Below are 56,948 nucleotides of genomic sequence, written 5' to 3'. Positions count from 1 at the left end.
CGCAGTGGAGCACGGAGCTCCGTGCCCGGCCGCAGGCCGGTGGGGGCTGAGCGCGCAGTTCCTCCCCCAGCCTTCGGCCGGGGGTACCCCCAGCGCCCCTGACGGGGCGCTGCCCCTGAGGTCGGTCTGGATCACACCGCCGGGACGCAGCGGCCGTCCTCCGTGCGGTACGTCCACTTGGCGCCGTCGGCGACCAGTTCCCGCACCGCGTTCACGAAGCGCTCCACGTGCTCGTCCGGCGTTCCCGCCCCGAAGCTCACCCGGATCGCGTTGAGGGACTTCTCGCCCGGTGCCGCCTCCGGCGCCCCGCACTCGCCCTGGGTCTGGGGGTCGGAGCCCAGCAGGGTCCTGACCAGCGGGTGGGCGCAGAAGAGGCCGTCGCGGACGCCGATGCCGTACTCGGCGGAGAGCGCGGCGGCGAAGTGGGAGCTGTTCCAGCCGTCCACCACGAAGCTGATCACGCCGACGCGGGGGGCGTCGTCGCCGAAGAGGGAGAGGACCCGGACCTCGGGGACCTCGGCCAGCCCCGCCCGCACCTTCTCGATCAGGTGCCGCTCGCGGGCGACCAGGGTGTCGAAGCCGGCCTCGCTGAGTGCCTTGCAGGCGGACGCGATGGAGTAGGCGCCGATGACGTTGGGCGACCCGGCCTCGTGCCGCGCCGCGCTCTCGTGCCACTCCACGGCCACCCCCCCGTCCTCGCGCCGGGTGACCTTGCGGCTGGCGCCGCCGCCCGCGAGGTACGGCTCGGCCGCCTGCAGCCAGTCGGCGCGGCCGGCCAGGACGCCGGAGCCGAAGGGGGCGTACAGCTTGTGACCGGAGAAGGCGACCCAGTCGACGTCCAGGTCCCGGACGGAGACAGGGTGGTGCGGGGCCAGCTGGGCGGCGTCCAGGACGATCCGGGCGCCGTGCGCGTGCGCGGCGGCCGCGAGCTGCCGGACGGGCCACAGCTCGCCGGTGACGTTGGACGCGCCGGTGACGCAGACCAGGGCCGGGCCGTGCGGGTCCCGGTCGGCGAGGGCGCGTTCCAGGGTCTCGACGGCCTGCCGCGGGGTGCGGGGGGCGTTGAGGTAGGTGACCCGGGCGTCCTGCCACGGCAGCAGGGAGGCGTGGTGCTCGGTCTCGAAGACGAAGACCTGGCAGTCGGCGGGGAGGGCGCGGGCCAGGAGGTTCAGGGAGTCCGTCGTCGAGCGGGTGAAGACGAGCTGGTCGTCGGGGCGGCAGTCGAGGAACTCGGCGACGGTGCGGCGGGCGTTCTCGAAGAGGTCCGTGGAGAGCTGGGAGAGGTAGCCGGCACCGCGGTGGACGCTTCCGTAGTAGGGCGCGTACGCCGCCACGTCGTCCCAGACCCGCTGGAGGGCTGGGGCGCTGGCCGCGTAGTCGAGGGCGGCGTAGGTGACCTCGCCGCCGGTGACGAGCGGGACGGTGACATCACGGCCCAGAACGGGCAGCGGGGAACAAACGGACTGGGCGGAGGCAGCGGTGGAGACGGACATGGCGGAACTCCCGTGAGAGGCGTGGCGGAATCACCGTGCGAGCGCGCGGACGACCGCGGCTCCAGCACGGGGAAAGAGAAAAAGGGGATGCAAAGGGATGCGGAGGCGGGGCTCTGCGGCCCTATCGCATTCGCTTGCTCACGGAAGACTCCTCGACGACCAGGACCCCTGGTGTACGAGGGGTCCGCGCTTGCCGCAGACCTCGCTGCCTGCGGCCTGGTCTTCACCCGGGGCACCCCGCCACGGACGGAGGGTTGCCGGACAGTCGGCCGGGGCCTCATGACTGTCACTCATGACCTGGGAAGAAACGTAGGTGAAGTGATCGCGGCCGCGCAACTCCTGTCCGGATGACGGGACGGGCGCGAGGACGGCTCGGCACCGCCGGGAAGGCCGTTCATGGTTGCGCGCCGTTGCGGCGGAAAACATGACCGGCCAGCGGAAGAGACCAGGCAGAAGACCCGACCGGAAGAGGAAGCGGCGACGACTCCCCGTGCGGGACGGCCGTGCCCGTGCGCAGTCAGACACCGCCGAGAAGGGTGTGTGCGCGCTCGCCGTTGCGGCGGAGAAGAAGGTGCACGCCGGTCCATTGTCAGCGGCACCGTGCCGGCGTCCTCTTTCCGCCGCAACGGCGATCGGCCGCGACGGCGGGGCCCGGCGGTGCCGGACCCCGTCCCAGCCGCCTGGGCCGGCCCCCTACTTGTTCGTCGCCGCCGCCCAGCGCTCCAGGACCAGCTTGGCCGCACCCGAGTCGATCGACTCGGCCGCCCTGTCCATGCCGGCGCGGAGCTGCTCGGCCAGGGTCCCGGCGGCCGGGTCGAGGGCCACCAGGGCCGCCGCGGAGTTCAGCAGCACCGCGTCCCGCACGGGACCCTGCTCGCCGTCCAGCAGCCTGCGGGCGACCTCCGCGTTGTACGACGGGTCGCCGCCCCGCAGCGCCTCCACGGGGACCAGGTCGATACCGACGTCACGGGGGTCGAAGGTCTCCTCCGTGACCTTGCCGTCGCGGACGATCCAGACGTGGGACGTGGCGGTCGTCGTCAGCTCGTCGAGGCCGTCGTCGCCGCGGAAGACCAGCGAGGAGTTGCCGCGCTCCGCGAAGACGCCCGCGACGACCGGGGCCATGCGCGGGTCCGCGACGCCGACCGCCTGGGCCCGCACCCGCGCGGGGTTGGTCAGCGGGCCGAGGATGTTGAAGACCGTGCGGATGCCCAGCTGGCCGCGCGCGGCGCCCGCGTGTCGCAGCGCCGGGTGGAACTTGATGGCGAAGCAGAAGGTGATGCCCGCCTCCTCGGCGACCTCGGCGACCCGCTGCGGGGTCAGGTCGAGGTTGACTCCGAGCTTCTCCAGGACGTCGGAGGCCCCGGACGCGGAGGAGGCCGCGCGGTTGCCGTGCTTGACGACCTTCGCGCCGGTGCCTGCGACCACCAGCGCCGACATCGTGGAGATGTTCACCGTCTTCGCGCCGTCGCCGCCGGTGCCGACGATGTCGACCGTGCGGCCCGGCACCTCGATGACGTTGGCGTGCTCGTACATCGTGCGGACGAGCCCGTTGATCTCCTCGACCGTCTCGCCCTTGGCCCGCAGGGCGACGACGAAGCCCGCGATCTGGGCGTCGGTGGCCTGGCCGCGCATGATCTGGTCCATCGCCCAGGCCGTCGCCTCGGCGCTCTGGTCCTGGCCGTACAGCAGCGCGTTCAGTACCCCGGGCCAGGAACGGCCCGCCGCGGTGTCGCCTCCAGCGGGGGTCACAGCGCTCATAAAGCCGCTCCTGATCGTCGTACGGGCAACAGAGGTTCTCAGGACTACCCTATCCAGCTCCGAGCACGGCGAAGGGCCCCCGTCCGTACCCCGGACGGGGGCCCTTCGACCGTGGCGTGGCGACGCGGTCGATCAGTGGTGGCCGTGGCCGCTCGTGATCTCCTTGTACTCCTCGACAGTCGGCTTCGGGATCTGGTTGTCCTCGCCGTAGTAGGCGTTGCTCAGCTTGGCGCGGAGCTTCTCGGAGCCCTTGATCTTGCGCTCGACCCCGTTCTCGTCGACCGCCGGGCCGACCTGGGCCGGCTCGTACTGGTGGTGCGCCGTGAGGGTGTGCAGCTGCTCCTGCGAGAGCGGCTCGTGGACCTCGATGAACTCACCGTGCGGCAGCCGCTTGATGATGCCGGTCTCGCGGCCGTGCAGCACCTTGTCCTTGTCCCGGCGCTGCAGGCCGAGGCAGATCCGCTTGGTGATGATGAACGCGATCACCGGTCCGGCGAAGAAGAAGATCCGGACGAACCAGGTCACGTCGTTGATCGACAGGTGGAAGTGGGTGGCGATGAGGTCGTTGCCACCACCGACCAGACCCACCATGTACACGGTCACCCAGGCGACACCGAAGGCGGTGCGGGTCGGGGCGTTGCGCGGACGGTCCAGGATGTGGTGCTCGCTCTTGTCGCCGGTGACCCAGGACTCGATGAACGGGTAGACCGCGATGGCCGCGAGGACCAGACCGAACAGGATCAGCGGGATGAAGACGCCCAGGACCAGGGTGTGGCCCCAGAAGTTGATCTCCCAGCCCGGCATGTAACGGATCAGACCCTCGGCGAAGCCCATGTACCAGTCGGGCTGGGCGCCGGTGGACACCTGGTCCGGACGGTAGGGGCCCATGGCCCAGATCGGGTTGATCTGGGTGGTCGCCGCGATGGCTGCGATGACACCGAAGACCAGGAAGAAGAAGCCTCCGGCCTTGGCCATGTAGACCGGCAGCAGCGGCATGCCGACGACGTTCTTCTCGGACTTTCCGGGACCCGCGAACTGCGTGTGCTTGTGGTAGAAGACCAGGATCAGGTGGCCCACCACCAGGCCGAGCATGATGCCCGGCAGCAGCAGGATGTGGATCGAGTAGAACCGGGCCACGAAGTCGTGGCCGGGGAACTGCCCGCCGAAGAGGAAGAACGAGATGTACGAGCCGACGATCGGCATCGACAGGATCGCGCCCTCGGTGAAGCGGACACCGGTGCCGGAGAGCAGGTCGTCCGGGAGCGAGTAACCGGTGAACCCGGTGAACATGCCCAGGACGAACAGCAGGAAGCCGAACAGCCAGTTGATCTCACGCGGCTTGCGGAACGCGCCCGTGAAGAACACGCGCATCATGTGCACGAACATGCCGGCGAGGAAGATCAGCGCGGCCCAGTGGTGGATCTGCCGGATGAGCAGACCACCGCGCACGTCGAAGGAGATGTGCAGGGTCGAGCTGAACGCCTCGGACATCGTCTGTCCCTGGAGCGGGACGTAGCTGCCGTGGTACACCACCTCGTTCATCGACGGGTGGAAGAACAGCGTCAGGTACACACCCGTCAGGATGATGATGATGAAGCTGTACAAGCACACTTCGCCCAACATGAACGACCAGTGGTCGGGGAAGATCTTGCGCATGTTGGACTTGGCCAGGGAGTAGATCCCGAGCCGTCCGTCGGCCCAGTCGGCGACGCGCTCGCCGGCCGGTGCCTTCCCGCGCTCGCGGGACTCGGGGTTCTCGTTAGTGCTCATCCGCGCTCCCAGAAGGCAGGACCGACGGGCTCGTCGAAGTCGCCGAGCGCCTGGAGGTAGCCCTCCTCGCTCACGCCGATGCGCAGCTGCGGCAGGGCGTGGCCGGCCGGGCCGAAGATCACTCGGGCTCCGTCGGAGAGGTCGAAGGTGGACTGGTGGCACGGGCAGAGCACGTGGTGGGTCTGCTGCTCGTACAGCGAGATCGGGCAGCCCACGTGGGTGCAGATCTTCGAGAAGGCGACGATGCCTTCGTGCGACCACTCGAGCTCGCGCTTGTCCTTGATGTTGTCCGGCTGCAGCCGGATGATCATCAGGGCCGCCTTCGCCATCACGTTCTGGAAGTCCTCCTGGGACTCCTCGACGCCCTCGGGCTTGGCGAAGGTCAGCGAGCCGACGGCGACGTCGGAGGGACGCAGCGGCTCGTTGGTGTTCATGTTGACGAGCAGCTTGCCCTTCGACCACGCCGTGTGGCGCAGCGAGGTGCCGGGCAGCGGGCCGAGGTCGCGCAGCAGCACGACGCCGGAGAGCGGGACCAGGGTCAGCGCGCCGAACATCGTGTTGCGGATCAGCTTGCGCCGGCCGAGCGCCGACTCCTTGGCGCCCTGCTTGAAGTCGGCCAGGACCTTGGCCTTGACCTCCGGCGGGGCCGAGATGGCGTGCCGCTCGTCGGCGACCTCCACGTCGGACATCAGGGTGCGGGCCCAGTGGACCGCGCCCGCGCCGATGCAGAACAGCGCCGTACCGAGGGTCAGGCCCAGCGCGAAGTTCAGCGCGCTGATGTGACCGATCGGGAAGACGAAGATCGCCTTGTCTTTGGGGATCGTCACATAGGAGGCGATGAAGCCGACGGTGGCCAGCATCGACACCGTGAACAGCAGGGCCACGACGCGCTCGGACCGCTTGGCGGCCCGCTCGTCGATGTCCTGGATCCGGTGCTCGTGCGGCGGCAGACCCGGGTCCGAGAACGGGTCCTTCTCGTCCGCCACACTCACGGCGGTGTGCGCGTGGTCCTGCTCAGCGGGCAGGTTCTCTTCTGGAATGTCTTGGCTACTCATGACTTCTTGGCCTTTGCGGTCCGAGCGGCGACCCAGACGGCGACCGCGATCAGTGCACCGAGACCGAAGATCCACGCGAACAGACCCTCGCTGACCGGCCCGAGGCCGCCCAGGTTGAGACCGCCGGGGTTCACCGTCTTGCTGCTGTTGACCGAGTCGAGGTACGCGATGATGTCCTTCTTGTTCTTCTGCGACATCGTGGTGTCGGGGAAGGACGGCATGTTCTGCGGGCCCGTCTGCATGGCCTCGTAGATGTGCCTCGGGGCGACGCCCTTCAGGTCCGGAGCGAACTTGCCCTTGGTCAGCGCGCCACCCGAGCCGACGAAGTTGTGGCACTGCGCGCAGTTGGTGCGGAAGAGCTCGCCACCCGCGGCGATGTCCCCGTCGTCCGGGCTGTACTGCTCCTTGGTCGGAACCTCGGGACCGGCGCCCAGCGAGGCGATGTACGCCGCGAGCTGGTCGATCTGGGCCTGGGTGTAGATGTTCTTCTTCTTGACGACCTGCGGGCCCTGCGAGGTGGCGGCCGGCATACGGCCGGTGCCGACCTGGAAGTCGACGGCCGCGGCGCCCACGCCCACCAGGCTGGGGCCGTCGGACGAACCCTGACCGCCGGTGCCGTGGCAGCTGGCGCAACCGACCGAGTAGAGCTTCTTGCCCTCCTCGATGGTCAGGGACTGGGATGTTTCATCGGCCTGCGCCTTGCCCGCGGGTGCGAACGCGGCGTACAGCCCCCCTGTGCATGCCAGCGCGAGGAGTAGGACGACGACCGCCGCCAGCGGATGGCGTCGTCGTGCGGAGAGCTTTTTCACGGATTACCCCGGTGTCAGGATCTTCTGCGTCGATGCTTCTGGAAGGTGCGCTTCTACGGCGCGTGGTGCCGGCCCGGCTACTTGATCAGGTAGATCGTGGCGAACAGGCCGATCCAGACGACGTCGACGAAGTGCCAGTAGTAGGACACGACGATGGCCGCGGTCGCCTGCTCGTGCGTGAACCTCTTCGCCGCGTAGGTGCGCCCCAGGACGAACAGGAAGGCGATGAGACCGCCCGTCACGTGCATGCCGTGGAAGCCGGTGGTCAGGTAGAACACCGAACCGTACGGGTCGGAGGAGAGGGAGATCCCGTCCTCCTTGACCAGGCTCGTGTACTCGTAGATCTGACCGCCGATGAAGATCGCACCCATGATGAAGGTGACGATGAACCAGCCCCGGAGCTTCTTCACGTCCCCGCGCTCGGCGGCGAACACACCGAGCTGGCAGGTGAGGGAGGAGAGCACCAGGATCGTGGTGTTGGTCGCGGAGAACGGAACGTTGAGATGGCTCGCCATCTCCTTCCAGTGGTCCGGACCGGTCACCGATCGCAGGGTGAAGTACATCGCGAAGAGGGCCGCGAAGAACATCAGCTCGGAACTCAGCCAGATGATGGTTCCGACGCTGGTGAGGTTCGGCCTGTTGACCGACGGGTGCGCGTGCCCGGTATCTACTGTCGTTGCTGTCGCCACGACCGACATTATGTCGGTCGCTTATCTCGCGCTCACTCCGGGGGGTGCCGTTCGGAGTGTCCGCCCCCCGTGTAGTGCCCGGATGGCCCATCGAAGCGATGTTCCAACAGGTGTTGACGAGGTGTTCAGGGGAGTAGCATCCGGCGCATCGGTCCTGTCCGTACGACGCTGACGTCTCGGAGGAACAATGCAGCCGACCGCCACGGTGCTGGTCTACAGCGACGACTCCAACACCCGCGAACAGGTCCGGCTGGCCGCCGGCCGGCGACCGGCTCCCGATGTGCCGTTCGTCGAGTTCCTGGAGTGCGCCACGCCTGCGGCGGTCCTCGCCGAGTTGGACAAGGGCGGCATCGACGTGTGCGTCCTGGACGGCGAGGCCGTGCCGATGGGGGGCATGGGGATGTGCCGGCAGATCAAGGACGAGGTGTTCAACTGCCCGCCGGTGCTGTTGCTGATCGGGCGGCCGCAGGATGCCTGGCTGGCCACGTGGAGCCGGGCGGACGCGGCTGTGACGCTGCCTGTGGAGCCGGTGGAGTTCGCCTCGGCTCTGGCGTCCTTGTTGCGGCAGAAGAGGCTGCTGAGCGCCTGAGGGGGTGGGGCGCGGGCTGCGTGCGCGCGTGCGGGCCGTGTGTGGCCGGTCGCGCCCGCGCGGCGGCAGCCGCATATCGGATACGGCCCCGCGCCCCTGGGTTGGCTGCCCTTGAGGGCGTTTCACAGTGCTGCCGGCTGCACTCTCGCCGCGTCCTCCGGCTTCGGGCCGTCCGGGGTGCCGTTGGTGAGGGCGCTGCCCTTGCGCCAGTCCTTCCAGGCGAGGTTCCAGTCGCCGAAGCCGTTGCCGAAGTTCTCCATCTCCTTGCCGTTGGAGTTGACGACCTTCACCAGGTCACCCGGGTGGAAGGTGTCGAAGAACCACTCCGCGTTCGAGGTGTTCATGCCCGTGCAGCCGTGGCTGACGTTCTCGTAGCCCTGGGAGCCCACCGACCAGGGCGCGGCGTGCACGTACTCGCCCGACCAGGTGACCCGGGTGGCGTAGTAGACCGGTAGGTCGTACGAGTCCGAGGTGCCCTCGGCGATGCCGACCGTGGTGCCGCGCATGCGTACGAAGTACTGCTTCTCCAGGACGACCTTGACGCCGTTGCGGGTCTCGAAGCCCGGTTTGCCGGTGGTGACGGGGATCTGGTTGATCTCCTTGTCGTCCTTGTAGACCGTCAGCTGGTGGGTGCTGGCGTCCGTGACGGCGAGGAGCTTGTCGCCCGTGGTGAGCTTGAGGGGCTTGGCCGCGCCGCCCCACAGACGGTCGCTGATCCTGACGCCGTCCAGGTTGCTGTGCACCTGGACGGTGGCGTGGGTGGGCCAGTACTCCTTGGGCCGGTAGTGCAGTTCCTTGTCGCTCACCCAGTACCAGGAGCCCTCCACGGCCGGGACCGAGTCGACCCTGAGGGCGCGCTCGACGACGGCGCGCTGGGCCTTGTCCTTGATCTCGTGGTCGAGTTGGGCGGTGACCGGCTGGCCCACGCCGTACTCGCCCGCCTTGGGGCCGAAGGTGACCTTCAGCCGCTGCCGGGTGGTGGGCGTACTGGTGTCGAAGGTGAGGACCTTGCGGCCGGGCGCCCCGTCCTCGTCCTCGGTGCTGACCTGGACCGTGTAGTGGGCGTTGGCGGCCAGCGGGGAGGTGCTGTGCCAGCGGCGGCCGTCGGCGTCCAGTTCGCCCGCCACGAAGCGACCGGTGGCGTCCTGGGCCGTGACGTCGGTGATGCGGTCCTCGTCGCTCTTGGCGACGACCTCCAGGGGCTTGTCGGGGTCGGCCCGCTTCCCCGTACCGGTGGGTGTGTTGAAGGAGATCTGGTCCGCCGCGTCGTACGGCTTGTCCGCGAGGGGGTTGCCGTCCGAACCACAGGCGGTGACGCCCGCGCCGAGGGCGATCACCAGCAGGGTGCAGCTGACGACGGTACGGGCGCACGGAGAGTGACTCATACTGTCACGCTATGAGATGTTTTCCGGACCGGCGCGGCGGATAGCCCGGACGGGGGACGGCCGCCACGCCGAAGGAGCGAACGACCGGAAACGGCCGGAGCCCGGACCCTCCTGACGGAGGGTCCGGGCTCCCGCTGCGCTCGGCGCGTGCTTACTGGGTGCGGTTCTCACCGCGGTAGTACTCGAACACCCAGCCGAAGAGGCCGAGCATGATGATGGGTGCCGAGAAGTACAGCAGCCACCATCCGACGGCGACACCGAGGAAGGCCAGCGCGCCGCCGACGCCGAGGGCGAGCGGCTGCCAGCTGTGCGGGCTGAAGAAGCCGACCTCGCCCGCCTCGTCCGCGACGTCGGCCTCCTTGTTGTCCTGGGCACCCGCGTCGACGCGCGAGGCGGTGAAGCCCAGGTAGAAGCCGATCATGATGCACAGGCCGAAGGCCAGGAAGAGCGCCGTGGTACCGGCCGGTTCCTTCGACCACACGCCATAGACGATCGCGATGACGAGGACGAAGACACTCAGCCACACGAACATGCGGCCCTGGATCTTCACTTGCCGGCCTCCTTGCTGCCCGCGACAGCGGCGACGGCCTGGCCGTGCTCCAGCTGCTCCAGGGCGGCGATCTCAGGGTGGTGCAGGTCGAACGCCGGCGATTCGCTGCGGATCCGCGGCAGGGTGACGAAGTTGTGCCGCGGCGGCGGGCAGGAGGTCGCCCACTCCAGCGAACGGCCGTAGCCCCACGGGTCGTCGACGCCGACCGGCTTGCCGTACTTGGCCGTCTTCCACACGTTGTAGAGGAACGGCAGGATCGACAGGCCGAGCAGGAAGGAGCTGATCGTCGAGATCGTGTTCAGGGTGGTGAAGCCGTCGGCCGCCAGGTAGTCGGCGTACCGGCGCGGCATGCCCTCGGCGCCCAGCCAGTGCTGGACCAGGAAGGTGCCGTGGAAGCCGATGAACAGCGTCCAGAAGGTGATCTTGCCGAGCCGCTCGTCGAGCATCTTGCCGGTCATCTTCGGCCACCAGAAGTGGAAGCCGGAGAACATCGCGAAGACGACCGTACCGAAGACCACGTAGTGGAAGTGGGCGACGACGAAGTACGAGTCGGAGACGTGGAAGTCCATCGGCGGCGAGGCCAGGATGACACCGGTCAGACCACCGAAGGTGAAGGTGATCAGGAAGCCGGTGGCCCAGAGCATCGGTGTCTCGAAGGACAACGAGCCCTTCCACATGGTGCCGATCCAGTTGAAGAACTTCACACCGGTCGGGACCGCGATCAGGAAGGTCATGAAGGAGAAGAACGGCAGCAGCACACCGCCGGTGACGTACATGTGGTGGGCCCACACGGTCACGGACAGACCGGCGATCGAGATGGTCGCGGCCACCAGACCCATGTAGCCGAACATCGGCTTGCGGGAGAAGACCGGGATGACCTCGGAGATGATGCCGAAGAACGGCAGCGCGATGATGTACACCTCTGGGTGGCCGAAGAACCAGAAGAGGTGTTGCCAGAGCAGTGCCCCGCCGTTCGCCGCGTCGAAGACATGTGCCCCGAATTTCCGGTCCGCCTCAAGGGCGAACAGCGCCGCGGCGAGCACGGGGAAGGCGAGCAGGACGAGCACGGCGGTCAGCAGCACGTTCCACACGAAGATCGGCATGCGGAACATGGTCATGCCCGGCGCACGCATGCAGATGATCGTGGTGATGAAGTTGACCGCGCCGAGGATGGTGCCGAAGCCGGAGAAGGCCAGACCCATGATCCACATGTCGGCGCCGATCCCCGGCGAGCGGACCGCGTCCGACAGCGGGGAGTAGGCGAACCAGCCGAAGTCCGCCGCGCCCTGCGGGGTGAGGAAGCCGCCGACCGCGATGGTCGAGCCGAACAGGTAGAGCCAGTAGGCGAACATGTTCAGCCGCGGGAACGCGACGTCGGGGGCGCCGATCTGGAGCGGCATGATCCAGTTCGTGAAGCCGGCGAACAGCGGCGTCGCGAACATCAGCAGCATGATCGTGCCGTGCATCGTGAACGCCTGGTTGAACTGCTCGTTCGACATGATCTGCAGACCGGGGCGAGCGAGCTCGGCGCGCATCAGCAGCGCCATCACACCGCCGATCAGGAAGAACGCGAACGACGTGACCAGATACAGCGTTCCGATGGTCTTGTGGTCGGTGGTGGTGAGCCACTTGATGACCACGTTGCCGGGCTGCTTGCGCCTGACCGGCAGCTCATCTGCGTAAGAGCCTTCAGCTGCCGCGGCACCCTGGGGTTCGTTGAGGATGCTCACAGGTTGTTCGTCTCCCGGTTCTTCTCGTGGCTCGTCTGCGCGATGCCGGCGGGAATGTAACCGGTCTGCCCCTTCTTGGCGAGGTCCTTGAGGTGCTGCTGGTAGCGCTCAGGCGAGACGACCTTCACGTTGAACAGCATCCGGGAGTGGTCGACGCCGCAGAGCTCGGCGCACTTGCCGAGGAAGGTGCCCTCCTGGTTCGGAGTCACCTGGAACGCGTTGGTGTGACCGGGGATGACGTCCATCTTCATCAGGAACGGCACCACCCAGAAGGAGTGGATGACGTCACGCGAGGTGAGGACGAAGCGGACGGTCTCACCCTTGGGGAGCCACAGCGTCGGACCGGGGTTGCCGGTCTGCGGGTTCTTCGTGCCCGGCGTACCGACGTCGTAGACACCGCCCGCGGCGGCCGGGAATTCCTTCTTGAACCGGTCCGGGATGGCGGCCAGGTTCGCGTCGGTCTTCGCGTCGCCGGTGACACCGTCGACGGGCGTGATGTAGTTGAAGCCCCAGCTCCACTGGAAGCCGACGACGTTGACCGTGACGTCCGGCTTCTTGTCGGTGAGGCTGAGCAGCTTCGTCTCGTCGCGGGCCGTGAAGTAGAACAGCACCGAGACGATGATGAGCGGCACCACCGTGTACAGGGCCTCGATCGGCATGTTGTACCGGGTCTGGGCCGGGACCTCGACCTTGGTGCGGCTGCGCCGGTGGAAGATGGCGCTCCAGATGATCAGACCCCACACCAGCACGCCGACGGCGAGCGCGGCGGCCCAGGAGCCCTGCCACAGGGAGAGGATCCGCGGAGCCTCTTCCGTGGTCGGGGTGGGCATACCAAGGCGGGGGAAGTCCTTGTATGTGCAACCGGTAGCGGTCGCCAGGACCAGGCCCGCGGTCATTGCCTGCAGCAGCTTCCGCCGCATCGGGCGCCGCGGCGAGCGGTCGGAGCCGTTGGGACTCACGTAGCGCCTTCCCGAGAGTCTCGCCCGCGCGGTCGGCTGCGGCCTTCTCGCTGGTCGGTCGCCGCCCTGCGTCGGGCAGGGGTTTGGATGTTTATGCGGACCAAACCCTAGCCGACGCCCTTCGGGGGTTCGCGGGGAGGGGGGCATACGCGTCGCCTGTCACTCGGTTGGGGTGGGATTGGGCGCCCAATAGCTCGGGTTGGTGGGGTTTCGTGCGCGTGTGCAGGTGCGTGGGGGCTGGTCGCGCCCACGCGGCGGAGCCGCACACAGGTACAGCCCCGCGCCCCTTGCGTCCACTGTCCTGGGGGACGTTCTACCGTTGCCCTGTGTCCTACTTTGACGCTGCGTCCGCTGCCCCTCTTCACCCCGTCGCCCGTCAGGCGTTGTTGGCCTCTCTGGACGACGGGTGGGCCGACCCTTCTCGTCTCTACCGGGAGGGGCGGAAGGCGCGGATGCTGCTGGATGCCGCTCGGGAGGCGGCCGCCGAGGCCGTCGGCTGCCGGCCGGACGAGCTGACGTTCCCCCCGTCCGGGACACGGGCCGTCCACACCGGCATCGCGGGGGCGTTGGCCGGGCGGCGCCGGACCGGGCGTCACCTGATCGTGTCAGCCGTCGAACACTCCTCGGTACTCCATTCGGCCGAGGTGTTCGAGGCGGAAGGTGGACAGGTGACGCAGGTGCCGGTGATGCGGACCGGCGAGGTGGAGGCCGGCGCCTACGAGGCTGCGCTCCGCCCCGACACCGCGCTCGCCTGCCTCCAGTCGGCCAACCACGAAGTGGGCACCGCGCAGCCGGTGGCCGCCGTCGCCGAGGTGTGCCGGGCGGCCGGGGTGCCGTTGCTGGTGGACGCGGCGCAGTCGCTGGGGTGGGAGCGGGTGGCGGGCGACTGGTCGCTGCTGACGGCGAGCGCGCACAAATGGGGCGGGCCGAGCGGGGTCGGGCTGCTGGTCGTACGCAAGGGGGTGCGGTTCGCCGTCCAAGGGGCCTCGGACGAACGGGAGTCGGGGCGGGCACCCGGCTTCGAGAACCTGCCGGCGATCGTCGCGGCGGCCGCCTCGCTGCGGGCCGTACGGGCGGAGGCCGAGCGGGAGGCCGTACGGCTGCGGGAGCTGACGGCACGGATCCGGGCGCGGGTACCGGAGTTGGTGCCGGACGTCGAGGTGGTGGGCGACGCGGAGCGGCGGCTGCCGGGGATCGTCACCTTCTCCTGTCTCTATGTCGATGGAGAGACATTGCTGCACGAGCTGGACCGGGAGGGTTTCTCGGTGTCTTCAGGGTCGTCCTGCACGAGCAGCACCCTGACGCCGAGCCATGTGCTCAAGGCGATGGGTGTGCTGAGCGAGGGGAACGTGCGGGTGTCGCTGCCGGCGGGAGCGGCCGAGGGGGATGTGGAGCGGTTCCTGGAGGTGCTGCCGGGGGCGGTGGCGGGGGTGCGGGAGAAGCTGGGCGCCCCGACGCCGACGGCCACGGTCGGCGCGGCGGAGGTCGTCGTCGACTCGCTCGGCAAGCGGTGCCCGATCCCCGTGATCGAGCTGGCGAAGGTCATCGGCACCGTGCCGGTGGGCGGCAGGGTGCGGGTCCTGTCCGACGACGAGGCGGCACGGCTGGACATCCCGGCCTGGTGCGAGATGCGGGGACAGGAGTACGAGGGCGAGGAGGCGGCGGAGAAGGGGACGGCCTACCTGGTACGCCGGGTGAGCTGAGCGCCCCTTTCGGGAGCGCGGGGAACTGCGCGACCAGCCCCCACGCACCCGCACCCGGCGACGTCAGACCAGGTACCCGCGAACCTCTTCCGCGGCCTCGTCCCCGTACGCCTTGGTGAACCGCTCCATGAAGTGCCCCCGCCGCAGCTGGTACTCCTGCGTCCCCACGGTCTCGATGACGAGAGTCGCGAGCATGCAGCCGACCTGAGCCGCCCGCTCCAGGGAGACCCCCCACGCGAGGCCCGAGAGGAATCCCGCGCGGAACGCGTCGCCGACGCCCGTCGGGTCGGCCTTGCGCTCCTCGTCGGGACAGCCGACCTCGATGGTCTCCTCGCCGAACCGCTCGATGCGCACCCCCCGTGCGCCGAGCGTCGTGACCCGGTGGCCGACCTTCGCGAGGATCTCCTCGTCGCTCCAGCCGGTCTTCGTCTCGATGAGCCCCTTCTCGTACTCGTTGGAGAAGAGGTACGTCGCGCCCTCCAGCAGTATCCGGATCTCGTCGCCGTTCATCCGGGCGATCTGCTGGGAGAAGTCGGCGGCGAAGGGGATCGCCCGGGTCCGGCACTCCTCCGTGTGGCGGAGCATGCCCTCGGGGTCGTCCGCGCCGATCAGGACCAGGTCGAGTCCGCCGACCCGGTCGGCCACCGTCTTGAGCTCGATGAGGCGGGCCTCGCTCATCGCGCCCGTGTAGAAGGAGCCGATCTGGTTGTGGTCGGCGTCGGTCGTGCACACGAAACGGGCGGTGTGCAGGGTCTCGGAGATGCGGACGGACTCCGTGTCGACGCCGTGCCGGTCGAGCCAGGCCCGGTACTCGTCGAAGTCGAAGCCCGCCGCGCCGACCAGGATCGGCCGGGTGCCGAGCTGTCCCATGCCGAACGCGATGTTCGCGCCGACCCCGCCCCGCCGTACGTCCAGGTTGTCGACCAGGAAGGACAGCGAGACCGTGTGCAGCTGGTCCGCGACCAGCTGGTCGGCGAAGCGGCCGGGGAAGGTCATGAGGTGGTCGGTGGCGATGGAGCCGGTGACTGCGATGCGCACGGCTGGGACTCTCCTGAGGAGTAAGAAGGGGCGCGCGACAGCGCTCGCTGGAAGGGCAGGGGCGGGCGACGGGCGGGCGTAATTGACAGTTAACGCTACCGGGTCGGCGTGGGCACGCTGAAGGTGCCAAAACTACCCGATAGTAGATCTTTCTTCGCGACCCTGGGCGTGCTTACGGTTCCGTCATGACGAACCTCAAGGTCCACGCCCCCGCTCCGGCCGACCTCGACGGCGACCTCGCGTCGCTGCGCGGGGACTGCGCCCGGATGGCTCCGCACTGGGCTGTTCCTGATCACAGTGATGCCCGCCCGGTGCCGCCGTCACTCATCCACGGGGTGACCGTGCCGAAGAAGTCCGCCAGGCTCCTGGACGCGATGTCCGACTACGGCGACTGAGTCCCGCCCGGCGCGTTTCCAGGGAACCGCGCGCTCCCCTCCCGCGTCCCATCGCCGTCCCCCGTGAAGGGGAGGCGGGATACGACACGGCAAGGAGCGATGCGGTGAAGAGCGAGCGACCCGAGAACGCAGACGACGCGGCCGCGGGCAGCACCGGGGAGCCCCCCGAGGCCCGGCAGGCCGCGGAGTCGCCGAAGGCTGCCGAGGCCGAGGTGGCCGCCGACGCCGATACCGACGCGCAGGCCACCGCGGAGTCTGCCGAGGGCGCCGTGCCAGAGGTTCCGGAGCCGGAGGAGGCCCCCGCCCAGGGAGCGGCCGCCGAGCCCGAAGAGGCTCCGGAACCGGAAGGCCCCGAGCCGGGCGTGGCCGCTGCCGCCGAGGCCGCGGCGGAGCCCGCGGAGTCCCCCGCCGAGCCGGACGCTGCCACCCCTTCCCGTGCCCGTACCGCCGACGCCTCCGACGCCCCCGAGACCTCGGCGGCCGAAGCCGGACCCGAGGCCGGCCACCCCGCCCCCCGCCGCCGCTCCCCCGCCCTCGTCGTCGCCTCCGTGGCCGCCGCCGTCCTCCTGGTCGGCGGTGGTGGTGCCTACCTCGCCGCGAGCACCGGCTCCGGCGGCGGTTCCGGCGGTACGACCACGGGCACGTCCGGCGGTTCCACTCCCCCGCCCCTCGCCCTCGACGGCTACTCCTCCGGCGGCAACGGCATAGCCCCGGGCGAGCCCAATCCCTACGGCGTGACGTACAAGGCGAGCGGAACGCTCCCCACCGGCCCCGGCTCGGCCCCCGTGTACCAGCCCTCCGGCGAGGTCTCCAAGGACCGGGTCGCCGCGCTGGCGAAGTCGCTCGGGGTCGAGGGGACCCCGGTGGCCGAGGGCCAGGTCTGGAAGGTGGGCACCGACAACGACGGCTCGGGCGGGAGTCTCCAGGTGAACCGGGCCGCCCCGGGCATCTGGACGTACAGCCGCTACGCCCCGGGCACCGACAACTGCAAGAGCGGCCTGGTGTGCGCGCAGGACCCGGCGGCGCCGGCCGGTGACCCGGTGAGCGTCGGCGACGCCGAGAAGGCCGCGGCGCCGGTGCTGAAGGCGCTCGGCCAGGACGACGCGAAGCTCGACACGAGCCAGGTGATGGGAGCCCAGCGGGTGGTGAACGCCGATCCGGTGGTCGGCGGGCTGCCGACGCACGGCTGGACGACCGGGCTGACCGTGAGCAAGCAGGGCGAGGTGGTCGGCGGCAACGGGATGCTCGCGGCGCCGGCCAAGGGCGACACGTATCCGGTGCTGAGCGCCGCGAAGACGCTGAAGCTGATGAACGCGGCGCCGCGCTCCGGCCACCGGATGGGCATCGGCGGCTGCGCCAGTTCCGTGCCGCTGAAGGACCGGCTGGAGCAGCCGTGCGCCGCGTCGACGCCGTCCGCGTCCTCGGCCGTGATCGAGAGGGCGGTGTTCGGGCTCGCCGCGCAGTCCGTCGCCGGACGGCAGGCGCTGGTGCCGTCCTGGCTGTTCCAGGTGCGGGGGGCGGCGGACTCGTACACCGTGACCTATCCGGCGGTGGACCCGGCGTACCTGGTCTCCTCCTCGACGCCGACGCCGACGCCCACGGCGAGTGCGAGCGCCTCGGCGGGGACCACGAAGGACGTGAAGGTGGACGGCTACACGGCCGACGGCCGCGAGCTGACCGTCGCCTTCACCGGCGGGGTGTGCGCCGACTACAAGGCGACGGCGGACGAGGGCTCGGAGCAGGTGGTGGTGAAGGTGACCGCGACGCCCTGGCCGGACAAGATCTGCGTCATGATCGCCAAGCAGTACCACCAGACGGTCCACCTCGACGCGCCGCTGGACGGCCGGAAGGTGGTCGGCACGGACGGCAGGGCCGTCCCGAAGGAGAAGGCGACGACGCTGAACCCGCAGGTGGGATGAGCACCCGGACAGCACGGAACGACGAAGGCGGCGGCCCCTCACCACGAGGGGCCACCGCCTTCCTGCTGTGTGCCCTTCGGCTCAGCTGAAGGAGTCGCCGCAGGCGCAGGAGCCGGTCGCGTTCGGGTTGTCGATCGTGAAGCCCTGCTTCTCGATGGTGTCGACGAAGTCGATCGACGCGCCGCCCAGGTACGGAGCGCTCATGCGGTCGGTGACGACCTTGACACCGCCGAAGTCCTTGACGACGTCGCCGTCGAGGGAACGCTCGTCGAAGAAGAGCTGGTAGCGCAGGCCGGAGCAGCCACCGGGCTGGACGGCGACGCGCAGGGCGAGGTCGTCACGGCCTTCCTGGTCGAGCAGGGCCTTGACCTTGGCCGCGGCGGCGTCGCTCAGGATGATGCCGTCGGTGGCGGTACTGGTCTCGTCCGATACGGACATCTACATCTCTCCCGGGTTGTACGGAGACTGCTTGCCGACGAGTGCAACCGGCGGGTCCGCTGATTCATTCCGGGCCGGCATGCGCGTTCTCGCGTTTTTCCTACGTCTTCATGCTCGCACATGCCCGAAGTGACGCACAGCAGTCGCGAGGGCCACCCACCGCGACCTGCGCACACGGCGACCACCCCGCGTCCACCTGGCGGCAACCCTCCCGTTCGGCGCCGGGATTGATGTCACATCGACGCTATGGCCATCGTCAAAGTGACGTGAAGCAGTTATGATAGATAACGTCAGAACGACGAAAAGTAGAAAGGGTGCGTGCCGTGACCACCGCCCAGACCACGGAGCTCGACGTACAGCCGACTCCGCTCGCCCTGCTGCTGCTCGGCCGTGAGGCCGACCCGAAGAGCGAGCGGGGCGTCGAGTGTCCCGGCGACCTGCCCTCCCCGTCCGACCCGGACCTGGTCGCGCGTGCCCGTGCGGCCAAGGAGAAGCTCGGCGACAAGGTCTTCGTGCTCGGCCACCACTACCAGCGCGACGAGGTCATCCAGTTCGCCGATGTCACGGGCGACTCCTTCAAGCTGGCCCGGGACGCGGCCGCCCGCCCGGAGGCCGAGTACATCGTGTTCTGCGGTGTGCACTTCATGGCCGAGTCCGCCGACATCCTGACCTCGGACGACCAGAAGGTGGTCCTCCCCGACCTCGCGGCCGGCTGCTCCATGGCCGACATGGCGACGGCCGAACAGGTCGCCGAGTGCTGGGACGTGCTGACCGAGGCCGGGATTGCCGAGCAGGTGGTCCCCGTCTCGTACATGAACTCGTCCGCGGACATCAAGGCGTTCACGGGCAAGCACGGCGGCACCATCTGCACCTCGTCGAACGCGCGGCGGGCGCTGGAGTGGGCCTTCGAGCAGGGGGAGCCCTCGGCAACAAAGGTGCTGTTCCTGCCCGACCAGCACCTGGGGCGCAACACCGCCGTCCGGGACATGGGCATGTCCCTGGACGACTGCGTGGTCTACAACCCGCACAAGCCCAACGGCGGCCTCACGGCCGACCAGTTGCGCGACGCGAAGATGATCCTGTGGCGCGGCCACTGCTCGGTGCACGGCCGTTTCTCACTGGACTCGGTCGACGACGTCCGCGAGCGCATCCCGGGCGTCAACGTCCTCGTCCACCCGGAGTGCAGGCACGAGGTCGTGGCCGCCGCCGACTACGTCGGCTCGACCGAGTACATCATCAAGGCCCTCGAGGCCGCCCCGGCCGGCTCCAAGTGGGCGATCGGCACCGAGCTGAACCTGGTCCGCCGCCTCGCGAACCGTTTCGCCCCGGAGGGCAAGGAGATCGTCTTCCTCGACAAGACGGTCTGCTTCTGCTCCACCATGAACCGCATCGACCTCCCCCACCTGGTCTGGACCCTGGAGTCGCTGGCCGAGGGCAACCTGGTCAACCGGATCGAGGTCGACAAGGAGACCGAGGCGTTCGCCAAGCTGGCCCTGGAGCGGATGCTGGCGCTGCCGTAGCCGTACGGCCCGTGTGTCACCCCGAGCCGGACTTCCGCTCGGGGTGCGCGGGGTCGAGGCTGAAGAGGGTGCCGTTCGGGGTCATGACGGTCACCACGCCTCCGTAGAGGAGCGCCTTGGGATCGGACGCGTCGCCCGTCGAGGCAGTGTCGACGCGCGGGGAGGTCTCCCACAGGAGGGTGCCCTTGCGGGTGTCCAGGGCCGCCACCCGGCCACTGGGACTGGCCAGGTAGAGGGTGTGGGTGCGGGAGTCGTAGGTCGGGGAGCCGGAGTTCTCCACGCTGGTGCGGGTGCTCCAGAGTTCCTTGCCCGTCAGCGGGGACACCGCCGCCACCTCGCCGTTCGCGCCCGTGATCCACAGGGTGTCCGAGGCCAGCGTCACCGAGCCCTCGTACGTCTTCGCGAGCTTCGTCGTCGACCGGCCGCCGGTCGTCGGATCCGTCAGGAGGATCCTGGTGAACCTGGAGTCCTGCAGGGACGTCGAGCCGCTCTCCGCGTCGGCCAGGACCAGGGCCGGATGGCCGTCGACGACGCCGAGGAAGCCGCTCTCGAAGGGGACCTCCCGGCGCGCGACGATCGTTCCGTCGGCGGGGTCCACCTGCAGCAGCGCGGAGTACTTGGCGTCCGCCTCGGTGGGGAAGCACTGCGCGAACAGGCTGGTGCCGGCCGACAGGAACGTGCAGTAGTCGCCGGCCGGCAGGGTCATGGCCCAGCGGGCCTCCCCGGTGCGCGCGGCGCGGGCCGTCACCGTCCGGCCGTCGCTCTCGGCGGTCAGCACGACGTCGCCGGCCATGATCAGGTCGACGTTCGTGTCGTTGACCTTGCGGATCCACCGCTGCGTGCTGTTCGCCGCGTCGAGGGCGACGATGAAGGTCGGGTTGGTCTCGGCCCCCTCCTCGGTGAGGGTCTCCCGGACCAGCACGGTGCCGTCGTACACCCCGAGGACCCAGGAGTCGTACCGGCTGGGTTCGGTTCCGGGCGATGCGAGGGCGGCGCGCCAGACCGTCCTGCCGGTCCTGGCGTCCAGCCGGACCGGCAGGACGCCGTGGCCGCCGCAGTAGACGCCGTCGCCCTGGCTCAGGCAGTCCGACTGGCCGTCCGCCGCCGTGCCCAGCGCGTTGGCCTCGCCCCGGTCCGCCGCCTTGTACACGGTCGTCCGCCAGGGCCGCCAGCCGGTGGGCGCCGCGGCCCAGCGGGAGGCCGAGGAGGAGCTCGCCGTCCGGGGGCCGTCCGCGAAACCCGGTCCGAACCGGACGTACCACAGCAGCCCCAGCGTCAGCGCGCCCACCGTGCCGACCGCCGCCCAGAGGGTACGGCGGCTCCGGATCCGGCGGCGGCCGGAGCCGGTGCGGGTCGCCCGGTCGGGGTCGGCCCCCTGACCGGGCGTCGCGTCGGCCGGCGCGGTGTCGGCGTCGAGGGGCCGGGCCGACGGCAGCCGCAGGGTCATCGTCTCCGGATCGCCGGGGTCCGGCTCCGGCAGGGCCGCCGCGAACTCCCGGGAGAGGTCGTCCAGTTCGGGCCGGTCGGCGGGGTCCTTGGCCAGGCAGCGCTCCAGGACCGCCCGCAGCGGGCCGGTCACGCCGTCCAGCACGGGTTCGTTGTGGACCAGCCGGTAGCCGGTCAGGTAAGGACTGTCGGCGTCGAAGGGGCCGCGTCCGGTGACGCAGTAGACCAGCAGCGCGCCGAGCGAGAAGACGTCGGAGGCGGGGCCGACCGTACGGGCGTCGGTGAACTGCTCCGGGGACATGAACGGCGGGGTGCCGACCATCTGCCCGGTCTCGGTGAGGGTGTTGTGGTTCTCGGCCGCGCGGGAGATGCCGAAGTCGATGACCCGCGGGCCGTCCCCGGCTATCAGGACGTTGGCCGGTTTCAGGTCGCGGTGCACCATACCGGCCCGGTGGATGTCCCGCAGCGCCTCCACCAGGCCGAGGGCCAGCGGGCGCAACTCGGCGGCACGGAGGGCGCCATGGGCGCGTATGCGGGCGGCGAGGGACTGGCCGGGTACGTACTGGGTGGCCATCCAGGGCGCCCGGGCGTCCGGATCGGCGTCCAGGACGGGGGCGGTGAAGGCACCGCTGACCCGGCGGGCGGCCTCGATCTCCTGCCGGAACCGGGCCCGGAAGACGGGGTCCTCGGCGTACTGGGCGTGCACCACCTTGACGGCGACCTCGCGCCCGGAACGCGACCGGCCCCGGTAGACGATGCCCATGCCGCCCGCCCCCAGCCGGTCGACCAGCTTGTAGCCGCCCAGGGACCGTGGATCGTCCTTGTGCAGCGGCATACGTCGACTCCCCTTCCACGACCGGCGGTTCGCGGCGCCAGCATACGGAACGCCGGTGGCGGACCACCGGTTGCCCGGTCGGCGGCGGCCGGGACCGGTGCCGACGGGCGGACCACCGGTGCGCGGAGTCGGCGGCCGAGGCCCCGGGCCGGCGGCCAGGCGTCCAGGGCCGGCCGCCGGTTCCCGGGGGTGGGTCGGGAACCGGCGGCCGGGGCCGTCACACGGCCGCGGGCTCCGGTTCCTCGGTCGCCGGGGTGGGATCCGCGGGCGGCAGGCCCTTCTTCGCCGCCCGCTTCCCGGCCCGGCGCTCCTTACGGAGTTCGACCATCGCGTACAGCGTCGGCACGAGCAGCAGCGTGAGCAGGGTGGAGGTGATCAGACCGCCGATCACCACCACCGCCAGCGGCTGGGCGATGAAGCCGCCCTCGCCGGTGACGCCGAGCGCCATCGGGAGGAGGGCGAAGATCGTCGCCAGGGCCGTCATGAGGATCGGGCGCAGCCGGTGCCGGCCGCCCTCGACCACGGCCTCGACGACGCCGTACCCCTGGCTACGGTACTGGTTGACGAGGTCGATCAGGACGATCGCGTTCGTCACCACGATGCCGATCAGCATCAGCATGCCGATCATCGCGGGGACGCCCATCGGGGTGCCGGTGACGACCAGCAGGCCGAGCGCGCCGGTCGCCGCGAACGGGATGGAGACCAGCAGGATCAGCGGCTGGACCAGCGAACGGAAGGTCGCGACCAGCAGCATGAAGACGATCGCGATCGCCGCCAGCATCGCCAGGCCCAGGTTCCTGAACGCGCTGTCCTGGTCCGAGGTGACCCCGCCGATCGAGGCCGTCGCACCCGCCGGGAGCTTCAGCGCCTTGATCCTGGACTGGAGCTGGGTGCTGACCGCGCCCGTGTTGTCACCGGTCGGCTTCGCGCTGATGGTCGCGGCGCGCTGACCGTCGATCCGGGTCATCGACACCGGCGCGTCCACCAGCTTCACCGTGGCGATGTCGCCGAGCTTCACCGGGCCCAGCCTGAGCGCGCGCAGCTGGGCGAGGGTCTCGGCCGGCTTCGCGGACTTCACGACGACGTCCCGCTCGGTGTCGTCGAGGGTGGCCTTCGCGGCCGTGGTGCCCTTGACCGCCTGGGTGACGGCGGCGCCCAGCGTCTGGTCGTCGAAACCGGCGGCCGCGGCCCTGGAGTTGGCCTTCACCGAGATGCGCGGCACGCTCTGCGCCAGGTCGCTGGTGACGTCGGTGACGTCGTCCAGCCCCGCGACCGCGGCCCGGACCTGCTCGGAGGCCTTGCGCAGCACGTCACCGTCGGCCGCCTTCACGACGACGCTCAGGTCCTGGCTGCCGAAGCCGTCACCGGCCGACACCGTGGTCGTACCGATGCCGGACAGCTTGTGCAGGCCGTCCTCGATGGCGCTCTGCACCCGGTCGTACGACTTCGCGTCGTCCAGCATCACGGAGTACGACGCCTGGTTGGTGTCGGTGCCGCCGCCGAAGGCCGCCATAAAACCGGACGAGCCGACCGTGACCTGGTAGTCCTTGACGCCGTCGACGGAGGCGAGCAGCTTCTCGACCTTCTTCGCCTGTGCGTCGGTCGCGGCCAGACTGGTGCCGGGCTTCAGCTCCTGCTTGACGGTGAGGACCTCCTGGTCGCCCTGGTCGAAGAAGTTGGTCTTCAGCAGCCCGGACATGCCGAACGTGACGACCAGGACCACGATCGCGATCAGCACGCTGGTGAGGCGGCGCCGGGTCGCGAAGCGCAGGACGGGGACGTAGAGGCGCTGGAGGCGGCTGTTCGCCTCCTTCTCCTCGGCCTTGCGGCGGGCCTCCTCGGCGTCCTCGGGGGTGCTCTTCGGGGCGCGCAGGAACCAGTAGGACAGGACGGGGACGACCGTCAGGGAGACCAGGAGGGAGGCCAGCAGGGCCGCGGTGACCGTGAGGCTGAAGGGGCCGAACAGCTGGCCCACCATGCCGCCGACCAGGCCGATCGGGAGGAAGACGGCGACCGTGGTGAGGGTGGAGGAGGTGACGGCGCCGGCCACCTCGCGGACCGCGCCGAGGATGGCCGCCTCGCGCTCCTCGCCGTAGCCGAGGTGGCGCTTGATGTTCTCCAGGACCACGATCGAGTCGTCGACGACCCGGCCGATGGCGATGGTGAGCGCGCCGAGGGTGAGCATGTTGAGGGAGAGGCCGCGGGTCCACAGCACGATCAGCGTGAGGACCACGGACAGCGGGATGGACACCGCCGTCACCAGGGTCGAGCGGACCGAGGCCAGGAAGACCAGGATGACGAGGACCGCGAAGAGCAGGCCGAGGGCGCCCTCGGTGGTCAGGCCCTTGATGGACTTGGAGACCGCCGGGCCCTGGTCGCTGACGACGGTGAGGGTGGCGCCGGAGCCGAGGTCCTGACGCAGCTTCGGCAGCTTGTCCTTGACCGCGTTCGAGATGGAGACCGCGCTGCCGTCGTGGTCCATGGTGACGTTGACGGCGAGGCTGGGACGGCCGTCGGTGCGGGTGAGGGAGTCGGCCGGGGCCTCCTGCTCCTTCACCGTGGCCACGTCGCCGAGGCGCACGGGCTTCTTCACGCCCTGCCCGGTGACCATCAGGTCCCTGATCTGCTCCAGCGAGGTGAGACCGCCGCCGACCTGGACGGTGCGGTTGGCGCCGTCCTCGTCGAAGGAGCCCGCCGGGACGGTCGCCCCGGCCGCCTGGAGCGACTGGGCGAGGGCGGCGGAGGTGAGACCGGCCCTCGTCAGCTCGGTGTCGTCGGGGGTGACGTCGACCTGGAGGTCCCGGACACCGGTGACCTGGACGCGGCCGACGCCGTCGACGTCCTTCAGGGCCGGGACGACCGTCCTGTCGAGCTGGTCCGCGAGGGCCTGCTGGTCCTTGTCGGAGGTGACGGCGAGGACCACGGTCGGCATGTCGTCCGTGGAGCCGGAGACGACCTGCGGGTCGACGTCGTCCGGGAGCTGGGCACGGTTGACGGCCAGCTGGACGTCGGCCACCAGTTGCTTGGTGTCGTTGCCGTAGTCGAAGGACGCCATGATCACGGCGTTGCCCTCACTCGCGGTGGAGGTGACGCCGGTGACGCCGTCGACGCCTTCGAGGTTGTTCTCGATCGGCTCGACGACCTGCTTCTCGACGACGTCGGGCGCCGCTCCCTGGTACGGGGCGATGACGGACACCATGGGCAGGGAGATGGTCGGCAGCAGCTGCTGCTTGATCTGGGGGATGGCGATCGCCCCGAAGACGAGCGCGATCAGGGAGATGAGGCCTATCAGGGCCCGCTGCGCGAGGCTGAATCTGGACAGCCAGGACATGGGTCAGGTCTCTTTTCGGGTGGGCTTCGGTGACTTCGGCGAGCTGCTGTGCGCGGTGAACGAGCGACGTTTGCGCTGCCCAGGGGGCACCTGTGGGCGCCCACCGCACCACTCTCACCCATGCGCGGACCTGCTCGTGTAGCCCCTGGGTGCCGTTCCCCTGTCCGGCTCCTACTCCGCCCGCAGTACGCCCGGGTGGAGATCAGTCCATCCTCGGGCGGACCAGCCCCGACTCGTACGCGATCACCACGAGCTGTGCCCGGTCCCGCGCGCCCAGCTTGGCCATGGCCCGGTTGACGTGCGTCTTCACGGTCAGCGGGCTGACCTCGAGGCGTTCGGCGATCTCGTCGTTGGAGTGCCCGCCGGCGACCTGGACCAGTACCTCGCGCTCCCGTGAGGTGAGCGCGTCGAGCCGCTCGGTGCGGGCCGGGTCGCGGCCGTCGTCGCCGAGTTCGCCCTGGGCGAGGAAGCGGGCGATCAGGCCCTTGGTGGCCGTCGGGGAGAGCAGCGCCTCGCCGCCGGCGGCGACCCGGATGGCGCTGAGGAGTTCCTCGGGTTCGCTGCCCTTGCCGAGGAAGCCGGAGGCGCCCGCGCGCAGTGCCTGGACCACGTAGTCGTCGACCTCGAAGGTCGTGAGGATCACCACCCGGACATGGGCGAGGGAGGGGTCGGAGCTGATCAGCCGGGTGGCGGCCAGTCCGTCCGTGCCCGGCATCCGGATGTCCATGAGGACGACGTCGGCCTCCCGCTCCCTGGTCAGCGCCACCGCCTCGGCGCCGTCGGAGGCCTCGCCGACCACCTCCATGTCCGACTCGGAGTCGACGAGCACCCGGAACGCGCTGCGCAGCAGTGCCTGGTCGTCGGCGAGCAGGACACGGATCGTCATACGGAATCCCCCAGGGCGGCCGTACGGTGGCCGGTGCGGCCGCTCGCACGGCCGCTCGCACGGTCGTTGGTGTCGGTCTTGACCGGCAGGATCGCATGGACGCGGAAGCCGCCGCCGTAGCGGGGGCCGGTGGTGAGGGTGCCGCGCAGGGCGGTGACGCGCTCGCGCATGCCGAGCAGTCCGTGGCCGCCGCCCTCCTCGGGAGCGGTGTCCTCGCCGGTGCCGTCGTCGAGGACGGTGACCTCGATGTGCGGTCCGACGCGTACGACGCTGACCTCGGCCTTGGCCTCGGGTCCGGCGTGCTTCTGCACGTTGGTCAGGGCCTCCTGGATGATCCGGTAGGCGGCCAGGTCGACCGCGGCCGGCAGGGTGGTGCCCTGGTCGGCGCGGGCGACCTCGACCTGGAGGCCGGCGTTGCGGAAGGTGTCGGCGAGCTCGTCCAGGATGTGCAGGCCGGGGGCGGGCTCGGTCGGCGCCTCGGGGTCGCCGGACTGGCGGAGCAGGCCGACGGTGGCGCGCAGTTCGTTCAGCGCGGAGCGGCTGGCCTCGCGGACGTGGCCGAGCGCCTCCTTGGCCTGGTCCGGCCGCTTGTCCATGACGTGCGCGGCGACTCCCGCCTGCACGTTGACCAGGGCGATGTGGTGGGCGACGACGTCGTGCAGGTCCCGGGCGATGCGCAGCCGCTCCTCGGCGACCCGGCGGCGGGCCTCCTCCTCCCGGGTCCGCTCGGCGCGCTCGGCACGCTCGCGGATGGCCTGGACGACGGCGCGCCGGCTGCGGACGGCGTCCCCGGCGGTGGCGCCGATGCCGGTCCAGGCGAAGATCGCGAGGTTCTCCTGGGCGTACCACGGCAGCGGGCCGGCGACCATCGCGGCGGTGGTCAGCACGGTCATGGTGAGCAGGCCGGCCCGCAGGGTGGTGCGGCGGTCGGTGGTGGCGGCGACGGTGAACAGGGCGATCACGGCCGCCATGGCGACGGGGGCGCGGGGGTCGCCGGTGACGCACTCCACGACGGAGGCGGCGCCGGTGACGGCCAGGACGGTCTTCGGGGCGTGGCGGCGGAAGACCAGGGCCGCGGCGGCGAGCGTCATCAGGGCCAGGCTGAGGGGGGCCGGGACGCGTATGCCCCAGGCGGCGCCGTGCGTGCCGTGCGGGGCGGCGAAAGAGCTCACGACCATGCAGACGAGGGCGCCCGCGGCGATGACCGCGTCCACGGCGAGTGGATGGGCGCCGGCTCTGCAGCGGGCTCTTTCGAATGGGCTCACAGTGCGAACAGTACGTCTCTGGGGGCTACCGCCCCCAGACCCCCGCTTCGGCCTGAACGGCCTCGTCCCCAAACTCCCCCAGAGGGGGTGCCCCCAGACGGGCAGACTGTTTCCCAACCGTCAGCCCGGAATCAGGCCGTCGTCCCGCAGCAGGGCCCGGACCTCCTCCAGGGTCGCGTCCGGGGACGGCAGGATCAGGTCCGAGGGTTCCAGGGCGTCGTCCGGGAGCGGAGTGCCCAGTTCCCGGACCTTGTCCAGGAGGGCGGTCAGGGTGCGGCGGAAGGCTGCCTCGTCACCGGACTCCGTCTCCGCGAGGAGCTCGTCGTCCAGCTTGTTCAGTTCGGTGAGGTGGCTGTCGGCCAGCCTCACCTGGCCCTCCCCCATGATCCTCACGACCATGTCGGCCATGTCGCCCTCCAGGCGTCGGCTACTGCTTGTCGAAGCGCGGCGTGTCCTGCGGCTGCTGCGACTGCTGGCCCTGGCCGGTGCCGCCCTCGATCGCCTGCTGGGGCGAACCTCCGGCGAGCTCGGCCTTCATGCGCTGCAGCTCCAGCTCCACATCCGTACCACCGGAGAGGCGGTCCAGCTCGGCGGCGATGTCGTCCTTGGCGGTGCCGGTGGGGTCGTCGAGGGCGCCGGAGGCGAGGAGCTCGTCGATGGCGCCGGCGCGGGCCTGGAGCTGCTGCGTCTTGTCCTCGGCGCGCTGGATGGCGAGGCCGACGTCGCCCATCTCCTCGGAGATGCCGGTGAAGGCCTCGCCGATACGGGTCTGGGCCTGGGCGGCGGTGTAGGTGGCCTTGATGGTCTCCTTCTTCGTACGGAAGGCGTCCACCTTGGCCTGCAGGCGCTGGGCCGCGAGGGTGAGCTTCTCCTCCTCGCCCTGGAGGGTGGCGTGCTGCGTCTCCAGGTCGGTCACCTGCTGCTGGAGGGCGGCGCGGCGGGAGAGCGCCTCGCGGGCGAGGTCCTCGCGGCCGAGCGCGAGCGCCTTGCGGCCCTGGTCCTCCAGCTTGGTGGACTGCTGCTGGAGCTGGTTCAGCTGGAGTTCGAGCCGCTTGCGGCTGGTCGCCACGTCGGCGACGCCGCGGCGGACCTTCTGCAGCAGTTCGAGCTGCTTCTGGTACGAGTAGTCGAGGGTCTCGCGCGGGTCCTCGGCCCTGTCCAGGGCCTTGTTCGCCTTCGCGCGGAAGATCATCCCCATACGCTTCATGACACCGCTCATGGGCTTCGCGCGCCCCCTTCTGACGGACTCCAGCTCACAGATCCTGCGACAGAACCCACAGTACGGGCCCTGCCTCCATTACCGCACTGTTCGGGGACCGATGCGCTCATCCCCAAGGACGACTACCGACAGCTCCGCTCCGGCACAGGTAGGAGAGGGTCCCCCTGAGCGAAGCGCCTGCAACGTCCCCTCTGTCCCCCCATGGAGACGACTGGCGTTGCGGGATCGTTCCCCGCCGGACTAGGGCCCACACCCCGTGACCCCGTACCCTTGGGTTTTGTGTTCCGTAGCCGTGCCAAGGATGAGAAGGCCCCCGCCGACAAGGCGGTCGTGACCGACTCCAAGCAGACCCGTGACCCGCAGGCCCCCAAGGGCAGGCCCACGCCCAAGCGCAGTGAGGCCCAGTCCCAGCGGCGCAGCGTGGCCAACACGCCGACGACGCGCAAGGACGCCGCCAAGCGTCAGCGCGAGGACCGGCGCGCCGCCATGGAGCGGCAGCGCCAGGCGCTGGCCACCGGCGACGAGCGGTACCTGCCGGCCCGTGACAAGGGCCCGGTCCGCAAGTTCGCCCGTGACTGGGTCGACTCTCGATTCAACGTGGCGGAGTTCTTCCTGCCGCTGGCCGTGGTCATCCTGGTCATGAGCGTGGTCAACAACACGGCGATCAAGAACATCGCGCTGCTGCTCTGGCTGGTCGTGATCGTGCTGATCGTGCTCGACGCGGTGATCAGCGGCCTGCGGCTGCGCAAGCGTCTCGCCGAGCGCTTCCCCGACCAGAACAAGAAGGGCGCCGTCGCCTACGCCCTGATGCGCTCCCTCCAGATGCGCCGTCTCCGGCTGCCCAAGCCGCAGGTCAAGCGCGGAGAGCGGCCCTGAGCACAGAGCCTTTCTCCGGGGGTGCGGCGAAGGCCTGGCTGAACAGGCTGGGCGGACTGCGTGACGTCGTACGTCAGCAGCTGGTGGCCCGCCAGCTCGACGAGCAGATAGCCGGGCGGTTCCCGGTCGGGCAGCGGCTGCGGGTGCTCGACGTGGGGATGGGCCAGGGCACGCAGGCGCTGCGGCTGGCCCGGGCCGGGCACCAGGTGACCGGTGTCGAGCGGGAGCCGACGATGATCGCGGCCGCGCGGGAGGCCCTGGCCGCCGAGCCGGAGGGCATCCGCGAGCGGGTGCGGATCGTCCAGGGAGAAGGGCGGGACACGGGCGTCCACTTCCTGCCGGGCAGCTTCGACGTGGTGCTCTGCCACGGGGTGCTGATGTACGTCCAGGAGCCGGACGCGCTGCTCGCCGGGCTGGCCCGGATGCTGGCCCCGGGCGGGCTGCTGTCGCTGCTGGTGCGCAACGCCGACGCGCTGGCCATGCGGCCGGGGCTGAGCGGCGACTGGGCGGGCGCCCTGGAGGCCTTCGACACCGTCTCCTACCGCAATCGCCTGGGCCTGGACGTCCGGGCCGACCGGCTGGCCACCCTCACCGGCGCCCTCGCCGGCATCGGTGCGCCGCTGCAGTCCTGGTACGGCGTACGGGTGTTCACGGACACCGCCGCGGACGACGCCGATGCGCCGGCCGACCTGGAGACGCTGCTCGCGGTGGAGGAGCGGGCCGGGCGGACGGATCCGTACCGGGCGGTCGCGGCGCTGCTGCACCTGTGCGGGGTCCGCGGCTGATCCCACCCGGTCCGCCGCTCGTTCGGGCCAGCAGCGCGAGCCGGAGCGTCACCGCCGCGGCGAGACTCGGGGCATGGACGCTTTCCCCGCCCGCCGGACCCTGCGCACGGCCGCCGTGCTCGGTTCCTGCTGCCTCGCCCTGGCCTCCGGATGCTCCGCCTTCCACGGCGACGCGGCCGTGGACGCCTCCGCCGCCCGGGCCGCCCAGGCGGCGGCCCGCCCGCTGGCGGCGACGGACCTGCAGAACCAGTACCAGAAGGTGATCAAGGACGTCCTGCCGTCGGTCGTGCAGATCCAGGCCAGCAGCGACCTGGGCTCGGGCGTGGTCTACGACGGCAACGGACACATCGTCACCAACGCGCACGTCGTGGGGAACGAGAAGAAGTTCAAGGTGACGACCGCCCACACCGAGGAACCGCTCACCGCGACGCTGGTGTACTCCTACCCCCAGCAGGACCTGGCGGTGATCAGGCTCGACAAGATCCCGGACGGGCTGAAGGCGGCCACCTTCGGGGACACCGAGAAGGTCTCGGTCGGGCAGATCACGCTGGCCATGGGATCGCCGCTCGGGCTGTCGTCCAGCGTGACCGAGGGCATCGTGTCGGCGACCGGACGGACCGTCAGCGAGAACACCGCGGGCGGCGGTACGGGCGCCACCATCCCCAACATGGTGCAGACCTCGGCGGCCATCAACCCCGGCAACAGCGGCGGCGCGCTGGTCAACCTGGACGGCCAGGTCATCGGCATCCCCACGCTCGCCGCGAGCGACCCCGACCTCGGCGGCAGCGCGGCGCCCGGGATCGGGTTCGCCATCCCGGGTTCGATGGTGACGACGGTCGCCGACCAGATCATCAAGCAGGGCAAGGTCACCGACTCGGGGCGGGCCGCGCTGGGCATCAGCGGGCGCACGGTCGTCGACGTGAACTACCAGCCGGCCGGGGTGGCGGTGGTGACCGTGAAGCCGGGCGACGCGGCCGACAGGGCGGGCATCCGGCCCGGGGACATCATCACCAAGGTGGGTGCCGACGACATCACCACCATCACCTCACTGGCCGAGTCGCTCGCCTCGGACCGGCCGGGGCAGAAGACGACGGTGACCTACAGCCGGGACGGCGTCGGCAGGACGGTGGACGTGACGCTGGGCGCGCAGTGACCCGGTGACGGCGGGGCGGCCGGCGAGGGCCGCCCCGGACCGGCACGTCTCAGGACTCGTCCGCGTGCAGACTCATCGGGCCGTAGATCTCGGTGGCGTCCTCGAAGAGCCGCACCTGGTCGGCGCCGCCGGCCAGCAGGGCCTTCCACTGCTCGCCGATCCACGACTCGGCGTCGCCCTGGGTGGTGAACTCCTCGGGCTCCACCGCGGGCTGGACCTCCGTCCCGTCGGCCTTCTCGAACCGCCATGTCCATGCCGCCATGTAGGCCTCCTTTGATCCAACCTGTGCATCGTATAAGGGCGCCGACGAAAACTCCGCTGGTTGTGGGGCATGTACGGGCCCGGTGGGGGCTGGGCGCGCCCACGCGGCGGCAGCCGCAAGTCGCATACGGCCCCCCGCCCCTGACGGGGCGCGTCGCAGGGGGCGTCGGCTGGAGCGAGAACCGTCAGGACGGGTGAGAATCGGTCCGTGGAAGTGACTTTGCTCGGTACCGGTGCTCCTGCGGGGCTGCCTCGCCCTGGCTGTCCCTGTGCGGCCTGTGCGTGCGCCGTCGGGGAGGACGCCCGGGCCGCCACCGCGGTGCTCGTCGACGGGACGCTGCTGCTCGACCTGACACCGGGCGCGGCGTTCGCGGCGGCCCGGGCCGGGCTGTCGCTCGGCGGGGTACGGCAGGTGCTGCTGTCGCATCCGCACGACGGACCCGCCGTCGAGGTGCCGGCCGGACTGCCGCAGCCGGGACGGGTGCCGGACGGGCGGGAGCTGGCGCTGCTGACGGGGCATCGGGTGCGGGCGGTGGCGATGGACGCGGGCGGCACCGGGTACGCGGTGACCGGCCCCGACGGGCAGCGGCTGCTGTACCTCCCGCCGGGCGGGGCGCAGGCCGGCCTGGAGAACGGGAGTGCGGACTCGTACGACCTGGTGCTCCTCGACGTCGTCGGCCGGCCGGACGCGCTGGCGCGGCTGCGGGCGGTCGGCTCGGTCGGGCCGACCACGGACGTCGTCGCCGTCCACCTCGGCCACGACGTGCCGCCCGGCCCGGAGTTGCGCCGGCGGCTGGCGGCGGCCGGGGCGCGCGCGGTGCCGGACGGGACGACGCTGACGGTGGGGGTGTACGAGGACGTGCCCGACGTACCGCGCCGGACGCTGGTGCTGGGCGGGGCCCGGTCGGGGAAGTCCGTGGAGGCCGAGCGGCGGCTGGAGTCCTTCCCCGACGTGCTGTACGTCGCCACCGGCGGTAGCCGCGGCGGGGACACCGAGTGGGCGGATCGGGTGGCCGCGCACCGGGAGCGGCGGCCGGGGTCGTGGCGTACGACGGAGACGTGCGACCTGGTGCCGTTGCTTGCGCAGGACGGGCCGCCGTTGCTGGTCGACTGCCTGTCGCTGTGGCTGACGGACACGATGGACTCCGTCGGGGCGTGGGACGACACGGAGTGGGCGTCGGGCGGGGAGAAGGCCCTGCGGGAGCGGGTGCGGGAGCTGACGGAGGCGGTGCGGGGGACGCGGCGGACGGTGGTGGCCGTGTCGAACGAGGTGGGGTCGGGGATCGTGCCGGCGACGGCGTCCGGGCGGCGGTACCGGGATGAACTGGGGCGGCTGAACGCGGCGTTCGCGGGCGAGTGCGAGCAGGTGGTGCTGGTGGTGGCAGGGCAGGCGGTGGTGCTGAGGTAGTGGGGGGGCGGGGGTAGTGGGGGGCGAAGCGCCCCCGTCAGGGGCGCTGGGGGTCCCCCCGGCCGGAGGCTGGGGGGAGGAACCGCGCGATCAGCCCCCACCGGCCCGCAGTTGCACGACCGGTGTCACCTCCCCTTTCTCGCCACGATCCGGTACGCGTTCGAGAACGGCGTCCGGCGCAGCAGCGGAGCCAGGGCGTGGTCGGCGACCCTCGCCACGGCGACCAGCGGCGCCGCCCCGCGGAGCCACCGCTTCGGCAGGAGCCGGCCCAGCGCCAGGCCGACCGCCGCCGAGATGTCGTACGGCGTGTGGGGCGACCTCCGGTCGGTTCTGAGGATCTCGCAGCCCTGGGACTCCAGCTCCGCCCGGAGGTTGTCCAGTGGCATCAGGTGCAGGTGGCGGGGCTGGCCGTGCGGGACCCACCACTTGCCGAGAAGCCTGGCGAACGCGCTGCGCGGGTTCGGGGCGTCGATGACGACGTGGCCGCCGGGCCGCAGCACCGCGAGGGCGGCGCGGAGTTCGGCTCTGGGGTCGGGGGTGTGCTGCAGGTGGTGGAACATGCTGACGACGTCGTAGCGGGCGCGCAGGCGGGCCAGGACCTCCGGTGCGGCCAGGTATCCGCAGTGGGCCTCCTCGATGTGGCCCTCGGCCTGGGCCCACCACACCCGGAACGTCGGGTCCAGGCCGTCGAAGGACGTGTAGGCGAAGAGTTCCTTGGCCGTGCGCGGGAAGTGGGCGTGGCCCGTGCCGACGTCCAGCCAGCTCTCCGGCTCCGGCAGCGCCAGCATCACGCGGGCGGCGGCGCGGTGCCGGCGGCGGCCGGCGCGGGTGGCGTGGAGGCGGTCGGTGTAGTCCTCCAGGCGGCCGTCGTAGAAGTCCCGGTGGTAGAGGGCGAGGCCCGCCGGGGAGAGCCGGGGGTTCTGGAAGGCGTGGGCGCAGTCCCGGCACTCGTCGACGGTGAACGTGCCGGGCCGGTGGTGGAGCAGGTCGGGCGTGCGCAGGCGGGTGCGCAGGCGTCTGGAGCCGCACCAGGGGCAGTCCTCGCGGCGCGGCTCGTGGAACCGGTCGGGGCCCGGGGCGAGTTCGGGCGTGCGCGGCGACATGGGCGGCTCCCTGTGCTCCCTGTACTCCCTGAACGCAATCCACTGCAAACCGGAACGTATGGGATTCCGATCTTGCCTGCCAAGGCGCCGTGCGGGTGTGGTGGCGATCTGCCACCTGACCGTTGGTTCGATGCCGGTACTGTTCGGCGAATGAGCTCGCTTAATCTCGACGACTTCACCGATCTGATCGAGCGCCCCGACGGCGGTGTGCGCCGTGACGCCGAGGCGCGCAGGGAGCGGCTGGTCGTGCCGCCCGGGTCGCTGGGCCGCCTCGACGACCTGGGTGAGTGGCTGGCCGCCGCGCAGGGTTCGGTACCGGTACGGCCGGTCGAACGACCGCGGGTCCTGCTCTTCGCCGGTGACCACGGCGTGGCCGAACTCGGCGTCTCCGCACGGCCCGCGGGCAGCGCGGAGCTGCTGGTGCGGGCGGTCCTGGAGGGGGCCAGCCCGGTGGCGGTACTGGCCCGGCGGCTCGGGGTGCCGGTACGGATCGTGGACATGGCGCTGGACTGCGACCCGGAGACGCTGCCCGAGGAGGTCGTACGGCACCGGGTGCGGCGGGGCAGCGGCCGCATCGACATCGAGGACGCGCTGACCCTGGAGGAGGCCGAGGCGGCCTTCCGGGCGGGCGTCGCGCTGGCCGACGAGGAGGCCGACTCGGGGACCGATCTGGTGGTCCTCGGTGACGTCAGCGTCGGCGGCACCACGGCGGCCTCCGTCCTGGTCGCGGCGCTGTGCGGGACGGACGCGTCCGTGGTGACCGGGCGGGGCGGGCTCGCCATCGACGACCTCGTGTGGATGCGGAAGTGCGCGGCGATCCGGGATGCGCTGCGGCGGGCGCGGCCGGTGCTCGGGGACCAGTTGCAGTTGCTGGCGACGGTCGGCGGGGCCGACCTCGCGGCGATGACCGGGTTCCTGTTGCAGTCGGCGGTACGGAAGCTGCCGGTGGTGCTGGACGGGGTGGTGGTGGCCGCCTGTGCGCTGGTCGCGCAGCGGATCGCGTTCCGGGCGCCGGACTGGTGGCTGGCCGGGCACGACAGCGGGGAGCCGGGACAGGCGAAGGCGCTGGACCGGATGGCCCTGGAGCCGCTGCTGGAGCAGGGCGTGAAGGTCGGCGAAGGCGCGGGCGCGCTGCTGGCGCTGCCGCTGGTCCAGGCCGCGGCGGCACTGGCGGCGGAACTGCCGGAGAAGGCCGGGGCCGAGGAGAAGCCCGAGGAGTAGCCGGGCCGTGGGTCAGGGCCGGGACGGCACCGCCGGGATGCGCCGTCCCGGCCGATCGCCGTTGCGGCGGACAGAAGAGACCGGCAGACGCCGGGCGGCCGGCCCATGCGTCCGGCGGAAAAAGGGGGCGTGCGGCGGGGTTTGAGGTGGGGACGCCCATATGATCGCTCTCCATGGGAGATGTCCGAATTGCCGTGGAGCGTGGGTCGGGGCGGCGGGGTGCCGGGGTTTCCCAGCGGGCCGCCGCCTTTGCCGTGTGGTATTTGCGGGCCGTCGCCTTCGTCAATTTCCTCAGCGGGGTGTGGCTGTCGCTGGGCCAGGACGTGCGGCGGCACAACCAGGAGAACTTCTTCACGCCCTACCTGCTGACGGCCGGCTTCGCCTCCGGTGTGTTCACCGCGTTCCTCGCGATCACCATGCGGCGCCGGAAGCGGGCCGCGTGGATCCTCAACCTGGTGCTGAGCGGGCTGTTCCTCGCGCTGTTCGCGTTCGCCATGGCGTTCCCGGAGATCCGGCGGTACGCGCAGAACTGGATCTCGATCGTGCTGACCGCCGCCTTCGTCACGGCCCTGCTCGTGGGGCGGCGGGAGTTCTACGCCAAGGGCGACCGGTCCAATCCGCGCCTCGCCGCCACCGTCGCCGTCGGCGGTGGCCTCACCGCCTCGCTGCTCGCCGCCCTCCTCGTGACCGCCACCGACCAGGCCCCGCACGCCACGCGTTCGACGTTCCTGGAGCGCTGGCACTACGGCACCCTGCGCCTGGTGTCGGTCGCCGCCGACCCCTCCCGGTTCCCGTACATCGCGCCGCCCAACTGGGTCAACGTCGTCATCAACGTGCTCAGCACGCTCCTCGTGCTCGCCGTCTTCTACGCCGCCTTCCGCTCCCGCCGCGCCGTCGACCCGATCACCGAGGACGACGAGAAGCGGCTGCGGGCCCTGCTGGAGCGGCACGGCGAGCGGGACTCGCTCGGGTACTTCGCGCTGCGGCGGGAGAAGAGTGTGGTGTGGTCGCCGACCGGGAAGGCCGCGGTGGCGTACCGGGTGGTGGGCGGGGTGAGCCTTGCCTCCGGGGATCCGATCGGGGATCCGGAGGCGTGGCCGGGGGCCATCGTGCCGTGGCTCGGCGAGGCGCGGGCGCACGGGTGGATCCCGGCGGTGATGGGGGCGGGCGAAGAAGCCGGGACGGTGTACGCGCGGCACGGTCTCGACGCGCTGGAGCTCGGCGACGAGGCGATCGTCGAGGTCGCCGAGTTCACGCTGGAGGGGCGGGCGATGCGGACCGTCCGGCAGGCGTACAACCGGGTGAAGCGGGCGGGGTACGCGGTGCGGATCCGCCGCCACGAGGACATCCCGGCGGACGAGATGTCGTACCTGGTCCGGCGCGCGGACGACTGGCGGGACGGGGCCACCGAGCGCGGGTTCAGCATGGCGCTCGGACGGCTCGGGGACGGCCGGGACGGGCGGTGCGTGATGCTGGAGTGCACGGACGGGGAGGGTGAGCTGCGGGCCCTGCTCTCCTTCGTGCCGTGGGGGCCGGGCGGGCTGTCCCTCGATCTCATGCGGCGGGACCGGGACTCCGACAACGGGCTGATGGAGTTCATGGTCATCGAACTGCTCCGGCGGGCCGGGGAGATCGGGATCACGCAGGTCTCGCTCAACTTCGCGATGTTCCGCTCGGTGTTCGAACGTGGTGCGCGTCTCGGCGCGGGACCGGTGCTGCGGCTGTGGAGGTCCTTGCTGAGCTTCTTCTCCCGGTGGTGGCAGATCGAGTCCCTGTACCGGGCCAACGCCAAGTACCGGCCCATCTGGGAACCCCGGTTCCTGCTCTTCGAGAAGAGCGCGGACCTGCCGCGCATCGGCCTGGCGTCGGCGCGCGCGGAGGGGTTCCTGGGGGCCGTGTCGGCGGATTCCCGTCGTCCGCCCGGAGGGCGGGCCCCGCGGCGCCTGGCGCGTGCGATCGCAAGGCGCCGGAGCGCCCTCGATGGGGGTGCCCCCGCGCGAGCGTATTCGAGCGTGGGGGAGGAGCCACGCGGGTGATTCGGCAACGCGGCGAGCGTGCGTGCCAGGCGCCGCGGGGCAGACGGGAATCCGCCGACACGGCCCGCGGCGCCGGGGCTGCCGAGGTGGTTGTACCGGCGGCACCTGGACACGCAGACAGAAGTACAGGGATGAGGACCACCGCATGACGCCGCTCGCCCGCTGGGCCCGCGCCGAATGGGGGCTGTTGTACGCCACCGTGCGCGGCCCGCTGGCGAAGCGCCGGCTGCGGGCGGTGCCGATGACGGTGGGGGCGGTGTGCGTGACCGCGCTGCTGCAGTTCACGCAGAACCAGTCGTGGGGCTACCGCTTCGTGCAGGGCGTCGGGTCGGTGCGCGCCGAGGACCCGCTCTGGGCGGCCATGCTGCGCACTCCCCTGTCGCTGTTCGTGCCGGCGCTGGACCTGCCGGTGTGGGGCGCGCTGGTCCAGATCCTGGTCGTCCTCGGCATCGCCGAGGTGTGCCTGGGCTGGTTTCCGACCCTGACCATCGCGTACGTGGCGACCCTCGCCGGCACCCTGTACGCGCGGATGGGCATCGCGCTGGGGCCGCACGGCCCGCTGGGGCTGCCGGTCTCGGACGCCCGGGTCGTGGACACCGGGCCGTCGGCCGCCGTCGTCGGGCTCGCGGTCTACCTGGGCTGGCGGTACGGCGCCTATGTCACCGCCGGCGCGGTGGCGGCCGCGATGGCGGTCGAGGTGGCGTTGAAGGACAACCTGGCCGGGAAGGAGCACCTGGCGGCCATCGCGGGCGTGTCGGCGCTGTGCGCGGCGGTGACGGCGGGGCGTCGGCTGTGGCACCGGCGGCGTCACCGGCGGCCGGGGTCGGGCCCGGGCCCGCGTCCGGGGCCGGGCAGCCGTGCCGGTTCGGGACGGTCGGGTTTGCCGCCGATCCAGTCCTGAAGGGTCAGGGTGAGCCGGGACCAGCGGCGGTCGTGATGATAGGTGCGCAGCCGGGCCCTGGCCCGGGCGCGCGGCCGGTCGGCGTAGAAGCGGCGGGCCCAGGCCGAGCCGGGGCGGGCCAGGCGGACCGCGCCGACGATCGCGACCAGCGGGACGATCACCCCGAAGATCGCGGTGCGCGCCTTGCCCTTGCTCAGGGCGACGAGGGAGAAGACGAAGTTGGCCACGACGTTCGCGATGACGGTCCCCCGGTCCTGGAGTTCGTCCGCCGAGAGGTCGTTGACGCCGAACGGCGAGAACCCGGCGAGCAGCAGCCCCACCAGCGCGGCCGTGATGACGACGACCTCCACGCTCTTGCGGCCCTCCTCGGTCCAGTAGACGTCGCCGAGGTGCAGGATCAGCGCGAACTCGTCGAGGACCAGCCCCGCGCCGATCCCGAAGACGATCGCGGCGAGGGCCGCGCCGAGGCCGTTGCGGGAACTGGCGACCGCGCCGAAGCCGCCGATGACGACGAGGACGACCCCGGGGACCACGTGGTGGATGTGCAGCCCACCGGCCTTCACGTTGCCGAACGGGCCCCTTCCGGCGCGGATCAGCCGGGTGACGACCCGTGTGATCACGAAGGTCAGGACGAAGGCGGTCAGGGCGAGCAGCAGCGGGAGTTTGCCGGGCTCGACGATGTTCCGCTCCAGCCAATGTCCCATGTGCGCACTTTATCCCTGGCGGGGAGCCTGGCCCGGAGTCCGACGGGAGTCCGGCCCGGGAGTCCGGCCCGGGAGTCCGGCCCAGGGGTCCGGCCCAGGGGTCCGGCCCGGGAGTCCGGCCCAGGGGTCCGGCCCGGGAGTCCGGCCCAGGGGTCCGGCCGGGCCGCGGTCCTTCCTGACCACCAGGTAACCTGCGCCGGTGTCCAAGACCCCCTGGCCGGAAGGCGTCCGCTTCGCCTTCGGCACGCTCACCGTGTTCCCCGTGAAGGTCACCCGCTGGGACCGCGAGGCGGCCCGCGGCGGCATGCTGTCCGCCCCGCTGGCCGGCCTCGCGGTCGGCGCCTGCGCGGGGGCGGTCGGCGCGCTGCTGCTGGCGGTCGGGGCGAGCGCGCTGCTGGCCGCGGTCGCCGCCGTCGCCGTACCGGCCGTGCTCACCCGGGGGCTGCACCTGGACGGCCTCGCCGACACCGCCGACGGCCTGGGCAGCGGCAAGCCCGCCGAGGACGCCCTGCGGATCATGAAGCAGTCGGACATCGGGCCGTTCGGCGTCATCACGCTCGTCCTCGTCCTGCTCGGGCAGGTGGCCGCGCTGGCGCAGGCGTACGGCGACGGGTGGCAGCGGGGCGCCCTGGCGGCGGTCGTCGCGGCGACGGTGGCCCGGCTGGCGCTGACGCTGGCCGCGGTGGAGGGGGTGCCGGCCGCCCGTCCCGAGGGGCTGGGGGCGGCGGTGGCCGGGGTGGTGCCCAAGGTGGGGGCGACCGTGGTCACGTTCACCGTGATGCTGCTGGCGGCCGGGGCCGGGGCGTTGGTGGGGGCGGGCGACAGCCTGCGGGCGCTGCTCGCGGTGGTGGTGGCCGAGGCCGCGACGGACGGGCTGCTGCGGCACTGCAGGCGGCGGTTGGGTGGGGTGACGGGAGATGTGTTCGGGGCGCTCGCGGAGACGGCGGCGACCGCGGCGCTCGTGGTGTTTTCGCTGGGGGGCGGCTGAAGGGGGTGCCTCAGCAGGCCTTTCGCCACACTCCCAGCTCGTACTTCTTCTCCAGCGAGCTCAGTCTCAACTTCCGTGACTGGGCGCAGAATCTGCTCGTCGGCAGTTCGTACTCCACGTGGAAGACCGCCTTGTCCGCCTTGACGAACGGCTTCAGGTCGTCGCACTCGCCGTACTGGGCGCACTGCTCGTTCACCGCGAAGTCGAAGTCGCCCACCAGCTGCGGTATCTGGTCCAGGTCGTTCTTCAGGCCCACCGACATGCCCCGGTCGTGGGCGAGCCGGGCGATGAGCCTGTTGTAGCGGAGCTGGTCGGCCGCGGTGAGGGGGAAGCCCGTGCGGTTCTTGTAGCCGTCCATGTTGTCGGGCTCCACCGCGTCGAAGCCCTTGTCCTTGCACATGTCGAAGCGGGCCGCCATCAACGGCTTCAGCACCTCCGTACGGCGGATGTCCAGCCAGCGCTCGCCCTCCCAGCCGTTGCCCCGGCCGAGCACCGACGCCGGGAACTTCTTCGCGTCGGGGCGCCAGTCCTCGTAGGCACCGGTGGAGAGGTAGCAGATGACCTTGCGGCCCTTGCCGTGCAGCGTGGCCACCGTCGCCCTGGACTGGTCGAAGCCGTCGATGTCGTAGACGGATGCCTCGACGGACCTGTCGACACGGCCGCTCAGCTGCCACTGCCAGCTGATGCCCGGCCTGGGTTGCCAGCGTCCGGCGTCGTCCGAGGCCTGGGTGCAGCCGGCGAGCAGGACCGGGAGGGCGAGCAGCGAGGTGGTACGGAGTTTCACCGGGCGGGCTCCAGGGTGGGCGGCAGGGTACCCCATGGATGATCTCCCATCCCGGGTACGGCGCGGCACCCAGGTCACCGGCCGTGAGGGGCGGGAAGTGACCACGAAGCCACCCCCAGGTGAAGGACCGCAGGAATGAGCGAACGCATACACACGCGTAGGCTCGTCCCGGGTGTTCGCCGACGGGGTGAAGGCCCCGGTCGCAACGCGGCCCGAGGGCACTCCTGGGGTCGCTTCCCGGGCCCGGTCGACCCACCCGCTCGGCCACTGCAACTCAACATCGGAAGCGAGATTCCACCACCGTGACTGCTCTCACTCTCAGCACCTCAGCGGCGCCCGGCCTCCGGGCCGACGCGATCGTGATCGGTGTCGCCAAGGGCGCCAAGGGCCCGGTCGTCGCCCCGGGCGCCGAAGCCGTGGACACGGCCTACGACGGCAAGCTGGCCGCCGTTCTGGAGACCCTCGGGGCCTCGGGTGCCGAGGGCGAACTGACGAAGCTGCCCGCCCCGGCCGGCTTCAAGGCCCCGCTGGTCATCGCGGTGGGCCTGGGCACCGAGCCCGGCCCGGACGCGGACTACGAGGCCGAGGCGCTGCGCCGGGCCGCCGGTGTCGCCGCCCGCGCGCTGGCCGGGGCCAAGAAGGCGGCCTTCGCGCTGCCCGTCGAGGACGCGGCCGCCGTGGGCGCGATCGCCGAGGGCGTGCTGCTCGGCGCCTACTCCTTCGACACGTACAAGGACAACGGGGCCGGCACCGGCAAGAGCCTGAAGGCGAAGAACGGCCGGGCGCCGCTCGCCGACGGCGTGCTGCTCGGCGGCAAGCCGCGGGACGCCGCCCACAAGGCGGCCCTGGCCCGCGCCACGGCCGTCTCCGAGGAACTCAACCGGGCCCGTGACCTGGTCAACACCCCGCCGAACGACCTCACTCCGGCCGCGTTCGCCGCGATCGCGCAGGGCGCGGCCAAGGAGCACGGCCTCAAGATCCAGGTGCTCGACGACAAGGCGCTCGCCAAGGACGGGTACGGCGGCATCCTCGGCGTCGGCGGCGGCTCGGCCGCGACCCCGCGGCTGGTGAAGCTGTCGTACACGCACGCCGACGCGGACAAGCACCTCGCCTTCGTCGGCAAGGGCATCACCTACGACTCGGGCGGCATCTCGCTCAAGCCGGCCGGCCACAACGAGACGATGAAGTGCGACATGAGCGGCGCTGCGGCGGTGTTCGCGGCCGTCGTGGTGGCGGCGCGGCTGGGCCTTCCGGTCAACGTGACCGGCTGGCTGGCGCTGGCCGAGAACATGCCGTCCGGCACCGCCGTGCGCCCGGGTGACGTGCTGCGCATGTACAGCGGCAAGACCGTCGAGGTGCTCAACACGGACGCGGAGGGCCGGCTGGTGCTCGCCGACGCGCTGTGGGCGGCGTCGGCGGAGCAGCCGGACGCGATCGTGGACGTCGCGACGCTGACCGGCGCGATGATGCTGGCGCTGGGCAGCCGGACGTTCGGGATCATGTCCAACGACGACGCGTTCCGCTCCGCGGTGCACGAGGCCGCGGAGGAGGTGGGCGAGCCGGCGTGGCCGATGCCGCTGCCGGAGCACCTGCGCAAGGGGATGGACTCCCCCACCGCGGACATCGCGAACATGGGCGAGCGGATGGGCGGCGGACTGGTCGCTGGGCTCTTCCTGCGCGAGTTCGTGGGCGAGGGGATCACCTGGGCGCACCTGGACATCGCCGGGCCGGCCTTCAACGAGGGTGGTGCCTTCGGCTACACGCCGAAGGGGGGCACGGGGTCCGCGGTGCGGACGCTGGTGCGGCTGGCCGAGCTGACGGCTGAGGGCGAGCTGGGCTGACGTCGGGTTTTTGTGGGCGGGACCTCGCGTGCGGGTAGTGCGGGGTCCCGTCGCCTGTTGACTCGGTCCAGCCCGTGGTCCGGCGACCGCGGGTCGTGGGGACTTCTCGCGCAGTTCCTCCCCCGGCGCCCCTGGGCGGGACCAGGCGGCCTCCTCACAAGTGAGCGTGTGGTGTCTCACACCCCAGCCCCGCGTCTCGTTCACCTCCGACAAGTGCGAAGATGGGGCTCGGCAGGACAGGGCCCCACCCACAGGGCCGAAGAAGAGCGGCCGGACACCAGCCGCCTGCCGGTCACCGTTGACCGGCGTACGGCGCACATGCATGGAGGACGTGACGTGGCGAACGACGCCAGCACCGTTTTCGACCTAGTGATCCTCGGCGGTGGTAGTGGCGGTTACGCCGCGGCCCTGCGCGGGGCGCAGCTGGGCCTGGACGTCGCCCTGATCGAGAAGGACAAGGTCGGCGGTACCTGCCTGCACCGGGGTTGCATCCCCACCAAGGCCCTGCTGCACGCGGGCGAGATCGCCGACCAGGCCCGCGAGAGCGAGCAGTTCGGTGTCAAGGCCACCTTCGAGGGCATCGACGTCCCCGCCGTCCACAAGTACAAGGACGGCGTCATCGCCGGTCTGTACAAGGGTCTGCAGGGTCTGATCGCCTCGCGCAAGGTGACGTACATCGAGGGCACCGGGCGGCTGTCCTCCCCCACCTCCGTGGACGTCAACGGCCAGCGGATCCAGGGGCGCCACGTGCTCCTCGCCACCGGCTCCGTGCCGAAGTCGCTGCCGGGCCTGGAGATCGACGGCAACCGCATCATCTCCTCCGACCACGCCCTCGTCCTGGACCGTGTGCCGAAGTCCGCGATCATCCTGGGCGGCGGTGTCATCGGCGTCGAGTTCGCCTCCGCCTGGAAGTCCTTCGGTGCCGACGTCACCGTCGTCGAGGGCCTCAAGCACCTCGTCCCCGTCGAGGACGAGAACTCCTCCAAGCTTCTTGAGCGCGCCTTCCGCAAGCGCGGCATCAAGTTCAACCTGGGCACCTTCTTCTCGAAGGCCGAGTACACCGCCGACGGTGTCAAGGTCACCCTCGCCGACGGCAAGGAGTTCGAGGCCGAGGTCCTGCTCGTCGCCGTCGGCCGCGGCCCCGTCTCCGCCGGCCTCGGCTACGAGGAGCAGGGTGTCGCCATGGACCGCGGTTACGTCCTGGTCGACGAGTACATGCGGACGAACGTCCCGACCATCTCCGCCGTCGGCGACCTGGTCCCGACGCTCCAGCTCGCTCACGTCGGCTTCGCCGAGGGCATCCTGGTGGCGGAGCGCCTGGCCGGTCTGAAGACGGTCCCGATCGACTACGACGGTGTCCCGCGCGTGACGTACTGCCACCCGGAGGTCGCCTCCGTGGGCATCACCGAGGCCAAGGCCAAGGAGATCTACGGTGCGGACAAGGTCGTCGCTCTGAAGTACAACCTGGCGGGCAACGGCAAGAGCAAGATCCTCAACACCTCCGGCGAGATCAAGCTCGTCCAGGTGAAGGACGGTGCCGTGGTCGGCGTCCACATGGTCGGCGACCGCATGGGCGAGCAGGTCGGCGAGGCCCAGCTGATCTACAACTGGGAGGCGCTGCCCGCCGAGGTCGCCCAGCTCATCCACGCCCACCCGACGCAGAACGAGGCGCTCGGCGAGGCCCACCTGGCCCTGGCCGGCAAGCCCCTGCACTCGCACGACTGACCCTCGGTCGACGCAAGCGACGACTCAGACTTCCGCAATTCGTAAGGAGCAACCGAAACCATGGCGGTTTCCGTAACCCTTCCGGCGCTCGGTGAGAGCGTCACCGAGGGCACTGTCACCCGCTGGCTGAAGGCCGAGGGCGAGCGCGTCGAGGCCGACGAGCCGCTGCTCGAGGTGTCGACCGACAAGGTCGACACCGAGATCCCGGCCCCCGCCTCGGGTGTCCTGGCCTCGATCAAGGTCGCCGAGGACGAGACGGTCGAGGTCGGCGCCGAGCTGGCCATCATCGACGACGGCACCGGCGCCCCGGCTGCCGCTCCGGCCCCGGCCGCCGAGCCCGTCGCCGCTCCGGCTCCGGCCGCCCCGGCCCCCGCGCCGGTCGCCGAGGCCCCCGCCGCCCCCGCCCCGGCCCCCGCTGCCGCCGCCCCCGCCGCCCCCGCCGGTGGCGCGTCCGGCACGGACGTGGTGCTGCCCGCGCTCGGTGAGTCCGTCACCGAGGGCACCGTCACCCGCTGGCTGAAGTCGGTCGGTGACTCCGTCGAGGCCGACGAGCCGCTGCTCGAGGTCTCGACCGACAAGGTCGACACCGAGATCCCGGCGCCCACCTCCGGTGTGCTGCTCGAGATCACGGTCGGCGAGGACGAGACCGCCGAGGTCGGCGCCAAGCTCGCCGTCATCGGCGCCCCGGGTGCCGCTCCGGCGGCCGCCCCCGCCCCGGCCGCCCCGGCTCCGGCGCCCGCCGCCGCTGCCCCGGCCCCCGCGGCTCCGGCCCCGGCCCCCGCCGCGCCGACCCCCGCGCCCGCCCCGGCCCCGGCCCCGGTCGCCGCCGCGCCGGCTCCGGCCGCCCCGGCCCCGGCCCCCGCGCCGGTGGCCGCCGCCCCCGTCACTCCGGCTCCGGCCCCGGCCGCTCCGGTCGACGAGGGTGCCTACGTCACCCCGCTGGTCCGCAAGCTCGCCGCCGAGAACGGCATCGACCTGGGCGCCGTCAAGGGCACCGGCGTCGGCGGCCGGATCCGCAAGCAGGACGTGCTCGCCGCCGCCGAGGCCGCGAAGGCCGCCGCCGCTGCTCCGGCTCCCGCCGCTGCCGCTCCGGCCGCCGCCGCTGCCAAGAAGGCCCCGGCCCTGGAGGTCTCCCCCCTCCGCGGCCAGACCGTCAAGATGCCCCGCATCCGCAAGGTCATCGGCGACAACATGGTCAAGGCGCTGCACGAGCAGGCCCAGCTGTCCTCGGTGGTCGAGGTCGACGTGACCCGCCTGATGCGCCTGCGCGCCCAGGCCAAGGACTCCTTCGCCGCGCGCGAGGGCGTCAAGCTCTCCCCGATGCCGTTCTTCGTCAAGGCGGCGGCCCAGGCGCTGAAGGCCCACCCGGCCATCAACGCCCGGATCAACGTGGAAGAGGGCACGATCACCTACTTCGACACCGAGAACGTCGGTATCGCGGTGGACTCCGAGAAGGGCCTGATGACCCCGGTCATCAAGCACGCGGGCGACCTCAACATCGCCGGTATCGCCAAGGCCACGGCCGACCTGGCCGGCAAGGTCCGCGCCAACAAGATCACCCCGGACGAGCTGTCCGGCGCGACCTTCACCATCTCCAACACCGGCTCGCGCGGCGCGCTGTTCGACACGATCATCGTGCCGCCGAACCAGGTAGCGATCCTCGGCATCGGTGCCACGGTCAAGCGTCCGGCCGTCATCGAGACGGAGGAGGGCACGGTCATCGGCGTCCGCGACATGACGTACCTGACCCTGTCCTACGACCACCGTCTGGTGGACGGCGCCGACGCGGCCCGCTACCTGACGGCCGTCAAGGCGATCCTGGAGGCGGGCGAGTTCGAGGTCGAGCTCGGTCTCTGATCCCCAGCGGTTTCCACGGTGCCCCGTCCGGAGTTCCTCCGGGCGGGGCACCGTCGTCTCACCTGGCCCGGCATCCCCGGGCAGCGTGTAAGTCTCGTCTCACCTGCACGAAAGCGCCCCCGTGCGCCTCTCCCGAAAGGCGGTCCGGCCTTATTGTCTAAACGTCAAACGCCCTTAAGGAGCTCCCATGACCGCGCCCGTCGTCCACTCGCTGCGCGAACAGATCCGCGAGCACATCGTGGAGGGAATCGTCAGCGGGCGCTGGAAGCCGGGCGAGCGGATCGTGGAGCGACGGATCGCGACGGAGCTGGAGGTCAGCCAGACGCCGGTGCGGGAGGCGCTGCGCGAGCTGGAGTCCCTCCGTCTCATCGAGTCGGCGCCGAACAAGGGCGTGCGGGTGCGGAACCTGACGGCGGCCGACCTGGAGGAGAGCTACCCGGTGCGGGCCGGTCTGGAGGCGATCGCGGCGGAGCTGGCGGCGGAGAAGCTGGCCGAGGACTGCTCGGCCCTCGAGCCGCACGTGGCGGCCCTCTACGACGCCGACCGGAACGCCGACGGCACGGCCCAGGTCCGGCACACGGTCGGCTTCCACCGCGAGCTGGTCCGGGCGGCCGGCAACTCGGTGCTGCTGCACACCTGGGAGGGCCTGGGCATCGAGGTCTTCACCGCCCTGTCGATCCGCTGGCTGGGCACGGTCCAGCAGTCGTACGCCGAGGAGCACGAGGAACTGGTGGCCGCCTTCCGGCGCCGCGATCCGCGCATCGCGGATGTCGTGAAGGCCCATGTACTGGGGTGCGCCCCGAGACCGTGACCCTCCGGGTCCGCGGCGGGCGTCGGCAGCGCCCCCGCAGGGGCGCTGGGGTCCCCCCGGCCGAAGGCTGGGGGAGGAACTGCGCGACCAGCCACGACGGCGCGGCACCAAGCCGGCAACCGCCACCGGCAACGGTGAGCGGCTACGCCCGGCTCGGCACCGCCGAAATGCGCCGTCCCGGCTGATCGCCGGCGCGGCGGAAAAGAGTTCGTCGCACTCCGTCCCCACACAAGAGCACACCCCCGCTCAAACACCGCCTCACCTGCGCAAACGTCAGCTGGATCACGTCACCCGGTGCCATCGCCGAAGGCACCCCGTGCCGACTTTCTCGGAATCGAGAGGTTTTGCCCCTCAACCCTTTGATCGATCATCGATCAGGGAGTTAGAGTCACCGACGGGCTCGCACCCGGGCCCTCAGCCCTGTCCTGCCAAAGACCAAGGGCACCCCGAAGAACCCCTTGCCGATGAGGGAACCCCCCTCGACTGAGGAAGGCGGCGACATGACCGACCCCCAGGCCATCCAGCCGAGCGCGCTCGACCAGCTCCCCGACCGGGACCCGGAGGAGACCGCCGAATGGCAGGCCTCTCTGGACGCCGTGGCCAGGGAGGCCGGGCCGCACCGCGCCGCATACCTGATGCGCCGCACGCTGGAGCGCGCCGAGGCGGGCGGCATCGCGCTGCCGAAGCTGCTGGAGACCGACTACCTCAACACCATCCCCACCGCCGCCGAGCCGGCCGTCCCCGGCGACGAGGAGATGGAGCGGAAGATCACCGCGTGGAACCGCTGGAACGCGGCCGCGATGGTGACGCGGGGCAGCAAGCACGGCGTCGGCGGCCACATCGCCACCTTCGCCTCCGCCGCCTGGCTCTACGAGACCGGCTTCAACCACTTCTTCAAGGGCAAGGAGGGCGACGGGAGCGGCGACCAGCTGTACATCCAGGGCCACGCCTCCCCCGGCATCTACGCCCGTGCCTTCCTCGACGGCCGCCTGACCGAGGCGCACCTCGACAACTTCCGCCAGGAGGCCGGCGGCAACGGCCTCCCGTCGTACCCGCACCCCCGCCGCCTGCCCTGGCTGTGGGAGTTCCCGACGGTGAGCATGGGCCTCGGCCCGCTCTCGGCCATCTACCAGGCCCGCTTCAACCGTTACCTGACCGCCCGCGGCATCAAGGACGTCTCGTCCTCGCACGTCTGGGCCTTCCTCGGCGACGGCGAGATGGACGAGCCCGAGTCGACCGCGGCGCTCGCACTCGCCTCCCGTGAGGGTCTCGACAACCTCACCTTCGTCATCAACTGCAACCTGCAGCGCCTCGACGGCCCGGTGCGCGCCAACTTCAAGATCGTGCAGGAGCTGGAGGCCCAGTTCCGCGGCGCCGGCTGGAACGTCGTCAAGACGCTGTGGGGCACGGCGTGGGACGAGCTGTTCGCGCTCGACACGACCGGGGCGCTGGTACGGCGGCTGCGCGAGGTACCGGACGCGCAGGTGCAGACGTACCAGACCCGCGACGCCGCCTACATCCGCGCCGACTTCTTCGGCAAGGACCCGGCGCTCGCCGAGCTGGCGAAGCTGCTGAGTGACGACAAGATCCTGGAGTGCTTCCACCTCTCCCGCGGTGGTCACGAGGCGCGCAAGGTGTACGCCGCGTACAAGGCCGCCGTCGAGTTCAAGGGCGCGCCGACCGTGATCCTGGCCCAGACGGTCAAGGGCCACACCCTCGGCGAGGGCTTCGCGTCGAAGAACGCCAACCACCAGATGAAGAAGCTGACGGTGGACGAGTTCAAGACGATGCGGGAGCTGCTGGAGCTGCCGATCCCGGACAGCGCCTTCGCCGACGGGGTCGTGCCCTACGGCCACCCCGGCGCGGACTCCCCCGAGGTGCGCTACCTCCAGGAGCGTCGCGCTGCTCTCGGCGGTCCCGCCCCGGCCCGCCGCACCCACGCCCTGGCGCCCCTCCCCGCCCCCGCCGACAAGGCCTTCGCCTCCTTCGACAAGGGCTCGGGTTCGCAGAACGTGGCCACGACGATGGCCTTCGTCCGCCTCGTCAAGGACCTGGTCCGGGACAAGGAGACCGGCAGGCGCTGGGTGCCGATCGTCCCGGACGAGGCGCGCACCTTCGGCATGGAGAGCCTGTTCCCCTCGCTGGGCATCTACTCGCCCAAGGGACAGACGTACGAGCCGGTCGACCGCGACCAGCTGATGTACTACAAGGAGGCCAAGAACGGCCAGATCCTCAACGAGGGGATCACCGAGGCCGGTTCGATGGCCGACTTCATCGCCGCGTCCACCGCGTACGCGACGCACGGCGAGGCGATGATCCCGTTCTACATCTTCTACTCGATGTTCGGCTGGCAGCGGACCGCCGACCAGATGTGGCAGCTCGGCGACCAGCTCGGCCGCGGCTTCCTCGTCGGCGCGACCGCCGGCCGTACCACCCTGACCGGTGAGGGCCTCCAGCACGCCGACGGCCACTCCCCGGTGATCGCCGCGACCAACCCGGCCGCGCTCACGTACGACCCGGCCTTCGCCTATGAGATCGCGACGATCGTCAAGGACGGTCTGCGCCGGATGTACGGCGAGTCGGCGCCCGGCGAGGACCCGAACGTCTTCTACTACCTGACCGTCTACAACGAGCCGCTCCCGCAGCCCGCCAAGCCGGCCGGGCTCGGCATCGACGAGGGCATCGTCAAGGGCCTGTACCGGTTCAACACGGCGGAGTCGGCCGGGCTGTCCGCGGTGGCGAACGCCCCGCGCATCCAGCTGCTCGGCTCCGGTACGGCGATCCACTGGGCGCTCAAGGCGCAGCGGCTGCTCGCCGAGGAGTGGGGCGTGGCCGCCGACGTCTGGTCCGCGACCTCCTGGTCCGAGCTGCGCCGTGACGCCATGGAGGCGGACGCGGCCCTGCTGCGCGGCGAGGAGCGGGTGCCGTACGTCCGCCAGGTGCTGCACGGCGCGGAGGGCCCGGTCCTGGCCGTGTCCGACTACATGCGCCAGGTCCCGGACCAGATCGCGCAGTGGGTCGAGCAGGACTGGGCGTCCCTCGGTGCCGACGGCTTCGGTCTCTCCGACACCCGGGACGCGGCCCGCCGCCACTTCGGCGTCGACGCCGAGTCGATCGTCGTGGCGGCCCTGGCCCAGCTGGCCAGGCGCGGCGAGGTCAAGGCGACCGCGGTGAAGGAAGCACGGGAGCGTTACGCGCTCTGAGCGGTTGACGGGGTGACGCACGCCGGAGTGACGGTGGATAACAATCCGCACCACTCCGCGTGCGCCCCCGCCGCCCAGGCACGATGCTGGACCCGTGATGGACGAGACGGAGTTCTGGGAGCTGGTCGACACCACTCGTGAGGCCGCCGAGGGCGACCCCGAGGAACAGGCCGACCTGCTCGTGGAGCGGCTGCTGCAGATGGAGCCCGACCTGGTCCTGGACTTCGCCCGTCACTTCGAGGCCCGCTACAACCGCGCCTACCGCTGGGACCTGTGGGGCGCCGCCTGGGTGCTCCTCGACGGGGCCAGCGACGACGCGTTCGACTTCTTCCGCTGCTGGCTCATCGGCCAGGGCCGGGAGGTCTTCGAGGGCGCCCTGCACGACCCGGACGCGCTGGCGGAGCTGCTGGTCGACTTCGACGAGGAGATCGACGGCGACGGCGAGGAACTGGGGTACGCGGCCGACGAGGCGTACGAGCAGCTCACCGGGACCGTGGCGCCGGACCTGGGCATCGCCCCCGCGCCCTCCGAACCCGAGGGCACCCCGGTCGACTTCGAGAACGGCCGGGTGCTCGCCGAGCGGTTCCCCAGGCTGTGGGACCGCTTCAAGGGGTAGGGGCCGGGCGGCTCGAGGTCAGGCGGCGGTACGGCGGCGGGTCGCGTCGGACGGGATGTACGCCTGGGTCTGCTCGGCCTTGACCGCGTGGTGCATCGGCGCCGCGTTGGCCTGGTCGAGGGCGGACGCGGTGACCGCGGCCGGGCCGAGGACGACCGTCGCCACCGCGCAGACCACGGCCCAGGGCCCCCTGGACGACCTGCCCCGGCCGGCCTTCTCCGCGGCCTGCGTACGGGCTTCGGCACGGGCTTCGGGACGACTGCTGTTCATGATCCCCACCTCCAGTCGGCTGCTGATGTCCCTGACGGTAGGACGCGGGGATCTGAACGGCCTGCGTGCCGCCTATGGCGTTTCTGTGGACGCTTTCGCGGGCGGTCCGAGGACGGTTCTCAAAGGCGTGTCCAGGAGTCTTCCCGGGGGAGTTCCCGCGCGGGGCACGGATACCGCCGGTGGCTTCGAGGGTGACGTGGGTGTCGCCGTCGGGAGCCTGCCCTGCAGCCGGGCCGCCGTCTCCCTGATCTCCGGGAGGCGGGCGGCGAGGGCGGCTCCGGGGCAGTTGGTCCGGTAGCCGTCCTGGTGGCCGGCCACGGCGGGCAGGGCGACGGCGGTGCCCTCCCGGTAGCGGCTGAGGCCGTTGCTGGAGACCAGCCGGGCGGTGCCGCGCGGGTCGACGTCGGCCAGCCCGAGTTTCCAGGCGGCGACGGCGGCGATCGCGTCGGTCATGGCGCGCGGCACGGGTACCCCGGCGGTGAAGGTGCCGACGGCGGCGATGCCGGCGGTGCGGTGGTTGAAGCCCTGGGTGTGCGCGCCGGTGACGGGCCGGTCGGTGCCGCCCGCGCGGCCCTCGTAGACGGTGCCGCACCGGTCGACGAGGAAGTTGTAGCCGATGTCGTCCCAGGCGCGGTCGCCGGTCTGGCCGGTGTACAGGCGGCGGATGATCTCGGGGGTCTGCGCGCAGGAGTAGTCGTTGGGCGAGTCGGTGTGGTGCACGAAGACGGCGACGACCTGGTCGTCGTAGCGCGGCGGCGGCTGGGTGCGGCGGACGGTGGCGTCCAGCCAGACCGAGCGCGGCACGATGTGCGGCCGGGGTGCCCGGTGGCGGGTGGCGGGGCTGGCGGGCGCGGGCGCGGCCAGGTGGATCGCGACGGGCCGGTCGGCGCCGTGGGCGGACAGCACCAGGGCGAGGACGGCGGCCAGGCCGGGCAGGCAGCCGAGCAGCGTCAGGGCGGTGATCCTGGTGCGCCGCCCCGCTCTTGGGAAGACACGCATGGCAATCACTCTCGGGGTGATCGACTGCGCCCGCGATGTGTGCTGTGCCACCTGGTGGAACCATCGTCCTGGTCCGGGGCGTTTCAGGTGGTACACGCACGCGTGGCCGGTTCTCGGGGCCTCGCGCGCGTGAACTGATCACCGGACCTGTCCCGACCGTATTAAGGGCACCGAGAGAAAGGCGGCTCCGTGGACCTGCTCGACCTGGTGCTCGTACTGGTGGTCCTCGTCTACGCGGCGTCCGGATACCGGCGCGGGCTGGTGGCCGGCTGCGTTTCGCTGGCCGGGTTCGTCGGCGGCGCGGTGATCGGCGTGTGGGTGCTGCCGTGGGTGATGGAGCTGGTCACGCGCGGGACGGCGACGGCGACGGTGGTCGCGGTGCTGACGGTGCTGGTGCCGGCGGTGGTGGGGCACGAGCTGGCGGGGCGGCTGGCGCTGCGGCTGCGCCGCGAGCTGGACCAGGGGCCGCTCAGGGTGGCCGACGGGATGGGCGGCGCGGTCGCCAACTCGGTGGCGGTGCTGATCGTGGCCTGGGTGGCGGCGAGCGTCCTCGGCGCGTCCTCCTCGCCCGCGGTGACGACGGCGATACGGGACTCGAAGCTGCTCGGCGCCGTGCAGGACACCATGCCGGACACCACGCCGGCCTGGTTCTCGCGGGCCACCTCGGCGCTGACCGAGGCGGGTTTTCCCCAGGTCTTCAACCCGTTCGAGAACGAGTCGACGGCCCGGGTCGCCAAGCCCTCCGGGGACAACGTCACGGCGGCGGCCACGAACGCGGCCAAGCGCAGCACGGTCAAGATCGAGGGTTCCTCCGGCACCCAGGGCCGCGAGGGCAGCGGGTTCGTGTTCGCGCCGGAGCACGTGATGACCAACGCGCACGTGGTGGCCGGCATCGACAACCCGAGCGTGCGGATCGGCGGGGTCGGTCCGTCGTACGACGCGGAGGTCGTCCTCTTCGACCCGGACCGGGACGTGGCGGTGCTGTACGTGCCGCAGCTGCGGGCTCCGGTGCTGAGGTTCGACACGAGCGCGGCGCGCGGGAACTCCGCGGTGGTGGCCGGCTATCCGCAGGACGGCGACCTGAACCTGCAGGCGGCCACCGTGGCGAACAAGGTGCAGGCCACCGGCCAGAACATCTACAGCGACGCCACGGTGACCCGGGAGATCTACTCGATCCGCTCCACGGTCCGCCCCGGCAACTCCGGCGGCCCGCTGCTGACCACCGGTGGCAAGGTGTACGGCGTGGTGTTCGCCCGCTCCACGTCCGACGACGAGACGGGGTACGTGCTGACCGCCGACGAGGTGGCCACGGACGCCGCGCGCGCGGCGCACGCCACCTCGCCGGTGGACACGGGCGAGCTGATCACGTCCTGATCACGTCCCGGCCGTCACAGCTGCCGGCCCATGACCACGTCGTCGACGTACTCGCCGTCCAGGAAGAACTCCCCCGGCAGCACGCCCTCGACGGCGAAGCCCTCCGACTCGTAGAGGCGGCGCGCCGGGGTGTTGTGCCCGAGGACGCCGAGCCGGATCCGGCGGGCGCCGCGGCGGCGGGCCTCCTCCATCGCCGCCCGCAGCAGCGTCCGGGCCACGCCCCGGCCGCGGGCCTCCTCGGCGACCGCGAGGCCCTGGATCTGCCGGACGTGCGCGTTGGAGGCGATCTTGTAGGCGAGGCCGAGGCGGACGTAGCCGACGATGCGCCGGTCGAGCTCGGCGACCAGGGTGTCCTCGGGGGCGTGCCGCTCGCTGAAGAAGGGGTCGTACGGCGGCTGCGGCCGCGGCAGGACCGCGTGCAGATACGACCAGGTGGCGAGGTCGAGGGCGCAGAGCTCCTCGTCGTCGTCGGGCAGGGCGGTGCGTATGTACGGCTCTGACATGCGGACACCCTAGGACGGCCGGCAACGGGCCCCCACGGGTTTTCCGCCGTGATTCCCGGCATGCTGGGAACCATGGAACGCTCTCGTATCGCGGTGGCCGGCGCGTCCGGGCTCATCGGCAGCGCCCTCGTGCGCTCTCTCCGGGCGGACGGGCACGAGGTGGTGCGCCTGGTGCGGCGCGCCTCCCACGGCACCGGAGAGGTCTGCTGGGACCCCGAGGGGCAGTACGTGGACACCGCCGGGCTGGCCGGCTGCGACGCGGTGGTGAACCTCGCCGGGGCCGGGATCGGCGACCGGCGCTGGACGGCCGCCTACAAACGGGAGATCCGGGACAGCCGGGTGCTCGGCACGGCGGCGCTCGCCGAGGCCGTGGCGGCCCTGCCGGACCCGCCGCGGGTGTTCGTGAGCGGCAGTGCCATCGGCTTCTACGGCGACACCGGCGACCGGGTCGTGGACGAGGACGCCCCGCCCGGGGACGGGTTCCTGCCGTCGCTGTGCGTGGAGTGGGAGGAGGCGGCGGCCCCGGCGCAGGAGGCGGGCGTACGGACGGTGTTCACGCGCACGGGACTGGTGGTGGCTCGCGGCGGCGGGGCCTGGGGCCGGCTGTTCCCGCTCTTCAGGGCGGGGCTCGGCGGCCGGCTGGGCGACGGCCGGCAGTACTGGTCGTTCATCGCGCTGCACGACGAGGTGGCCGCGATCCGGTTCCTGTTGGAGACTGAGGGTCTGTCGGGCCCCTTCAACCTCACCGCGCCCCACCCGCTGACCAACGGAGAGATCACCGCGGCGATGGCCCGGGCGCTGCGCCGCCCGGCCCTCTTCCCGGTGCCCTCCCCGGTGCTCCGCGCGGCGCTCGGCGAGATGGCCGGGGACGTGCTGGGCAGCCAACGGGTGGTGCCGAAGCGGCTGCTGGAGTCGGGGTTCACTTTCGCGTTCCCGGGCATCGAGGACGCGATCCGTGCGGCCTGACAGCCCGTGTGACCGTATGCGACCGCCGTGCGACCGTGCCCTGTTCATGCGCGACTGTCCTTGACCGATCACCGTCCTAACCTCGACCCGAACTCGGGTATCCCCGGAGCTTGTTGGGGGCATCACGTCTCCACCGGACGCGCAATCGAGGAGGGGCCTCGTGCATGAGCCCGCGTACCAGGCGGACGTCGTCGTCGTGGGAGCCGGTATCGCCGGACTCTCCGCGGCTCATCGGCTGAACAGCGCAGGAGTGACGACCGCGGTCCTGGAGGCCGCCCCTTACGTCGGCGGACGCATGTCGACCGAGAAGGTGGACGGCTTCCGGCTCGACCGGATCGGGCAGCTCCTGTCCACGTCCTACCCGGAGCTGCGCCTCGCCCCGGGACTGGACGCCCTGGTTCTGCGCCGGTACGCGCCCGGCGTGCTGCTGCATCGCGACGGGCGCAGGCACCGGGCCGGCGCTCCGGCGGGCGGCGGAAGCGCGAGGGGCGCACTGTACGCCGTGCGCGCCCTGGCGAGCGCCCCCAGGGGCGGCTCGCCGGTGGCGCCGCCGCGGGCGACCGCACCGATGGGCGGCGCGGTCGACCAGGCCCGCCTGGGCGCCGCGCTGGGCCGCATCGCCGCCACGCCCGTCGAACGGATCCTGGCCCGCCCCGAACTCCCCGCCGCGCACGCCCTCGCCGAGCGCGGGGTGCCCACCCGCACGATCGACGGCTTCCTGCGCCCGCTGCTCGCGGCCCTGCTGTGCGACCCCGAGCTGACGACCTCCAGCCGCTGTGCCGACCTCGCCCTGCGTTCCTTCGCGAGCGGGCGGCTGTGCGTGCCGGAGGGCGGCGCCGAGGTCCTCCCGGACCTCCTGGCCCGCGCCCTGCCGCCCGGCACGGTCCACACGGGTGTACGGGTCACCTCGGTCTCCACCACGTCGGTGACGACGGCCGAACACGGCGAGATCCGCTGCCGGGCGGTGCTGCTGGCGACGGACGCGAGGGCCGCCGCCGAGTTGCTCCCGGGCCTGCGCGTCCCGGACTTCCACCAGGTGACGGTGGTCCACCACACCACGGACGAACCGGCGACGCTCACGACCGGAACGTCCCTCCTCCTGGACGCCGACCGGGGCGGCCCCGTCTCCCACACCTCCGTGGTCAGCAGCATCGACCCGAGCCGGGCACCCCAGGGCCGCGCCCTGATCTCTTCCACCCTCCTCGGCACACCCCCCGCGGACATCGACACCGCGGTCCGCATGCACCTGGCCCGCCTCTACGGCACGTCCACCCGCCGTTGGGAGACCCTCGCCGTCCACCACACCCCCGAGGCCATCCCCGCCATGCGCCCCCCGCACGACCTCCGCCGCCCCGTCCGCCTCCTCGCCGGCCTCTACGTCTGCGGCGACCACCGCGACACCAGCACGGTCCAGGGAGCCCTCCACTCAGCCCACCGGGCAACGGCAGCCATCCTGACGGACCTGGGCACATCAGGCTCCTTGAACACCGCAGAACCTCTGCAACGCCGAGCCGCATAGCGCCACCGCTGCGGCGGAAAGAAAGGCGAGCGGCACAGCGCCCCCTCAGGGGCGCGGGGAACCGCGCGACCAGCCACGACGGCGCCGCACCCGGCAGACCACCCGAACCGGCGACAACGAGCGGCAACGGCCGCTCGGCACCGCCGGACAGCACCATCGCGGCTGATCACCGCTGCGGCGGAAAGAAAGGCGAGCGGCACAGCGCCCCCTCAGGGGCGCGGGGAACCGCGCGACCAGCCACGACGGCGCCGCACCCGGCAGA

General features: G+C 71.5%; 47 protein-coding genes and 1 riboswitch. Of the genes, 22 read left to right on the top strand and 25 right to left on the bottom strand.

Features of this window, described 5'->3' with window-relative positions:
- Nucleotides 1-131: 131 nt before the first annotated feature.
- The 6 genes from ACFY0P_RS17240 to ACFY0P_RS17215 all read right to left on the bottom strand — a co-directional run bounded on the left by ACFY0P_RS17240 (nucleotide 132) and on the right by ACFY0P_RS17215 (nucleotide 7,583).
- A complete protein-coding gene (locus ACFY0P_RS17240) occupies nucleotides 132-1,493 on the bottom strand; it encodes an aminotransferase class V-fold PLP-dependent enzyme (protein ID WP_388913037.1) in 1,362 nt (453 codons plus the stop codon).
- Between the two features lie 181 nt (nucleotides 1,494-1,674).
- Nucleotides 1,675-1,791: riboswitch (SAM riboswitch) on the bottom strand.
- 395 nt (nucleotides 1,792-2,186) lie between these two features.
- A complete protein-coding gene (gene trpD / locus ACFY0P_RS17235; RefSeq protein ID WP_388913035.1) occupies nucleotides 2,187-3,251 on the bottom strand; it encodes an anthranilate phosphoribosyltransferase in 1,065 nt (354 codons plus the stop codon).
- A gap of 132 nt (nucleotides 3,252-3,383) precedes the next feature.
- Nucleotides 3,384-5,021, bottom strand: a complete 1,638-nt coding sequence (locus tag ACFY0P_RS17230; protein ID WP_388913033.1) for a cytochrome bc complex cytochrome b subunit — start codon at nucleotides 5,019-5,021, stop codon at nucleotides 3,384-3,386.
- On the bottom strand, nucleotides 5,018-6,076 hold the full coding sequence (locus ACFY0P_RS17225; protein WP_388913030.1) for a Rieske 2Fe-2S domain-containing protein: 1,059 nt from the start codon (nucleotides 6,074-6,076) through the stop codon (nucleotides 5,018-5,020). Before ACFY0P_RS17225 ends, ACFY0P_RS17230 begins: the two co-directional genes overlap by 4 nt.
- Nucleotides 6,073-6,885: a c-type cytochrome gene (locus ACFY0P_RS17220; RefSeq protein ID WP_388913027.1), complete on the bottom strand. Its 813-nt coding sequence runs from the start codon at nucleotides 6,883-6,885 to the stop codon at nucleotides 6,073-6,075. Before ACFY0P_RS17220 ends, ACFY0P_RS17225 begins: the two co-directional genes overlap by 4 nt.
- A 77-nt stretch (nucleotides 6,886-6,962) precedes the next feature.
- A complete protein-coding gene (locus ACFY0P_RS17215; RefSeq protein WP_388913024.1) occupies nucleotides 6,963-7,583 on the bottom strand; it encodes a heme-copper oxidase subunit III in 621 nt (206 codons plus the stop codon).
- Nucleotides 7,584-7,761: 178 nt separating this feature from the next.
- Between ACFY0P_RS17215 and ACFY0P_RS17210 the strand changes: the two genes are divergently transcribed.
- A complete protein-coding gene (locus ACFY0P_RS17210; protein WP_388913021.1) occupies nucleotides 7,762-8,163 on the top strand; it encodes a hypothetical protein in 402 nt (133 codons plus the stop codon).
- Nucleotides 8,164-8,285: 122 nt separating this feature from the next.
- On the opposite strand, the gene ACFY0P_RS17205 is transcribed toward ACFY0P_RS17210, so the two are convergent.
- The 4 genes from ACFY0P_RS17205 to coxB all read right to left on the bottom strand — a co-directional run bounded on the left by ACFY0P_RS17205 (nucleotide 8,286) and on the right by coxB (nucleotide 12,787).
- Complete coding sequence (locus ACFY0P_RS17205) at nucleotides 8,286-9,548, bottom strand: Ig-like domain-containing protein (protein ID WP_388913018.1); 1,263 nt, start codon at nucleotides 9,546-9,548, stop codon at nucleotides 8,286-8,288.
- Between the two features lie 151 nt (nucleotides 9,549-9,699).
- Nucleotides 9,700-10,098, bottom strand: a complete 399-nt coding sequence (locus ACFY0P_RS17200; RefSeq protein ID WP_388913015.1) for a cytochrome c oxidase subunit 4 — start codon at nucleotides 10,096-10,098, stop codon at nucleotides 9,700-9,702.
- Entirely contained in the window at nucleotides 10,095-11,828 is a 1,734-nt protein-coding gene (gene ctaD / locus ACFY0P_RS17195; protein WP_388913012.1) for a cytochrome c oxidase subunit I, read from the bottom strand. Before ctaD ends, ACFY0P_RS17200 begins: the two co-directional genes overlap by 4 nt.
- The gene (coxB, locus tag ACFY0P_RS17190; protein WP_388913009.1) at nucleotides 11,825-12,787 is read right to left on the bottom strand and encodes a cytochrome c oxidase subunit II; all 963 of its coding nucleotides are present in this window, start codon (nucleotides 12,785-12,787) and stop codon (nucleotides 11,825-11,827) included. The genes ctaD and coxB overlap by 4 nt, the downstream gene beginning before the upstream one ends.
- 326 nt (nucleotides 12,788-13,113) lie before the next feature.
- Here coxB and ACFY0P_RS17185 point away from each other — a divergent pair, with 326 nt between their 5' ends.
- The gene (locus tag ACFY0P_RS17185; protein ID WP_388913006.1) at nucleotides 13,114-14,490 is read left to right on the top strand and encodes a cysteine desulfurase/sulfurtransferase TusA family protein; all 1,377 of its coding nucleotides are present in this window, start codon (nucleotides 13,114-13,116) and stop codon (nucleotides 14,488-14,490) included.
- 63 nt (nucleotides 14,491-14,553) lie between these two features.
- On the opposite strand, the gene ACFY0P_RS17180 is transcribed toward ACFY0P_RS17185, so the two are convergent.
- The gene (locus ACFY0P_RS17180) at nucleotides 14,554-15,528 is read right to left on the bottom strand and encodes a carbohydrate kinase family protein (RefSeq protein WP_388913003.1); all 975 of its coding nucleotides are present in this window, start codon (nucleotides 15,526-15,528) and stop codon (nucleotides 14,554-14,556) included.
- 185 nt (nucleotides 15,529-15,713) lie between these two features.
- On the opposite strand from ACFY0P_RS17180, the gene ACFY0P_RS17175 reads away from it, so the two are divergent.
- Together ACFY0P_RS17175 and ACFY0P_RS17170 are read left to right on the top strand one after the other, a co-directional pair.
- The gene (locus ACFY0P_RS17175) at nucleotides 15,714-15,923 is read left to right on the top strand and encodes a hypothetical protein (RefSeq protein WP_093503947.1); all 210 of its coding nucleotides are present in this window, start codon (nucleotides 15,714-15,716) and stop codon (nucleotides 15,921-15,923) included.
- Between the two features lie 104 nt (nucleotides 15,924-16,027).
- Complete coding sequence (locus tag ACFY0P_RS17170) at nucleotides 16,028-17,842, top strand: hypothetical protein (protein WP_388913000.1); 1,815 nt, start codon at nucleotides 16,028-16,030, stop codon at nucleotides 17,840-17,842.
- An 81-nt stretch (nucleotides 17,843-17,923) separates the two neighbouring features.
- Here ACFY0P_RS17170 and ACFY0P_RS17165 read toward each other — a convergent pair whose 3' ends face one another.
- Nucleotides 17,924-18,280, bottom strand: coding sequence for an iron-sulfur cluster assembly accessory protein (locus ACFY0P_RS17165; protein ID WP_030951236.1), 357 nt, complete (start codon nucleotides 18,278-18,280; stop codon nucleotides 17,924-17,926).
- Nucleotides 18,281-18,603: 323 nt separating this feature from the next.
- Between ACFY0P_RS17165 and nadA the strand changes: the two genes are divergently transcribed.
- Nucleotides 18,604-19,800 (top strand): quinolinate synthase NadA, encoded by a 1,197-nt coding sequence (gene nadA, locus ACFY0P_RS17160; protein ID WP_388912997.1) that lies wholly within the window; start codon nucleotides 18,604-18,606, stop codon nucleotides 19,798-19,800.
- Nucleotides 19,801-19,816: 16 nt separating this feature from the next.
- Here nadA and ACFY0P_RS17155 read toward each other — a convergent pair whose 3' ends face one another.
- The 6 genes from ACFY0P_RS17155 to ACFY0P_RS17130 form a co-directional block, all read right to left on the bottom strand.
- Nucleotides 19,817-22,081: a PQQ-binding-like beta-propeller repeat protein gene (locus ACFY0P_RS17155; RefSeq protein WP_388912994.1), complete on the bottom strand. Its 2,265-nt coding sequence runs from the start codon at nucleotides 22,079-22,081 to the stop codon at nucleotides 19,817-19,819.
- Nucleotides 22,082-22,298: 217 nt separating this feature from the next.
- Entirely contained in the window at nucleotides 22,299-25,412 is a 3,114-nt protein-coding gene (locus tag ACFY0P_RS17150; RefSeq protein ID WP_388912991.1) for an efflux RND transporter permease subunit, read from the bottom strand.
- A gap of 202 nt (nucleotides 25,413-25,614) precedes the next feature.
- Nucleotides 25,615-26,298 (bottom strand): response regulator, encoded by a 684-nt coding sequence (locus ACFY0P_RS17145; protein ID WP_388912988.1) that lies wholly within the window; start codon nucleotides 26,296-26,298, stop codon nucleotides 25,615-25,617.
- Complete coding sequence (locus ACFY0P_RS17140) at nucleotides 26,295-27,563, bottom strand: sensor histidine kinase (RefSeq protein ID WP_388912985.1); 1,269 nt, start codon at nucleotides 27,561-27,563, stop codon at nucleotides 26,295-26,297. The genes ACFY0P_RS17145 and ACFY0P_RS17140 overlap by 4 nt, the downstream gene beginning before the upstream one ends.
- Before the next feature lie 120 nt (nucleotides 27,564-27,683).
- On the bottom strand, nucleotides 27,684-27,962 hold the full coding sequence (locus ACFY0P_RS17135; protein WP_294008958.1) for a hypothetical protein: 279 nt from the start codon (nucleotides 27,960-27,962) through the stop codon (nucleotides 27,684-27,686).
- Between the two features lie 28 nt (nucleotides 27,963-27,990).
- Nucleotides 27,991-28,782, bottom strand: a complete 792-nt coding sequence (locus ACFY0P_RS17130) for a PspA/IM30 family protein (protein ID WP_093503936.1) — start codon at nucleotides 28,780-28,782, stop codon at nucleotides 27,991-27,993.
- 201 nt (nucleotides 28,783-28,983) lie between these two features.
- On the opposite strand from ACFY0P_RS17130, the gene ACFY0P_RS17125 reads away from it, so the two are divergent.
- The 3 genes from ACFY0P_RS17125 (at nucleotide 28,984) to ACFY0P_RS17115 (ending at nucleotide 31,596) form a co-directional block, all read left to right on the top strand.
- Nucleotides 28,984-29,658: a DUF3043 domain-containing protein gene (locus ACFY0P_RS17125; protein ID WP_388912982.1), complete on the top strand. Its 675-nt coding sequence runs from the start codon at nucleotides 28,984-28,986 to the stop codon at nucleotides 29,656-29,658.
- 83 nt (nucleotides 29,659-29,741) lie between these two features.
- Entirely contained in the window at nucleotides 29,742-30,443 is a 702-nt protein-coding gene (locus tag ACFY0P_RS17120) for a class I SAM-dependent methyltransferase (protein ID WP_388912979.1), read from the top strand.
- A 73-nt stretch (nucleotides 30,444-30,516) separates the two neighbouring features.
- Complete coding sequence (locus ACFY0P_RS17115; protein WP_388912976.1) at nucleotides 30,517-31,596, top strand: S1C family serine protease; 1,080 nt, start codon at nucleotides 30,517-30,519, stop codon at nucleotides 31,594-31,596.
- A gap of 49 nt (nucleotides 31,597-31,645) precedes the next feature.
- Here ACFY0P_RS17115 and ACFY0P_RS17110 read toward each other — a convergent pair whose 3' ends face one another.
- The gene (locus ACFY0P_RS17110) at nucleotides 31,646-31,858 is read right to left on the bottom strand and encodes a hypothetical protein (protein WP_093503930.1); all 213 of its coding nucleotides are present in this window, start codon (nucleotides 31,856-31,858) and stop codon (nucleotides 31,646-31,648) included.
- 207 nt (nucleotides 31,859-32,065) lie between these two features.
- On the opposite strand from ACFY0P_RS17110, the gene ACFY0P_RS17105 reads away from it, so the two are divergent.
- Nucleotides 32,066-33,265, top strand: a complete 1,200-nt coding sequence (locus ACFY0P_RS17105; protein ID WP_388912973.1) for a bifunctional adenosylcobinamide kinase/adenosylcobinamide-phosphate guanylyltransferase — start codon at nucleotides 32,066-32,068, stop codon at nucleotides 33,263-33,265.
- Nucleotides 33,266-33,390: 125 nt separating this feature from the next.
- Here the strand turns inward: ACFY0P_RS17105 and ACFY0P_RS17100 are convergent, their stop codons facing one another.
- Nucleotides 33,391-34,368 carry a class I SAM-dependent methyltransferase gene (locus tag ACFY0P_RS17100; RefSeq protein WP_388912970.1) on the bottom strand — a complete coding sequence of 326 codons (978 nt, stop codon included), beginning with the start codon at nucleotides 34,366-34,368 and terminating at the stop codon, nucleotides 33,391-33,393.
- Nucleotides 34,369-34,518: 150 nt separating this feature from the next.
- On the opposite strand from ACFY0P_RS17100, the gene cobT reads away from it, so the two are divergent.
- The 3 genes from cobT (at nucleotide 34,519) to ACFY0P_RS17085 (ending at nucleotide 38,526) form a co-directional block, all read left to right on the top strand.
- Nucleotides 34,519-35,589 (top strand): nicotinate-nucleotide--dimethylbenzimidazole phosphoribosyltransferase, encoded by a 1,071-nt coding sequence (cobT, locus tag ACFY0P_RS17095; protein ID WP_388912967.1) that lies wholly within the window; start codon nucleotides 34,519-34,521, stop codon nucleotides 35,587-35,589.
- A gap of 173 nt (nucleotides 35,590-35,762) precedes the next feature.
- Nucleotides 35,763-37,625: a phosphatidylglycerol lysyltransferase domain-containing protein gene (locus tag ACFY0P_RS17090; RefSeq protein WP_388912964.1), complete on the top strand. Its 1,863-nt coding sequence runs from the start codon at nucleotides 35,763-35,765 to the stop codon at nucleotides 37,623-37,625.
- A 145-nt stretch (nucleotides 37,626-37,770) separates the two neighbouring features.
- The gene (locus tag ACFY0P_RS17085) at nucleotides 37,771-38,526 is read left to right on the top strand and encodes a hypothetical protein (RefSeq protein WP_388912961.1); all 756 of its coding nucleotides are present in this window, start codon (nucleotides 37,771-37,773) and stop codon (nucleotides 38,524-38,526) included.
- Here the strand turns inward: ACFY0P_RS17085 and ACFY0P_RS17080 are convergent.
- A complete protein-coding gene (locus ACFY0P_RS17080) occupies nucleotides 38,433-39,230 on the bottom strand; it encodes a hypothetical protein (RefSeq protein ID WP_388912958.1) in 798 nt (265 codons plus the stop codon). The two genes, ACFY0P_RS17085 and ACFY0P_RS17080, sit on opposite strands and share 94 nt — an antisense overlap.
- A gap of 199 nt (nucleotides 39,231-39,429) precedes the next feature.
- Here ACFY0P_RS17080 and ACFY0P_RS17075 point away from each other — a divergent pair, with 199 nt between their 5' ends.
- Entirely contained in the window at nucleotides 39,430-40,218 is a 789-nt protein-coding gene (locus ACFY0P_RS17075; RefSeq protein WP_388912955.1) for an adenosylcobinamide-GDP ribazoletransferase, read from the top strand.
- Nucleotides 40,219-40,228: 10 nt separating this feature from the next.
- Here the strand turns inward: ACFY0P_RS17075 and ACFY0P_RS17070 are convergent, their stop codons facing one another.
- Nucleotides 40,229-41,038, bottom strand: a complete 810-nt coding sequence (locus ACFY0P_RS17070; RefSeq protein WP_388912953.1) for an endo alpha-1,4 polygalactosaminidase — start codon at nucleotides 41,036-41,038, stop codon at nucleotides 40,229-40,231.
- 266 nt (nucleotides 41,039-41,304) lie between these two features.
- On the opposite strand from ACFY0P_RS17070, the gene ACFY0P_RS17065 reads away from it, so the two are divergent.
- From ACFY0P_RS17065 to ACFY0P_RS17040, 6 genes are all read left to right on the top strand, one after another.
- Nucleotides 41,305-42,843 carry a leucyl aminopeptidase gene (locus ACFY0P_RS17065; protein WP_388912951.1) on the top strand — a complete coding sequence of 513 codons (1,539 nt, stop codon included), beginning with the start codon at nucleotides 41,305-41,307 and terminating at the stop codon, nucleotides 42,841-42,843.
- A 336-nt stretch (nucleotides 42,844-43,179) separates the two neighbouring features.
- Entirely contained in the window at nucleotides 43,180-44,568 is a 1,389-nt protein-coding gene (gene lpdA / locus ACFY0P_RS17060; protein WP_093503917.1) for a dihydrolipoyl dehydrogenase, read from the top strand.
- Nucleotides 44,569-44,628: 60 nt separating this feature from the next.
- Nucleotides 44,629-46,425, top strand: coding sequence for a 2-oxoglutarate dehydrogenase, E2 component, dihydrolipoamide succinyltransferase (sucB, locus tag ACFY0P_RS17055; RefSeq protein WP_388912948.1), 1,797 nt, complete (start codon nucleotides 44,629-44,631; stop codon nucleotides 46,423-46,425).
- Nucleotides 46,426-46,612: 187 nt separating this feature from the next.
- Nucleotides 46,613-47,236, top strand: coding sequence for a GntR family transcriptional regulator (locus ACFY0P_RS17050; RefSeq protein ID WP_388912945.1), 624 nt, complete (start codon nucleotides 46,613-46,615; stop codon nucleotides 47,234-47,236).
- Between the two features lie 500 nt (nucleotides 47,237-47,736).
- On the top strand, nucleotides 47,737-50,439 hold the full coding sequence (aceE, locus tag ACFY0P_RS17045) for a pyruvate dehydrogenase (acetyl-transferring), homodimeric type (protein ID WP_388912943.1): 2,703 nt from the start codon (nucleotides 47,737-47,739) through the stop codon (nucleotides 50,437-50,439).
- A 97-nt stretch (nucleotides 50,440-50,536) separates the two neighbouring features.
- Nucleotides 50,537-51,055 (top strand): DUF4240 domain-containing protein, encoded by a 519-nt coding sequence (locus tag ACFY0P_RS17040; protein WP_388914105.1) that lies wholly within the window; start codon nucleotides 50,537-50,539, stop codon nucleotides 51,053-51,055.
- Between the two features lie 18 nt (nucleotides 51,056-51,073).
- On the opposite strand, the gene ACFY0P_RS17035 is transcribed toward ACFY0P_RS17040, so the two are convergent.
- Nucleotides 51,074-51,325: a hypothetical protein gene (locus tag ACFY0P_RS17035; protein WP_388912940.1), complete on the bottom strand. Its 252-nt coding sequence runs from the start codon at nucleotides 51,323-51,325 to the stop codon at nucleotides 51,074-51,076.
- Nucleotides 51,326-51,397: 72 nt separating this feature from the next.
- Nucleotides 51,398-52,324, bottom strand: coding sequence for a peptidoglycan recognition protein (locus ACFY0P_RS17030; RefSeq protein WP_388912937.1), 927 nt, complete (start codon nucleotides 52,322-52,324; stop codon nucleotides 51,398-51,400).
- Between the two features lie 189 nt (nucleotides 52,325-52,513).
- Between ACFY0P_RS17030 and ACFY0P_RS17025 the strand changes: the two genes are divergently transcribed.
- The gene (locus ACFY0P_RS17025; RefSeq protein WP_388912934.1) at nucleotides 52,514-53,698 is read left to right on the top strand and encodes a MarP family serine protease; all 1,185 of its coding nucleotides are present in this window, start codon (nucleotides 52,514-52,516) and stop codon (nucleotides 53,696-53,698) included.
- A 14-nt stretch (nucleotides 53,699-53,712) separates the two neighbouring features.
- Here ACFY0P_RS17025 and ACFY0P_RS17020 read toward each other — a convergent pair whose 3' ends face one another.
- Nucleotides 53,713-54,201, bottom strand: coding sequence for a GNAT family N-acetyltransferase (locus ACFY0P_RS17020; RefSeq protein WP_388912931.1), 489 nt, complete (start codon nucleotides 54,199-54,201; stop codon nucleotides 53,713-53,715).
- Between the two features lie 72 nt (nucleotides 54,202-54,273).
- Here ACFY0P_RS17020 and ACFY0P_RS17015 point away from each other — a divergent pair, with 72 nt between their 5' ends.
- Nucleotides 54,274-55,167, top strand: a complete 894-nt coding sequence (locus ACFY0P_RS17015) for a TIGR01777 family oxidoreductase (protein ID WP_388912928.1) — start codon at nucleotides 54,274-54,276, stop codon at nucleotides 55,165-55,167.
- A gap of 160 nt (nucleotides 55,168-55,327) precedes the next feature.
- Nucleotides 55,328-56,686: an NAD(P)/FAD-dependent oxidoreductase gene (locus ACFY0P_RS17010; RefSeq protein WP_388912925.1), complete on the top strand. Its 1,359-nt coding sequence runs from the start codon at nucleotides 55,328-55,330 to the stop codon at nucleotides 56,684-56,686.
- The last annotated feature ends 262 nt before the right edge of the window (nucleotides 56,687-56,948 follow it).

It is taken from the genome of Streptomyces sp. NPDC001714 (assembly GCF_042892755.1).
GTDB lineage: Bacteria > Actinomycetota > Actinomycetes > Streptomycetales > Streptomycetaceae > Streptomyces.
The sequence above is the reverse complement of the archived record's forward strand: the minus strand, read 5'-3'. Positions and strand labels throughout refer to the sequence as shown.

Coding starts and splice junctions, on each gene's coding strand:
- ACFY0P_RS17210 (WP_388913021.1), top strand. CDS start 7,762: ATGCAGCCGACCGCCACGGTGCTGGTCTACAGCGACGACTCCAACACC.
- ACFY0P_RS17035 (WP_388912940.1), bottom strand. CDS start 51,325: ATGAACAGCAGTCGTCCCGAAGCCCGTGCCGAAGCCCGTACGCAGGCC.
- ACFY0P_RS17100 (WP_388912970.1), bottom strand. CDS start 34,368: ATGTCGCCGCGCACGCCCGAACTCGCCCCGGGCCCCGACCGGTTCCAC.
- ACFY0P_RS17115 (WP_388912976.1), top strand. CDS start 30,517: ATGGACGCTTTCCCCGCCCGCCGGACCCTGCGCACGGCCGCCGTGCTC.
- ACFY0P_RS17090 (WP_388912964.1), top strand. CDS start 35,763: ATGGGAGATGTCCGAATTGCCGTGGAGCGTGGGTCGGGGCGGCGGGGT.
- sucB (WP_388912948.1), top strand. CDS start 44,629: ATGGCGGTTTCCGTAACCCTTCCGGCGCTCGGTGAGAGCGTCACCGAG.
- ACFY0P_RS17165 (WP_030951236.1), bottom strand. CDS start 18,280: ATGTCCGTATCGGACGAGACCAGTACCGCCACCGACGGCATCATCCTG.
- cobT (WP_388912967.1), top strand. CDS start 34,519: ATGAGCTCGCTTAATCTCGACGACTTCACCGATCTGATCGAGCGCCCC.
- ACFY0P_RS17135 (WP_294008958.1), bottom strand. CDS start 27,962: ATGGTCGTGAGGATCATGGGGGAGGGCCAGGTGAGGCTGGCCGACAGC.
- ACFY0P_RS17125 (WP_388912982.1), top strand. CDS start 28,984: ATGGAGACGACTGGCGTTGCGGGATCGTTCCCCGCCGGACTAGGGCCC.
- ACFY0P_RS17230 (WP_388913033.1), bottom strand. CDS start 5,021: ATGAGCACTAACGAGAACCCCGAGTCCCGCGAGCGCGGGAAGGCACCG.
- trpD (WP_388913035.1), bottom strand. CDS start 3,251: ATGAGCGCTGTGACCCCCGCTGGAGGCGACACCGCGGCGGGCCGTTCC.
- ACFY0P_RS17150 (WP_388912991.1), bottom strand. CDS start 25,412: ATGTCCTGGCTGTCCAGATTCAGCCTCGCGCAGCGGGCCCTGATAGGC.
- aceE (WP_388912943.1), top strand. CDS start 47,737: ATGACCGACCCCCAGGCCATCCAGCCGAGCGCGCTCGACCAGCTCCCC.
- ACFY0P_RS17080 (WP_388912958.1), bottom strand. CDS start 39,230: ATGGGACATTGGCTGGAGCGGAACATCGTCGAGCCCGGCAAACTCCCG.
- ACFY0P_RS17110 (WP_093503930.1), bottom strand. CDS start 31,858: ATGGCGGCATGGACATGGCGGTTCGAGAAGGCCGACGGGACGGAGGTC.
- ACFY0P_RS17085 (WP_388912961.1), top strand. CDS start 37,771: ATGACGCCGCTCGCCCGCTGGGCCCGCGCCGAATGGGGGCTGTTGTAC.
- ACFY0P_RS17050 (WP_388912945.1), top strand. CDS start 46,613: ATGACCGCGCCCGTCGTCCACTCGCTGCGCGAACAGATCCGCGAGCAC.
- ACFY0P_RS17030 (WP_388912937.1), bottom strand. CDS start 52,324: ATGCGTGTCTTCCCAAGAGCGGGGCGGCGCACCAGGATCACCGCCCTG.
- ACFY0P_RS17155 (WP_388912994.1), bottom strand. CDS start 22,081: ATGCCGCTGCACAAGGACGATCCACGGTCCCTGGGCGGCTACAAGCTG.
- ACFY0P_RS17020 (WP_388912931.1), bottom strand. CDS start 54,201: ATGTCAGAGCCGTACATACGCACCGCCCTGCCCGACGACGACGAGGAG.
- ACFY0P_RS17205 (WP_388913018.1), bottom strand. CDS start 9,548: ATGAGTCACTCTCCGTGCGCCCGTACCGTCGTCAGCTGCACCCTGCTG.
- ACFY0P_RS17225 (WP_388913030.1), bottom strand. CDS start 6,076: ATGAGTAGCCAAGACATTCCAGAAGAGAACCTGCCCGCTGAGCAGGAC.
- ACFY0P_RS17070 (WP_388912953.1), bottom strand. CDS start 41,038: ATGGGGTACCCTGCCGCCCACCCTGGAGCCCGCCCGGTGAAACTCCGT.
- ACFY0P_RS17215 (WP_388913024.1), bottom strand. CDS start 7,583: ATGTCGGTCGTGGCGACAGCAACGACAGTAGATACCGGGCACGCGCAC.
- ACFY0P_RS17175 (WP_093503947.1), top strand. CDS start 15,714: ATGACGAACCTCAAGGTCCACGCCCCCGCTCCGGCCGACCTCGACGGC.
- ACFY0P_RS17130 (WP_093503936.1), bottom strand. CDS start 28,782: ATGAGCGGTGTCATGAAGCGTATGGGGATGATCTTCCGCGCGAAGGCG.
- ACFY0P_RS17145 (WP_388912988.1), bottom strand. CDS start 26,298: ATGACGATCCGTGTCCTGCTCGCCGACGACCAGGCACTGCTGCGCAGC.
- ACFY0P_RS17040 (WP_388914105.1), top strand. CDS start 50,537: ATGGACGAGACGGAGTTCTGGGAGCTGGTCGACACCACTCGTGAGGCC.
- ACFY0P_RS17015 (WP_388912928.1), top strand. CDS start 54,274: ATGGAACGCTCTCGTATCGCGGTGGCCGGCGCGTCCGGGCTCATCGGC.
- ACFY0P_RS17240 (WP_388913037.1), bottom strand. CDS start 1,493: ATGTCCGTCTCCACCGCTGCCTCCGCCCAGTCCGTTTGTTCCCCGCTG.